The organism is Collimonas sp., from assembly GCF_035566555.1.
Classification (GTDB): Bacteria; Pseudomonadota; Gammaproteobacteria; order Burkholderiales; family Burkholderiaceae_D; genus Collimonas.
In genome coordinates this window covers 1-56,320 of record NZ_DATMRB010000180.1, presented here as the reverse complement: position 1 = coordinate 56,320, position 56,320 = coordinate 1, and the positions used below count along the sequence as shown (strand labels likewise).

Sequence of the window (56,320 nt, the reverse complement as noted above, 5' to 3'; positions counted from 1 at the left end):
TGTTCGACCTTGATGCGGGTGTCTTTCAGCAGGCCGACGCCGGTGTTGAAGCTGTACATCATCGGCGCTTCGTCGTGCATCCAGGTCGATTCGATGTAGTCGCGGCTCTCCTTCAGGGCGGCGCGTGAAGAGTCAGCCAGGGTCACCGCCAGGTGCGGCGCGCGGGCGACGTCGACTACTTGCTGGGCGGTCAGGTTGAAACCGTCGATAGTGATGGTTTGGGACATGGGAACTCCAAAGATTCTTAAATGAGGTCGAGCGCGCAAGCCGATCGAGCATGGCAGCTCGATCGGCTTGCGGCATTCAGGACGGCAGCACTGGACTTACTTGGCGCCGGAGGTATACCAGCTACCGATCAAGGCACGCTCGTCGTCGGTAATATGCGTCAGGTTAGCCAGCGGCATCGCCTTCAGCTGCACCGCTTGCTGATAGATCTTGTCGGCATGTTGCCGGATCTGGTCAGCCGTCTGCAGCATCACGCCGGCCGGTGCGGTAGCAAAGCCAGGCTGGGTCGGCTGCGCCGAGTGGCAGGTAGCGCAACGCTGGCCGATGATTTCCTGGATGTGCGCGATGTCGGCTACCGGTGCGGCGGTCGCAGCCGCGGCGACGGCGCCGCCTGCAACCGCAGCAGCTTCTGTCTTGGCGACAGGAGCAACCGGCTGGACAGGCTTAGGTGCAATCGCAATCGCCACCGTCAGCAGCAAGGCGACGCCGGCGATCGGATAACCGATCGAGACGCGGCCGGCATGACGCAGGTTGAAAAAGTGACGGATCAGCGCGCCGGCAGCAATGATGGCCGCCAGGATCAGCCAGTTGTACGGATGGCTGTAGGTCATGCCGTAGTGGTTGCTGATCATGATGAACAGCACCGGCAGCGTGAAATAGTTGTTGTGCACGCTGCGTTGCTTGGCCTTCTTGCCGTAGATCGGATCGGGCGATTTACCGACGCGCATCGCTTCCACCAGCTTGCGCTGGCCAGGAATGATCACCATCAGCACGTTACCCACCATCATGGTGCCGATCATGGCGCCGACATGGATGTAGGCGGCGCGGCCGCTCAGCAGGTGCGTCAGGACATAAGCAGCGGCAACGATGAACAGGTACATGACCAGGCCGAGCAAGCCGTCGCGCTTGCCCAGCGGCGAGCGGCACAGCAGGTCGTAGACAGTCCAGCCGATCACCAGCGTGCCGAGGCCGACGCCGATCGCCTGCCAGGTGCTGAGGTCGGCGACGTCCTTGTTGATCATCATCGCCGAGGCATTGAAGTAATAGACGATGAACAGCATGGCGAAGCCCGACAGCCAGGTGGCGTAGGCTTCCCATTTGAACCAGTGCAGGTCGTCCGGCAGTTCAGCCGGTGCCACCAGGTATTTTTGCGGATTGTAGAAGCCGCCGCCGTGGACTGCCCATAACTCGCCGGAGACGCCCTTCTTGGCCAGGTCGGAACCCGCTTTCGGCGGCCGGATCGAATTGTCGAGCCAGACGAAATAAAAGGATGCGCCGATCCAGGCGATACCCGTGATCAGGTGCAGCCAGCGGACCAGAAGATTGAGCCATTCGACTCCGTACGAAACTAACAATGCATCCATGTCTTCCCCAACGATTATTGCTCGTCTGCCACCGCGGGCTCTGCAAACGATAGAGGTATGTCCCCCAACACGGCCGCGAACTTTTTTTAACAACTCAGCTCCGCTACGGCCAACATGACAGGATAAGCAAGATACCTGCCTGCCCATCCATCATCTTCCCCTGCCTGCGCTCAAGTTAAAAGCGCGCCAGATTCACGCAAGATAAACGCAACGCGCCTTTAAAACATTGATATCCAGATATATTTGACATATGCATATCCATATAACAAAATGAACTTCGAGAGTATCGTAAAAATACTAAACCAATAAATATAAATTGTAGGAGACAACATGGCCAAGCTTCCGGATCATCTGGATATCCACCTGATACGCATCCTGTATCTGCTGCTGTGCGAGAAGAACGTCTCGCGGGTGGCGCTAAAACTCAACCAGCCTCAGCCCTCGATCTCGGCCTCGCTGCGCAAGCTGCGCGAACTCACCGGCGATCCCTTGCTGGTGCGCGGCGCACGCGGCATGGTGCCGACCCAGCACGGCGAAAGCTTGCTGAAGCCGGCCAAGCGCATCCTGGAAGAAACCGAACGTCTGTTCGTGCAAAAGACCGCCTTTGTGCCCCAGGCCGAGGCACGCACCTTCCATATTGCCGCACCAGATTACATGAATACGCCATTCTTCCTGGAAGTGGTGGCGCGCCTGCGCCGCGAATCGCCCAAGAGCCGCATCGTGATCCACGCCCTGGGGCCGGAAACCGACTACGTCAGGCTGCTGTCCGACGGCGACCTCGACCTGGTGATCGCCAACTGGGACGAACCGCCGGCCCATCTGCACCTGTCCAAGCTGTTCGACGATCCGATCGTCTGCCTGATGCGGGCCGACAGCGCCTACGCCAAGCGCACCGGGCCGGACCAGATGACGGTGGAAGACTATCTGTCGCTGCCGCATGTGGCGCCATGGCAGGTGTTGCCCGGCTACCACGGCATCATCGACTCCTTCCTCGACAGCCAGAACCTGAACCGCAACGTCGTGGTGGAATCGGCCTATTTCGGCATGCTGCCCTACATGGTGGCGCAAACCGACCTGGTGCTGACCACCGGCCGCCAGTTCGCCCGCTTCTATGAAAAGACGCTGGCGCTGAAAAGCTTCACTCTGCCGATCAAGTTTCCCCCCATGCGTTTTTACCAGCTGTGGCATGAAAGAGTGCACCAGGCCACCGAGCACAAATGGCTGCGCGAGCAGATCGGGATTGCCGCCAAGAGCATGCTGGCGAAGTAATAACAAACACAAAAACACAACAAGATTCCTCAATAGCAACGGGTTTTCCCCATATATCCAAATACGTAAATCAACTATCAGACAAGCTATATATCGTGAGGGGCTGGGCCAAGTAGTATCGAACAGCACGAGCCCGGTTCCAGCAACCGGTGACTTGTGCAGGCTGTGGCGCAGCAAGCCGGTCGGGCAGAAATACCAGAGGCCGGATTGATGTCGCCGCAAGCACGACAATAATGAGTACCTAGGAGACACACGATGACCAGCAATACTGAAGCGGTAGATGAAATACTCCCCGTAGGAAAACTCGCGGCCCTCGGCCTGCAGCACGTGCTGGTGATGTACGCCGGCGCCATTGCAGTACCGCTGATCATCGGCGGCGCCCTCAACCTGGCAAAAAGCGACATCGCTTTCCTGATCAGCGCCGACCTGTTCTGCTGCGGCCTGGTGACCCTGATCCAGTGCCTGGGCTTCTGGAAATTCGGTATCAAGATGCCGGTCATGATGGGCGTCACCTTCGCCGCCGTCGGCCCGATGGTGGCCATGGCCGGCAACCCGCAGCTGACCATCGTGCACATCTACGGCGCGGTGATTGTTTCCGGCATCTTCTGTGTCTTTGCGGCGCCTTACATGAGCCGCCTGATGCGCTTCTTTCCGCCGGTCGTGACCGGCACCGTGATCAGCGTCATCGGCATTTCCCTGATGGGCGTCGGCATCAACTGGGCGGCTGGCGGCCAGCCGGTGATCGGGACCCTGGTCGACGGCGTCTTCACCAAGATTCCCAACCCCGACTACGGCTCGCCGACCAGCCTCGGCATCGCGCTCATCGTGCTGATCTCTATCCTGCTGATCACCAAATACGTCAAAGGCTTCATCGCCAACATTTCGGTCCTGACCGGCATGGCGATCGGCTTCGTCATCGCCATGGCGATGGGCAAGATCAGTTTCTACGGCCTCGGCGACGCCGAATGGTTCGCCTTCATCCGGCCTTTCCACTACGGCTGGCCGAAATTCGACCTCGGCTCCATCATCAGCATGTGCCTGGTGATGATCGTCACCATGATCGAATCGACCGGGATGTTCATTGCGCTGGGCGAAATCGTCGGCAAGAAAGTCGACGACAAGACCTTGGCGCGCGGCTTGCGCGTGGACGGCCTGGGCAGCGTCATCGGCGGCATCTTCAATACCTTCCCCTACACTTCGTTCTCGCAGAATATCGGCCTGGTGGGCGTTACCGGCGTGCGCAGCCGCTACGTCTGCGCCGCCGCCGGCGTGATCCTGATGCTGTTTGGCTTGTTCCCGAAAATGGCGCACGTGGCCGCCTCCATCCCGCAATTCGTGCTGGGCGGCGCCGGCATCGTCATGTTCGGCATGGTGGCAGCGACCGGCATCAAGATCCTGTCGACCGTGGATTTCCAGCGCAACCGCAATAACCTGTTCATCGTCGCCGTCAGTTTCGGCGCCGGCATGATCCCTATCGTGGCGCCGACCTTCTTCGACAAGATGCCGCTGTTCCTGTCGACCATTTTGCATAGCGGCATCCTGCTGGCATCCAGCATGGCGGTCTTGCTGAACCTGTTCTTCAACGGCAAAGGCTCCAGCGAGGACAGCCATGCGCATGCATTGGCGGCGGCGCAAAGTTCAGATCACTAAGCAACAATCAGGCAACAAGTCGCAGCCCGGCACGGTGCATACCGGATCTGGCTGCGATCAAACCGTTTTTGAAGTAATGTAATTCCCATCCGCAGCAGCAACAGAGCGATTTAACTTAGGACAAAGCGGGCCGGCCCGCCGATGATACAAATGACAACACTAGAACAATTGAACAGCGCCGATGCGCAGGCTTTCGTGACGACGCTGCACGGCATCTACGAACATTCGCCGTGGATCCCGCAGCGCGCCGCCGCCCGGCGCCCATTCGCCAACGTCACCGCGCTCAAGCAGGCGATGCAGGCCGTCGTCAGCAGCGCCGGCCGCGAAGAGCAGCTGGGCCTGATCCGTGCCCACCCGGAGCTGGCCGGCAAGGCTGCCATCGCCGGCGAACTGACGGCGGAATCGACCGGCGAGCAAGCCAAGGCCGGCCTCAACCTGTGCACGGCGGAAGAATTCGCGACGCTGCAGAAGCTGAATGCCGATTACAACCAGAAGTTCGGCTTTCCCTTCATCCTGGCGGTCAAGGGCGCTGACGGCCAGGGCCTGTCGCGCCAGGCCATCATCGCCACCTTCAGCCGCCGCCTGAAGAACCAGTTCGACGATGAGTTGGGAGAAGCCCTGCGCCAGATCGGCCGCATCGCTGAAATGCGCACCAACGACCTGCTCGGCTACACGCCGGCATTGGGCAAGACCATCATGCAATGGGCCGAGCAGATCGGCGCCTGGAGCGACGACGACAACGGCCTTACTTGCGCCTACATGACCGACACGCATCGCCGCACCGCCGCCCAGATCGCCGGCTGGATGCGCGAAGCCGGCATGCAGGCCGAGATCGATGCGGTCGGCAATGTGGTCGGCCGCTATTTATCAGACAATCCGGCGGCCAAGACGCTGATGACCGGCTCCCACTACGACACCGTGCGCAACGGCGGCAAGTACGATGGCCGCGAAGGCATCCTGCTGCCGATCGCCATCGTCAAGCACTTGCACGAGCGCGGTGAAAAACTGCCTTTCCATTTTGAAATCGTCGCCTTCTCGGAAGAGGAAGGCGTGCGCTTCAAGAGCACTTTCCTGGGCAGCAATGCCATCATCGGCCAGTTCAACCTGGAACTGCTGAACAATCTCGACCGCGACGGCGTCAGCATGCGCGACGCCTTGCTGCACGCGGGCCACGACCCGGCGGCAATTCCTGCCATCGCGCGCAATCCGGCGGATCTGCTGGGTTATGTCGAAGTGCACATCGAGCAAGGCCCGGTGCTGCTGCAGCGCGACCTGCCGGTCGGCATCGTTACCTCGATCGCCGGCAGCTGCCGCTACATGGTGCAGCTGAAAGGCGTCGCCAGCCACTCCGGCACCACGCCGATGGCGATGCGCAAGGATGCCGCTGCCGCCGCTGCTGAAATCCTGCTGTATGTGGAACAGCGCTGCGGACAAGACCAGCAGGCTTCGCTGGTCGGCACCGTCGGCCAGCTGCAGGTGCCGAACGGCTCCACCAACGTGATTCCTGGCGCCTGCATCTTTTCGCTGGATATCCGCGCTGCCGACGACGGCATCCGCGATGCCGCGGTGGAAGACGTATTGCGCCATATCGAGACCGTCTGCGCGCGCCGCTGCGTCGAAGCCAACGTCGAGAAAATGGTCTCGGCGCCAGCCGCGCCTTGCGCGCCATGGCTGATGGAACAGCTGTCCGCAGCCACCGAACGGGCCGGCGTACAGCCGTTCAAACTCGCTTCCGGCGCTGGCCATGACGCCATGACCATCGCCAAAATAACTGATGTCGCCATGCTTTTCACGCGTTGCGGCAACGGTGGCATCAGCCACAATCCATTGGAAACAATGACTGCGGACGATGCCGAAGTATCGGCGCAAATCTTGCTGGATTTCCTGCGTCACTTCAAACCAAAGTCTTGAACCAGCGCTTTTGGTTAGTTAATTTCTCATGTCTAAAACTCTATTGATAAAAAATGCGCGTGTCGTCGTCACCATGGACGATGCGCGCCGTGAAATCGCCGGCGGCGCCGTCTTCATCCGCGACAACGTGATCGAACAGGTCGGCAACAGCGCCGACCTGCCGCAGACCGCCGACGAAGTCATCGACGCCGGCAATCACGTCGTCATCCCGGGCCTGGTGAATACCCATCACCATATGTACCAGAGCCTGACGCGCGTCATCCCTGCCGCGCAGAACGGCGAGCTGTTCAACTGGCTGACCAACCTGTATCCGATCTGGGCCAACCTGACGCCAGAGATGATCCAGGTTTCGACCCTGACCGCGATGGCGGAACTGATCATGTCCGGCTGCACCACCAGCAGCGATCACCTGTACATCTACCCGAACGGCTGCAAGCTCGACGATAGCATCGAGGCAGCGCAGCAGATCGGCATGCGTTTCCACGCCGCACGCGGCTCGATGAGCGTCGGCCAGTCGAAAGGCGGCTTGCCGCCAGACCGCGTGGTGGAAGACGAAAAGGCCATCCTGCAGGATACCCAGCGCCTGATCGAAACCTATCACGACAGCAGCCGCCATGCGATGCAGCGCATCGTGGTGGCGCCCTGCTCGCCGTTTTCGGTATCACGCGACCTGATGCGCGAATCGGCGAATATGGCGCGTCATCACGGCGTCTCCCTGCATACCCACCTGGCGGAAAACGTCAACGACATCGCCTACAGCCGCGAGAAGTTCAACATGACCCCGGCCGAGTACGCAGAAGACTGCGGCTGGGTCGGCCATGACGTCTGGCATGCCCACTGCGTACAGCTGGACGACGACGGCATCTACATGTTCGCCCGCACCGGCACCGGCATCGCCCACTGCCCTTGCTCCAACATGCGGCTGGCTTCCGGCATTGCACCGATCCGCAAGATGGTCGACGCCGGCGTATCAGTCGGCATCGGCGTCGACGGCTCGGCCTCGAACGACGGCGCCCACATGCTGGGCGAAGTGCGGCAAGCAATGCTGCTGCAGCGGGTCGGCTTCGGCCCCGACGCCATGACGGCGCGCCAGGCGCTGGAGCTGGCGACGCTGGGCGGCGCCAAGGTCCTCAACCGCGACGACATCGGCGCCTTGAAACCGGGCATGTCGGCTGATCTGGTGCTGTTCGATTTGAACAAAGTCGGCTTTGCCGGCGGCTGGCACGATCCGGTGGCGGCGCTGGTGTTCTGCACGCCGGCCGATGTCGCCTACAGCGTCATCAACGGCCGCGTGGTGGTGCGCAACGGCCAGTTCACCACGGTCGATCTCGGCACAGTGCTGGAACGGCATAACAAGCTGGCTTTGTCGCTGGCGGAAGCGGCGCGCTGATCGAGCGCTCACAACAAACACCATGGCCACGGCGCAATCCGTGGCCATTTTCATTTGCACCGGCAGTTTGTCAGATCGCTGAAAACTGCTGCGCCAGGCGCTCCTGGCGGAAATGTTCCACCACATAGTCAACGAACACCCGGGTCTTGGCCGGCAGCAGCTTTTGCGCGGCGAAATAGAGCGACAAAGTACCGCCGTCGACGTACCAGTCCGGCAGTACCCGCACCAGGCTTTTTGCGCGCAGGAAGGGCAAGGCGTTCGGCACGCTGACCAGGGCGATGCCGAGCCCCATCTGCGCGCTCTCGCAAGCCGCTTCCGGATCGCTCATGGTCATGCGCGTGCGCAGCGTCACCGGCGCCTGCCGGTTGGCGCGGTTGCGCAGAGGCCAGGAACGTATCCGCCCGGTTTGCGGCGAACGGATGAAGATGCCGTCGAAGGCATCCAGGTCGTCGGGCGATTGCGGCGCTTTCCTGCCCTGAAAATAATCCGGCGCTGCCACCAGCACCCGGTGCGCCGGCGCCAGCACGCGCGCCACCACGCCGGGCGGCAGTTCGAAGCCGCCGCCGAGCGCGGCGTCAAAGCCTTGCGCGATCAGATCTATCTGGCGGTTATCGAAATGCCAGTCCGGCGAGATACCCGGGTACTTTGCCAGGAAAGGCGCCAGCAGCGGCACCATGTAGGCGCGGCCGAAACCGGTGCCCATGCTGACCTTGAGCATGCCGGCTGGCTGGCCGCCGGCGCCGGCCAGATTCTCGACCGCGGCCTGGATCGTCAGCAGGCTGTCCTTGACCTCGTGCAGGAAACTTTCGCCCGCCTCGGTCAACGTCAGGCTGCGCGTGCTGCGCTGGAACAGCCGCACGCCCAGCCCCGCTTCCAGCCTGGCGACATTCTTGCCGACCGCCGCAGACGTCATCCCGAGCCGCCGCGCCGCCTCGGAAAAACTGCCGGCTTCAGCGCTGCGGACGAAGCATTGCATGCCGATCATGGTTTCCATTTTAAACCTTTGGTATGAATTGATTATGCCGATTAGGGACTAGTAACAACATAATGATCGTCCGATACTGTGCCTGTCAACCCGCTGCTTGCCACTTGCGCCGGCAGCCTAACCTACAGGAGCATCATCATGACGAACCATCAAGCAAACGCCGTACTCGATAACAAAGTCGCCTTCATCCAGGGCGGTTCGCGCGGCATCGGCGCCGCCATCGCCAAACGCCTGGCCAAGAACGGCGCGGCAGTCGCCTTCAGCTATGTCAGTTCGCCGGAAAAAGCCGCGCAAGTGGTCAAGCACATCGAAGCAGCCGGCGGCCGGGCACTGGCGATCCAGGCCGACAGCGCCGATGCCGGGCAGATCAAGGCCGCCATCGGCAAGACCGTCAGCACTTTCGGACGGCTGGACATCCTGGTCAACAACGCTGGCGTGCTGGCGATAGCGCCGCTGGCCGAATTCAGCCTGGAAGATTTCGACCGTACGCTCGCCATCAACGTCCGCAGCGTTTTCATCGCCAGCCAGGAAGCCGCGCGCCACATGGGCGACGGCGGCCGCATCATCAGTATCGGCAGCACCAACGCCGACCGCATGCCGTTTGCCGGCGGCGGCCCCTACGCCATGAGCAAATCGGCGCTGGTCGGCCTGACCCGCGGCCTGGCGCGCGACCTCGGCCCGCGCGGCATCACCATCAACAATGTGCAGCCGGGCCCGGTCGATACCGACATGAACCCCGCCAGCAGCGAATTCGCCACCAGCTTGAAGGCGATGATGCCGATCGGCCGCTATGGCACGGACGAGGAAATTGCCGGCTTCGTAGCCTACCTGGCCAGCCCCGAAGCGGCCTACATCACCGGCGCCAGCCTCACCATCGATGGCGGATTCGCCGCCTGATAGTCCCCAGCACGGAGTTAAATGCAAAAGGCGGTTCAGTATCGTGATGCTGAACCGCCTTTTCTCGCAGATATCGCATATTTTCTACCCCCGATCATCGACGCCGTCCCGCGCACGGGCCAGCCGTCGGCCTCGGATTGCACACTTTCCGATGTGTATAATGATAATCTTATTATCATAAAAGTCTGCCTATTCCATGGAATCAAAAACTGCACGGCTAACCATCCTGATCGATCCCGAGAAGAAGAAAGCGTTTGACGAGCTGTGCCTTGCGCAAGACTTGACGCCATCGCAGGTGATACGGCAAATGATCCGCGAATATCTGGAGCGCCATCATGTCGATTACCCGACCAAAGCCGCCCCCAGGACACCCAAGCCAAATAACAAATAGATGCCCAGCCGCCCACTGCGGTGGGCGGCAAGACCTTGCGCTTCTGCGCGCACATAGCCTTCTCACAAAACCGGCAACCCTGCCTTCCCCAGCTACGAACCCGGCGCATCCTTGTTTTCAGGATGCCAGGAGTGCGCAAGCATGGATCACAACCCGACAAAAATCTTGATTGACCCAGACAGCATCGCTAGCAGCGATGACGCTGCCTGCAGCCGCAATCCGCCGCTGGTAAGCTGGGGTCTCTGCAGGCACTTTCAAATCGCGCCGGATGAGTATGTTATGATCATTTCATGATAATGGCATTACAATGAAAAACAATGTACACATAATCAAGTTCTTCCGCCAGCGGATTCCGGCATTTACCTGTGTGCCGGGCTGCCATGACTGCTGCGGGCCGGTGCTGGTGTCAACCGAAGAGATGGCCAGGCTGCCGCGCAAGAGTGCGCAGGAGCAGGACGCCGCCATGGCCGCGCTGAGTTGCCCGCATCTGGGCGCCGATGGCTGCCAGGTGTATGAAGAACGCCCGCTGGTGTGCCGGCTGTTCGGCACCACGCCCAGGCTTGCCTGCCCGAACGGCAAGCGGCCTGCAGTGATGATCGATCCACTGATAGAAGACCAGATTTACCGTTATTTCACACAGACGCGCCACGTGCTGGTTTGACACCCGGCTTTACCTGAAGCCTTTGAAAAGACGACATGCTGCTAGACAATATATTCGACCTCGCGAAATTTTCCGCCGACGGCCGTCCTTTCATCTATAAGAATACCTACTCGATTTCGCTGCTGTTCGACAGCAGCGCGATACAAAGCGAGATGTACCTGAATGAACCGGACGAACTGCTGCTGGGCTACACCATCACGATGATGGGTTTTCTACTCTTTAACGATGCGCCGCAGAAGATCGCGATGATAGGCCTGGGCGGCGGTTCGCTAGTGAAGTATTGCTATCGTCACCTGCCGCAGTCCGCCATCGTGGTGGCCGAAAACAACCCGGAAGTGATCGCCCTGAGAAAACATTTCCAGATCCCTCAGGATGACCACAGGCTGCAGATTGTCTGCATGGATGGCTGCCAACTGGTACGCGACGCCGACAACGACTACGACGTCCTGCTGGTGGACGGCTTTGACCGCAGCGGGCAGCCGCCCCAGTTATGCAGCCAGGCGTTCTATGACGACTGTTACCAGGCGCTGGCGCAGGGCGGTATGATGGTGGTCAACCTGCTCGGCAACAGTAGCGATACGGACTTGTACCTCGACCGCATTCAACGCAGCTTTGGCGGCGCGGCGATTGCCGTCGACGCCAGGGAATCCGGCAACCGGATCGTGTTTGCATGCAAAGGAGAGCGGCTCGACACCGCGGAACAAAACATGCTCAAGAAATTGAAAGATCTGTCGCCGCATCAAGCGCTGATGCTGCGCCTGACTGCGCAAAACATTGTGCAGCAACGCAGGATCGACAAGCTGGCCACGGCGCTCGCTTGAGCGCCCGGCCTATTGCAACTGACGTAGCGACCGGCTCACTATTACGTATCATGAACGCATCCGGCTCCTTTGAACAAACGCTCGAGAAAAGTGGCGGACAGCCTTTTGTCTTCGACCACGGCGACATGCGCACGCTGCATTTCGATCATAAATACGTACAAAGCGCGATGTTGATCTCGGCGCCCGATAAATTATTGCTGAGCTACACCCGGGCGATGATGGGTTTCATGCTGTTTCAGACATCTCCCAAACACATCCTGCTGGTCGGCCTGGGCGGCGGCTCGCTTGCCAAATATTGCTATCGTCATTTCCCCGCCGCCCGCGTCACTGTCCTGGAACTGAGTGCAGAAGTGATTGCCTTGCGCGACCGGTTCATGATCCCTGCCGACGACGCCCGCTTCCGGGTCATCCACGCCGACGCTGCCGCCTACATGCAGGCACAGCAAGGCAATCTCGCGGACATCATCATGCTGGACGGCTTTTCCGCCGACGGTCCGGCCGAGGCGCTCAGCACCAGCAGCTTCTATGCGGCTTGCCTGCGCAACCTCACCGCTGGCGGCATCCTGGTCTCCAATCTATGGGACCGTCCGGATTTCCTGACGCAAGCCATTGGGCAAGCGCTGATGGCATCCGACTGGCGCATATGGTGGTGCCGCACCAGCGATAGCCACAACTGCATCGCCTTCTTTGTCAAAGGCAGCGTCATGCCAGCCTTCAGGCCGGTGATGCTCCACCGCGCAAAAAAACTGGATGCACGGTTTGGATTGCAGTTATCGGAACTGATGCCAACCTTCCAGCTCGTCAGTGTGTAGGGTGGGCACGCCTTTGTGCCCACGCGGATACCGATACAGCGTGGGCACAAAGGCGTGCCCACGCTACCTCTTGGCAAGCTATGCCCGGATAGCCCCGACAATATGTTACTGCGCCCAGATTTCCGCCAGACGCAACAGATTGGTGCTGCCCGGCTGGCCAAAAGGCATGCCGGCGGTGATAGCGATCTGGTCGCCGACCTTGGCGAAACCTTCCTTGAAGGCGGTCTGGCAAGCGGCGGTCACCATTTCGCTTTCGTTATGCACCTGTTCGCTGATGGTGGAATGCACGCCCCACACCAGCGCCAGCCGGCGCGCGGTCGCCAGCTTCGGCGTGATGCTGAGGATAGGCGCCATCGGCCGTTCGCGCGCGGCGCGCAGGCTGGTGTGGCCGGAGCTGGTGTAAGTCACCGTGACCTTGGCGCCGATGATGCGAGTGACATCGCGCAGCGCCGAGCAGATGGCGTCGCCACGGTTCGGCAGCGGTCCGCCGTTTCTTTCATAGTGCTGCGCATCCAGCATGTTTAGGTACAGCGGATCGCGCTCGACTTCAGTGATGATGCGGTCCATGATGGAGACAGCCGGCAGCGGATAAGCGCCGCTGGCCGATTCGGCCGACAGCATCACGGCATCGGCGCCGTCGTAGATGGCGCTGGCGACGTCGGAGGCTTCGGCTCGGGTCGGCACTGGCGAAGTGATCATCGATTCCAGCATCTGGGTGGCGATCACGATCGGCTTGCCGTGCTGGCGGCAGACGCGCAGGATGCGCTTTTGCACGCCCGGCACGCGCTCCGGCGGCAGTTCCACGCCGAGGTCGCCGCGCGCCACCATGATGGCGTCGGAAACCTGGACGATGGCGTCCAGCTGTTCCAATGCGGCAGGTTTTTCCAGCTTCGACAGGATGCTGGCGCGATCGCCGATCAGGGCGCGCGCTTCCAGCACGTCTTCCGGCCGCTGCACGAAGGACAGCGCAATCCAGTCGACGCCCAGTTCCAGCGCAAATTTCAGGTCGCGCTTGTCTTTCTCGGTCAGCGCCGGAATCGGCAGCACTGCATCCGGCACGTTGACGCCCTTGCGGTCAGACAAGGTGCCGCTATTGACTACCCGGGTGCGGATAGACTGGCCGTCGCAGGACTGCACTTCCAGCCGCACCTTGCCGTCATCCAGCAGCAGCGCCTGGCCGCCGGCGATCACTTCAAACAGTTCCGCGTGCGGCAGGCAGACGCGCTGGCTGTTGCCCGGCGTCGGGTCGCGGTCCAGCGTGAATTCCTGGCCGGCGTGCAATTCGATCTTGCCGTCGGCGAACTGGCCGATGCGCAGCTTCGGACCTTGCAGGTCGGCCAGGATGGCGATCGGCCGGCCGACCGCCTTTTCCACTGCACGGACGATATCGTAGCGCTGCTGGTGATCGGCGTGGCTGCCATGGCTGAAGTTGAAACGGAAGACGTCGGCGCCTGCTTCGAACAAGGCCTGGATGGTGCTCTGGTCGGCGCTGGCGGGACCGAGCGTGGCGACGATTTTTGCTTTACGTTGGCGGCGCATGATGTGCTTTCTTTAGATGTCGGCTAATGGCAAGGCGAAAAAGGGCTCACCGCGCCGGTCCGATGTGACGGCCGGCGCAGGTTTCTGCTTATTGAGAGAGTGCTACGGAGTGCCGCAGTATCAGAGAATCACTATGGCGCGGAAATCGTTGACGTTGGTGCGCGTCGGTCCGCTTACCACCAGGTCGCCCAGCGCGCTGAAAAAACCATAGCCATCGTTGTTGTCGAGCATGGCGCGCGGACGCAATCCCAGCTCCGCTGCCTTGCGCATCGAATCCGGCTGGTAGATGGCGCCGGCGTTGTCTTCGGAGCCGTCGATGCCGTCGGTGTCGCAGGCAATCGCGTGGATATCCGGGAAGCCGTCCAGCGCAATGGCCAGGCTCAACAGGAATTCGGCATTGCGGCCGCCGCGTCCCTTGCCGCGCACGGTGACGGTGGTTTCGCCGCCGGAAATCACCACGCAGGGCTTGCTGAACGGTTGTCCGCGGCGGGCGATCTGGCGCGCCAGCGCAGCATGCGCCAGGCCGATGTCGCGCGCCTCGCCTTCCATCTCGTCGGACAGGATGTATGGCGTCAGGCCAGCTGCGGTGACGGTGGCTGCTGCCGCATCCAGGGCGTCTTGCGCGGTAGCGATCACATAGTGCTGGTTGCGCTCCAGGCGCGGATCGCCGGGCTTGGCGCTTTCGCCGGCGCCGGATTCCAGATGCTGGAGAATGGCGTCGGGGGTTTCAATATTGTATTTGCGCAGCACCGCCAGGGCGTCCGCGCAGGTAGTCGGATCGGCCAGGGTCGGCCCACTGGCGATGATGCCGGGATCGTCGCCCGGGATATCGGAAATCATCAGCGTCACCACCCGCGCCGGTGCGCAGGCCAGCGCCAGCCGGCCGCCCTTGATGGCGGACAGGTGCTTGCGCACGCAATTCATTTCAAAAATGGTGGCGCCGCTTTTGAGCAGGGCTTTGTTGATCGCCTGTTTCTGTTCCAGCGTAATACCTGCTGCCGGCAGCGCCAGCAAGGCCGAGCCGCCACCAGAAATAAGGCAGATCACCAGGTCGTCGGCCGTCAAGCCCTGGACCAGTTCCAGCATGCGCACGGCGGCCTTGCGGCCCGCTTCGTCAGGCACCGGATGCGACGCTTCCACCACCTCGATGCGCTTGCAGTCGGCGCCATGCTCGTAGCGCGTCACCACCAGCCCGGACAGCTCGCCCTGCCAATGTTCTTCCACTGTCTGGGCCATGGCTGCCGCGCCTTTGCCGGCGCCGATCACCAGCGTACGGCCCTTGCCGGACGGCGCCGGGATTTTAGCCAGGTATTCCGGCAGGCATTTACCGGCGCTGACGGCGTCGACCGCGGCCTGGTACATATCGAGGAGAAGCTGGCGGGGCTTGAGGGTAGTCATGCTGTTATACCTTGATCTGTGAAGCAGATGTCTCTGAAATTTTTATTTATTCTTGCACTGCATCTGCAACGTAGGGTGGGCACACCGTGCCCACGCCGTACAGAAAAAAACATGCAGACTTTGATAGTTCACGCGTGGGCACGCTGTGCCCACCCTACGGTATATCTTACACCTTGGCGATTTCGTGGTTGGACATGATTTCGACAGCCCGGCACAACGCCGAGTGATCGAGCCCGCTCAGGCCGTTGGCTGCGCAAGAATTCATCAGTTCTTGCACCGCCGCCGTGTTCGGCAACGATACGCCCAGCGCCTTGGCGCCTTGCAGGGCCAGGTTCAGATCCTTCTGGTGCAGTTCAATGCGGAAGCCTGGATTGAAAGTGCGCTTGACCATGCGTTCACCATGCACTTCCAGGATGCGCGATGCAGCAAAGCCGCCCATCAGCGCCTGCCGTACACGGGCCGGATCGGCGCCGGCCTTGGAAGCAAACAACAGGGCTTCGGCAACCGCCTGGATGTTCAGCGCAACGATGATCTGGTTGGCCACCTTGGTAGTCTGGCCGTCGCCGTTGCCGCCGACCAGCGTGATGTTCTTGCCCATCAGTTCAAACAAAGGCTTGGCGTCGTTGAACGCACCTTCCGAGCCGCCCACCATGATGGTCAGCGATGCAGCCTTGGCGCCGACTTCGCCGCCGGAGACCGGTGCATCCAGGTATTCGCAACCCAGGGCGTTGATCTTTTTGGCGAAGCCCTTGGTGGCGATCGGCGAGATCGAGCTCATGTCGATCACGGTCTTGCCGGCGGTCAGGCCTTCTGCCACGCCTTTTTCACCGAACAGGACGGCTTCCACGTGCGGGGTGTCCGGCACCATGACGATGATGATGTCGGCGCGCTTGGCGACTTCGGCGCCGGAAGTGCAGACCGTGGCGCCGCCGTCGATCAGCGCTGCCGGTGGATTCTTCTGGTCATGCAGGTACAGCTTGTGGCCGCCGCGCTGCAGGTTTTCCGCCATGGGCGCGCCCATGATGCCGAGTCCGATAAAGCCAACTTTTGCCATGATATTTCTCCGTAATTATTTAAATGCAGACCACTAAACTTACAGGCCGTGCGCCGCGCGCCAGCCCAGACCTTCTACCGTGCCAGCCTTCGGCTTGTACTCGCAGCCGATCCAGCCGTCGTAGCCGATCTCTTCCAGGAACTTGAACAGATAGCGATAATTGATTTCGCCGGTGCCCGGCTCGAAGCGGCCCGGATTGTCGGCCAGCTGCACATGCTTGATCTGCGCCAGGTTGGCCTTGATGGTGTTGGCCAGCTCGCCTTCCATTCTTTGCATGTGATAGATGTCGTACTGCACAAACAGGTTGTTCGAGCCGGTCGCCTTGATCAGTTCCAGCGCCTGTCTGGTGCCGGTCAGGAAGAAGCCCGGAATATCGAAGCTGTTGATCGGCTCGATCAGCAAGCGGATACCAGCGGCCTGCAGCTTGTCAGCGGCAAATTTCAGGTTGCTTACCACGGTCGCATGCGCCAGTTCGCTGCTGACGCCGACCGGCACGATGCCGACCAGGCAGTTCAGCTGCTTGACATTCAATACCTTGGCGTAGCGGATGGCATCGTCCACACCTTGCTGGAATTCGCTGACGCGGTCCGGGTGGCAGGCGATGCCGCGCTCGCCGGCTTCCCAGTTACCCGCCGGCAGGTTGTGCAAGACCAGTTCCAAGCCATTGGTGGCCAGCTTGTCGGCGATCTGTTCGGCGCGAAACGCATACGGGAACAGGAATTCGACTCCCTTGAACCCGGCCTTGGTTGCTGCATCGAAGCGTTCCAGGAACGGCAGTTCGGTGAACAGCATGGTCAGGTTGGCGGCTAGTTTTGTCATGTTATCTCTCTCCAGGATCCAGGAATCAGTCGAGCAGGGACACGGCGGTCGGCGCGTGGCTGCGGCTGGTTGCCAGTTCTTCGAACTCGTTGATGTTGTCGATTTCGGTACCCATGGAAACGTTGGTGACACGCTCCAGGATGATTTCCACCACCACCGGCACACGGAATTCCTTCATCCAGCGCTTGGCCTGGGCGAAAGCATCCTGGATTGCATTCGGATCGGTGACGCGGATCGCCTTGCAGCCGAGGCCTTCGACGACCGCGATATGGTCGACGCCGTAGCCGTTGAGTTCAGGCGCATTGATGTTTTCAAACGCCAGCTGCACGCAGTAATCCATCTCGAAGCCGCGCTGTGCCTGACGGATCAGGCCGAGGTAAGAGTTGTTCACCACCACATGCAGGTAAGGCAGGTTGAACTGCGCGCCTACCGCCAGTTCTTCGATCATGAACTGGAAGTCGTAGTCGCCGGAAATCGCCACCACGTCGCGTTTCGGATCGGCGACGCAGACGCCCAGCGCTGCCGAAATGGTCCAGCCCAACGGACCAGCCTGGCCGCAGTTGATCCAGTGACGGGCGTGGTACACGTGCAGGAATTGCGCTGCAGCGATCTGCGACAAGCCGATGGTGCTGACGTAGCAGGTATCGCGGCCGAAAGCGCGGTTCATTTCTTCGTACACGCGTTGCGGCTTGACCGGCACGTTTTCGAAGTGGGTACGGCGCTGCATGGTGCGCTTGCGCTCCTGGCACTCGCCCAGCCATGCCGAACGATCCGGCAATTTGCCGGCGGCTTTCAATTCCTTGGCGACTTCGACGAACAGCTTCAAGGCTGTCTTGGCGTCGGAGACGATGCCATAGTCAGGACCGAACACGCGGCCGATCTGGGTCGGTTCAATGTCGACGTGGACGAACTTGCGGCCCTTGGTGAACACTTCCACCGAACCGGTGTGGCGGTTAGCCCAGCGGTTGCCGATGCCGAGCACGAAGTCGGACGCCAGCATGGTGGCGTTGCCGTAGCGGTGGCTGGTTTGCAGACCGACCATGCCCGCCATTTGCGGATGATCGTCAGGGATCGCGCCCCACGCCATCAGCGTCGGAATCACCGGCACGCCGGTCAGTTCGGCAAACTCAACCGCGAGGTCGGCCGCATCGGCATTGATGACGCCGCCGCCGATAGTCAGCAATGGACGCTCTGCTTGGTTCAGCATGGTCAATGCTTTTTCGATCTGGGCGCGCGAAGCTGCCGGCTTGTAGACTGGCAAAGGTTCGTAGGTGTCCGGATCGAATTCGATCTCGGCCATCTGCACATCGAACGGCATGTCGATCAGGACCGGACCTGGCCGGCCGGAACGCATGATGTGGAAAGCCTGCTGGAACACGCGTGGCAACAGGGCCGGCTCGCGCACGGTGACTGCCCACTTGGTGACTGGCTTGGCGATAGACTCGATGTCGACCGCCTGGAAATCTTCCTTGTACAGACGGGCGCGCGGCGCCTGGCCGGTAATGCAGAGGATAGGGATCGAATCGGCCTGGGCCGAGTACAAGCCGGTGATCATGTCGGTGCCGGCCGGGCCGGAGGTACCGATACAGATGCCGATGTTGCCCGGGTTGGCGCGGGTATAGCCTTCCGCCATGTGCGATGCGCCCTCAACGTGGCGCGCCAGCACGTGCTCGATGCCGCCATGCCGCTTCATCGCAGAGTAGAACGGGTTAATTGCGGCGCCTGGCACGCCAAAGGCTTGCACACAGCCCTCTTTCGCCAATACGTGCATTACTGCGTCAACTGCCTTCATCTTTGCCATGTTGCCTCCGGATTACAGAATGTGAAATTATTGCCACTGCCTGCGGCCTGCTCCGGTTTGCCCCGTAATGCTGCTGGAAATTCGGGAGGCGGTATGGAGACTGCCGAGTGGATGAGACACATGCTATAACCAAACATATTGTTTGATAAGAACACAAACAATCGCTTTATTCGATACGTCAAGTATGGAATACTGAGGAAAAGCGCAAAATACGGCTATGAACAAGCCAGTAACGAAGCCAACAACGAAGCCGGAAGAGACATGGATAAACTCAAACAGATAGAAGCCTTCGTCAGCGTAGTGGAAAAAGGCAGCCTGGCAGGTGCGGCGCTGGAGCAGAACATTACCCCCGTGATGTTGGGGCGGCGCATCGATGCGCTGGAGAAGCGGCTCGGCACCAAGCTGATGCACAGGACCACGCGCCACCTGACCCTGACCGAGCAAGGCACGGTCTTCCTCGATCATTGCCGCAAGCTGCTGACCGAGCTGGATATTGCGGAAAAAATCATCTCCGAAGGCCGCCACAAAGCCACCGGCCATCTGGTGGTGTCGGCCCCTGCCGCTTTCGGCCGCAAGCACGTGGCGCCGCATGCGCCGGCGTTCATCGCCACCAATCCGGAAGTGCAGATCTCGTTCAACCTGACCGACCGCGTGGTCGACCTGGTGCGCGAAGGCTATGACATCAGCATCCGCATCGGCGGCGCCATCGATCCCAATTTCGTCGCCGTGAAACTGGCCAGCAACCGCCGCGTGGTATGCGGCACGCCGGAATATTTCCATCGCAACGGCATCCCGCGCACGCTGGAAGACATCGCCAACCACAACTGCCTTTCCTTCAACCTGCAAGGCGGCCAGCAGCGCGGCTGGTATTTCCAGCAAGGCGGCAAGCCGGTGATCATCAAGACCGCCGGCAACCTCGATTGCAACGACGGCGAGCTGCTGCACCGCTGGGTCAGCGAAGGACTCGGACTGGGCTGGCGCTCTACCTGGGAAATCGAATCGCAGCTGGCTTCGGGCGAGCTGCTGACGGTGCTGGATGAATTCGCCCTGCCGCATTACGACATCATGGCGGTCTATCCGCAGCAGCGTCACCTGCCTGCCAAAGTGCGCTTCTTCATCGATCGTCTGAAATCGATCTATGCGCAGCCGGATTACTGGAGCAAGGGCTGATCCGATACTTGTGATTTAGCAACAAATTATTGGAAGACAAGGCGATCTCCTGGATTGAACGCGCGGTCAACCGTCTGCCTCATAAAACCGTTTTAGTGTTGGGCAGCGCACATACGCTTCGCCATGAAGTACTACACTGAATACTCCACCCCGAATTCGCTCAGTTGAATTCCTTAATACTAATGAGGCAAGTCATGACTATCCGCAGATCAACTCAACAAGCCTTGCTGGCTGCCGTCATCGGCGCTTCGCTGCTGCTCGGCGGCTGCGCTGCGCCATACGGCGGACAAGGTTATGGCAACCAGGGCTATAACAATCAAGGCTACAGCAACCAGGGCTACGGCAATCCGCCGGCGCAAGCCTATCCGGGCTACCAGCAAGGTGGCTACCAGCAAAACAATAACAGCAACTACGGCGTGGTCGATGCTATCGACGTCGTCAATACGCCTAGCCAGGGCATAGGCGGCGCGGTGGTCGGCGGCGTGCTGGGCGGCGTGGTCGGCCACCAGATCGGCCACGGCAACGGCAACACTCTGGCGACTATCGCCGGCGTGGTCGGCGGCGCGGTGGCAGGCAATCAGCTGGAAGCACGCAACAGCCCGGGCTCCACTTCCTATAACGTGCGCGTGCGCATGGACAACAACGGCTACCAGACCATCAGCATCAGCAACCCCGGCGATCTGCGGGTCGGCGACCGGGTGCGTGTTGATAACGGCCAGATTTCGCGCTATTAAGTCTTCAATCTCTCGCTGCAGTGATTGAATCCTGGCGGCAATCCTGATGGACATGGACTGCCGGCCAGGCGAACAAAGCATCAGATGTCATCGGCCCTATCAGTACGTTCACATTCCGCATCTTGCTGAATGCAACAACACCAGGAGGCATCATGAAAATCCACATCAAACCTTTGTCGCTGGCTTTCTTTATCGCCGCGAATGCTTTCGCGCTGCATGTCAATGCAGCGGAAGAAAACGTCCAGTACCGGGACCCGCCGCGCTGGGGCGTGCCGGACCGGACGCCGCAGGCGCGCTTCGAGACCATGAAAAAAGAAAATACCAATGCTTATGCGCAGGCCATGAATGATTGCCGCGCGATGCGCGGACGCGCAGCCGCGGATTGCAAGCGCGATGCGCGCGTCAATTTCGACCGTGACATGCAGCGTGCGCGCGAAATGACCCTCGGCGCACGCCGCTGACCCCTCCCAGCCAGCATGATCAAAGGCCGCTTTCGCGGCCTTTTTTTTTACCCGCCGGCGGCTGAGCATTCTCAGCTGTCATATGAAAATCAATTTTACATTCCAAAATTAAATTGTTAATTATTGTTATATTCACAATTAATGGATTGCATTCGCATTAACCATCAAACAATAATGTCAATACGATAATTAATTAATGTATTTTTATGTAATTTTCGGCATGTGCCGGATTTCGCTGGCGACGAACCATCACCGCCAATCGCCGCCAGTGGTTTTTAATCCAAAGGGAGAAAATATGGCAATTCAGCAATTATCAGCACAGGAAATCGATCAGGTCAGCGGCGGCTGCTGTCTGTTTTTCAGCAAGTTCTTCTCATCTTGCTTCAGCAACTTCTTCAAGAGCTGCATGCCAAGCAAGCCAAGCTGCAACAAGCCAAAGCCGCCGACACCACCGACACCGCCGCAACCCGCCTAAAAGCGGTTCGATTTTCCTGCAAAAAACACGGCAGCCGTTTGCCGTGTTTTTTGTCATTTTGAAGACATCATGAGTTTATTCCGCGAACAGGCTGTGGCCGCCCAACAAACCAAATGGCTGGGCGACATCGTCCTGATACGGCCGCTGTCGTTTGCCTTGCTGAGCGCCGGCGCCGCCTTGCTGGCGCTGCTGGTATGCGCGTTCCTGGCCTGGGGCAGCTACACCAGGCACAGCACCGTCAGCGGCCAGCTGCTGCCGGGCGGCGGCCTGATCAAGGTCTACGCGCCGCAAAGCGGCATCGTCATCGAGCAGCATGTCAAGGAAGGCCAGGCGCTGCAAGCCGGCGAGATCCTGTATGTGTTGTCGAGCGAGCGCCAGAGCAGCACCCAGGGCGCGACCCAGGCCGCCATCAGCAGCCAGGTCGAGCAGCGCCAGGCCAGCCTGCGCGATGAACTGCAAAAGACCCGTGTGCTGCAGCAGGAAGAACGCAGCGGCCTGAATCACAAGATTGCCGCCCTCGGCAATGAACTGGCCAAGCTGGATAACCAGATCGCGGGCCAGCAGGACCGCGTCAGGCTGGCCCAGGAAACCTTGCAGCGCTACCAAGGCTTGCTGCAGCAAGACTACATCTCCAAGGAGCAGTTTCAGCAAAAGCAGGAAGACCTGCTCGACCAGAAGAACCGTCAGCAAAGCCTGGAGCGCGACCGCATCAGCGTCGGCCGCGAGCTGGCGGCGCAGCAGAGCGAACTGGGCGGCTTGTCGCTGAAGCAGCAGAACCAGCTGGCGCAGATAGACCGCACGCTCAGTAGCACCGGCCAGGAACTGAGCGAAAGCGAAGCCAAGCGCCGCATCGTCGTCACGGCGCCGCAAGCTGGCATCGCCACCGCCGTGCTGGCCGACGCCGGCCAGGCCGTGGACGGCAACCGGCCGCTACTGAGCATCGTGCCGGCCGGCGCCGCCTTGCACGCCGAGCTGTATGCGCCTAGCCGCGCCATCGGTTTCGTGCGTCCCGGCGACCAGGTGCTGATCCGCTACCAGGCTTATCCCTACCAGAAATTCGGCCACCAGAAGGGCGTGGTCGAAGCGGTCGCCCGGACTGCCTTGCCTAGCAATGAACTGAACGCCATCGGCGTCCCCGCCGGCGGCAACGGCAGCGAGCCGATGTACCGCATTACCGTGCGGCTGGCCTCGCAGCAGGTGCAAGCCTACGGCCTGCGGCGGCCGCTGCAGGCCGGCATGCTGCTCGACGCCGACATCCAGCAGGAAAAGCTGCGCCTCTATGAATGGGTGCTGGAACCCCTCTACAGCCTGACCGGCAAACTGTGACCATGTTCAATCGACTTGCCTTCGGCTTCCACGCCACCCTGCCGCTGATGCTGCAAACCGAGGCCACCGAATGCGGCCTGGCCTGCCTTGGCATGGTGGCGGGCTATCACGGTTACCGTACCGACCTGGCCAGCTTGCGGCGCCGCTTCCCGGTCTCGCTCAAGGGCTCCACCCTGCGCGACCTGATCGCCATCGCCGCGCAGCTGGAGCTGGCTTCGCGTCCGCTGAAGCTGGAGATCGGCGATCTGGGCCAACTCAAGCTGCCCTGCGTGCTGCACTGGAATTTGAATCACTTCGTGGTGCTGCAGGAAGTCGGCCTCCGTTCGGTAACCATCTACGATCCGGCCTTCGGCGTCCGCAAGCTGTCGCTCGAAGAAGTCGCCACGGCCTTCACCGGCGTAGCCCTGGAACTGTGGCCGAATCCCGGCTTCAAGCCGGCCAGCGCTGTGCAGAGCGTGCCGCTGCGCCGCCTGCTGGGCCGCATCACCGGGCTGTATCGTTCGTTCAGCCAGATCCTGCTGCTGTCGCTGGCGCTAGAAGTGTTTGCCGTGGTCAGCCCGTTCTTCCTGCAATGGGTGATCGACAACGTGCTGGTCGCGGCCGACCGTGACCTGCTGACGACATTGGCTCTCGGCTTCGGCCTGCTGATGCTGATGCAGCAGGCGATCGGCTTCGGCCGCAGCTGGGTGCTGATGTACATGAGCACCACCCTCAACGTGCAATGGCAAGCCAATGTCTTCACGCATTTATTGCGCCTGCCGGTGGCCTATTTCGAGAAGCGTCACCTGGGCGACGTGGTGTCGCGCTTCGGCGCGGTCGGCATCATCCAGCACACGCTCACCACTTCTTTCCTGGAAGCGATCCTGGATGGCGTCATGACGGCGGCAACGCTGGTGCTGATGTTCATCTACAGCCCGACCCTGGCGTGGATCGCGATAGGCGCCATGCTGCTTTATGGCCTCGGGCGCTGGGCCTGGTTCGCGCCATTGCGGCACGCCACCGAAGAGCAGATCATCCACGCTGCCAAGCAGCAGACCCATTTCCTGGAAACCATCCGCGGCGTCAAGACCATCAAGCTGTTCCAGCGCCAGGACGAGCGCCGTTCCACCTGGCTCAGCCTGCTGGTGGACCAGATCAACGCCGACCTGCGCACGCAAAAGCTGAGCCTGCTCTACAAGACCCTCAACGGCGTGCTGTTCGGCATCGAGAACATCCTCACCATCTGGCTCGGCGCCCGCCTGGTCATGGACGGCAATTTCACGGTTGGCGCGCTGATGGCCTTCACTGCCTACAAGGGTCAGTTCGACAGCCGCGTCAGTTCGCTGATCGACAAGTTCGTCGAGCTCAAGATGCTGCAGCTGCAAGGCGAGCGGCTGGCCGACATCGTGCTGCAGCCGCCGGAAACCACGCATGGCCGCCAGTTCGAGCAGCATGAGGCGGCGCTGCAGCCATCACTGGAAGTGCGCGGCCTGCGCTTCCGCTATGCCGAACAGGAACCGTATGTGCTGGACGATGTGTCGTTCCGCATCGAGGCCGGCGAATCGGTGGCCATCGTCGGCCCCTCGGGTGGTGGCAAGACCACCCTGGTCAATGTCTTGCTGGGGATACTGGCGCCGAGCCAGGGCGAGGTGCTGATCGGCGGCCAGCCGGTGCAGCAGGTCGGCCTCGACACCTTGCGCCGCATGGTCGGCACGGTACTGCAGGACGATGTCCTGTTCGCCGGCTCGCTGGCCGACAACATCAGCTTCTTCGATGCGCAGGCCGACCAGGCCTGGATCCGCCAATGCGCGCGGCTGGCCGCCATCGAACAGGATATCGGCGCCATGCCGATGGGCTACAACACCTTGGTCGGCGACATGGGCACGATTCTTTCGGGTGGACAGAAGCAGCGGATCCTGCTGGCGCGCGCCTTGTACAAACGGCCGCAGATCCTGTTCCTGGACGAAGCCACCAGCCATCTCGACATCGAACGCGAGCAGCAGGTCAACCACGCCATCGGCGCCATGCGCATCACGCGCGTGATCGTCGCCCACCGGCCGGAAACCATCAACAGCGCCGACCGCGCAATCGTGCTGGCCGGCGGCAAGGTGATAACCATGCCGGAGCTGCCGGCACAGGAAGCGGCATCGGCATGAGCGGCGTCCTGCGCATAGGCTGCCTGCTGGCGCTGGCTGCGACGGCTGCGGCGGCGCTACGCGCCGAGCCGCTCTGGTCCGATCCGCTGCACACCATGCATGAGGTTTCCGTCACCCCGGTTATCATTGGCTATGGCGTTGGCTGCAGCTTCGATGCCCGGTTGCCGGATCCACTGACCCTGCTGGATGCAGTCGAGCGCGCACTGTGCCGCAACCCGCAAACCCGCCAGGCATGGGCCAACGTCAAGGCGCAGGCGGCCGCGGTCGGCGTCAGCCGCGCTGCCTACCTGCCGGCGCTGACGGCCGGCGGCACCTGGAGCAAGGCCGACAATCGCACCACTTATCCGGATTTTCCGGCCAATGATTCTTCACTCACCACCCACAGCAGTGACGTCAATCTCAACCTGAGCTGGGTGCTGTACGATTTCGGCTTGCGCGCCGCCAACCTGGAAAATGCGCGGCAATTGCTGAACGCCGCCAATGCTGCACAGGACGACATGCTGCAGACAGTCTTTCTCAGCACCGTGCAAAGTTTTTACGAAGCGCAGGCAGCGCAGGCGCTGCTGGCCGCCACCACCGAAGCCGAGCAGGCAGCTGAGCAAAGCTTCAAGGCCAGCGCCGCCAGATACCAGGCCGGCGCCGGCACCCTGGCCGACAAGCTACAAGCGCAAACCGCCTACGCCCAGGCCAGCTTGAAACGCGCACAAGCAGCCGGCGATCTGCAGAACGCGCTGGGCAGCCTGGCCATCGTCATGGGCTGGCGTCCCAACACCGCGCTGACGCTGGCAGCGCTGGGCAATGCCAGCGATGCGCCGCTGCTGCAGCAGGCCGTCGACCAGCTGATCGCCGACGCCGTGCGCAGCCATCCGAAAATCCTGGCGGCGCAAGCGCAATGGAAAGCAGCGCAGGCGCAAGCTGACGCTGCCCGCGCCGATGGCCGGCCGACGCTGTCGCTGTTCGCCACCGGCGACCGCAGCGACACGCCGATCACCCAGGTCTCCTCCAAGCAAACCATCAACAGCCGCAGCATCGGCCTGCAGATCAGCATCCCGCTGTTCGACGGCTTCACCCGCAAGTACAAGGCGCGCGGCGCCCAGGCCCAGGCCGACAGCAAGGAAGCGGAACTGGCCGGCGTCGAACAGCAGGTCGCGCTGGAAGTATGGAAAAGCAGCCAGGCTTTACGCAGCGAAGCGGAAAACCTGCACAGCACCGACATCCTGCTGCACAGCGCGCGCCAGTCGTTTGAAGTGGCGCAGGGACGCTACAAGGCCGGGGTCGGCAATATACTGGAGTTGCTGAAAGCGCAAAGCGACCTGGCGGGCGCGCAGCAGCAGCGCATTCTTTCGCTGACCAGCTGGCAGACTGCGCGCTTGCGTCTTGCCGCTAGTCTTGGGCGCTTGCGGATTGATGGAATTTAGCGATTGAAAATAAAAAGGCCCGCTTGCGCGGGCCTTTTTATTCTGGCGTCCCCAGGGGGATTCGAACCCCCGTACTCACCGTGAAAGGGTGATGTCCTAGGCCTCTAGACGATGGGGACAGTATTCTGTCCGTACTGGCCTTGCTTCTACTGCTGCTTGCAAAAAACAATAAAGGCCGCATTTGGCGGCCTCATCGATTGTATCGAAAACACTCAACACCAATATTCTGCAGTCATTTTCTGACCGCTTTCCTGTCGATGCCAAAAGAATTCTGGCGTCCCCAGGGGGATTCGAACCCCCGTACTCACCGTGAAAGGGTGATGTCCTAGGCCTCTAGACGATGGGGACAGCAAGCTGTCCAACTAACTTTACTGCCTACTACTTCTGCTACCAATTTGCTGGTGGAGGTAAGCGGGATCGAACCGCTGACCTCTTGCATGCCATGCAAGCGCTCTCCCAGCTGAGCTATACCCCCGTTTGCAGAAGCGAGATTATAGCAAGCTTATTTAGCGCTTGTAAATCCCGATTTGCAGATTTATTGCAGATTTACGCCAGATAAGGTTGCAAACGTGTTGTCACGGCCTCACGCCCCAACAATTCCAGCACGGCATCGATCGCCGGGGTCTGCAACTGCCCTGTCACCATCAGGCGCAAAGGCATGGCGAACTGCGGCATCTTCAGCTTGTGCGCCGCCAGCACTTCCTTGATCATCGGCGCCAGGCTTTCCTTGGTCCATTCGGCCGTGGCGCAGCGCTGGGCGAAATCGGCCAGCGCCGGCTTGATGGCGTCGGTGTAGTGCTGCGTCAGCAAAGCCGCATCCGGCGCCGGCTGGCGATAGAACAGCATGGCGGCAACCGCGATTTCATTGACAGTGTGGGCGCGCTCTTTCAGCAGGCCGATGACTTTCGCCAGATCCGGCGCGCCGTTGAAATCGGCGCCGTCCTGTTCCATCAGCGGCTTGACCATGGCAGCCAGGCGCTGGTTGTCGGCCAGCTTGATGTAGTGGTTGTTGATCCACGCCAGCTTTTCCGGATTGAATTGCGCCGGCGATTTCGACAGGTGGTCGAGATTGAACCACTGGCAAAACTGCTCCATGCTGAAAATCTCTTCGTCGCCATGGCTCCAGCCCAGGCGCGCCAGGTAATTCAGCATGGCTTCCGGCAGATAGCCCTGGGCCGGATAATCCATCACGCTGACCGCGCCATGGCGCTTCGACAGTTTCTCGCCGTCGGCGCCGAGGATCATCGGCACGTGGCCATACAGCGGCAAGGTCGCTCCCAGCGCTTTCAGGATATTGATCTGGCGCGGCGTATTGTTGACATGGTCGTCGCCGCGGATCACGTGCGTAATCTCCATGTCCCAGTCGTCCACCACCACGCAGAAATTGTAGGTCGGCGTACCGTCCGGACGGGCGATCACCAGGTCGTCCATCTCGCGGTTGGAAATCGTGATGTTGCCTTTGACGACATCGTCCCAGCTGACGTCGCCGTCGAGCGGATTCTTGAAACGCACCACCGGCTTGCGCTCGGCCGGCACTGGCGGCAAAGTCTTGCCGTCTGCAGGACGCCAGGTGCCGTCGTAGCGCGGTTTCTCGCCGGCGGCGCGCATCCGCTCACGCATCGCTTCGACTTCTTCCGGCGACGAATAGCAATGGTAAGCCGTGCCATCCTTCAGCATCTGCGCGATCACTTCGCGATAGCGGTCCATGCGGCGCATCTGGTAGAACGGCCCTTCGTCATGTTCCAGGCCCAGCCATTGCATGCCGTCGATGATCGCCTGCACCGCTTCCGGCGTCGAGCGTTCGAGATCGGTATCCTCGATGCGCAACACGAATGTGCCGCCGAAATGGCGCGCGAACGCCCAGGAAAACAGCGCAGTGCGGGCGCCGCCCAAGTGCAGGTAACCGGTCGGGCTCGGCGCAAAGCGCGTGCGGACCTTGGTGGCCGGGGAAGTTGAAGCTGGAGTGCTAGCAGTCATGATAAATAAAGACGGCCTTGGCATGCCAAGGCCGTTATCAAGGAAAACCCCATTTTACCGCGTTGCAGCAGCGGATGGAACCGCCTGCCGCGCGACGCTCTCAGGCTTCTTACTTGACGGTCACATTAATGCTTTTGCTCAGCTCCGGGCCGTAAGACTGGTGGGCGCCGTTAGCAAACTGCATGGTCAGCTTGTATTTACCAGGCGGCAGCGTCAGCAAGGTTTCAGTCTGACCCTTGCCAAAATGTATATGTTTTTCATCGACCGGGATCGACTGGCCGGCCGGGATGCTGTCTTCATTAATCAGCAAATGATGATGACCGGTGTTCGGCGTCATGTCGCCGGCCGGCTTGACTTCCATGCCGCTGACGCCGAACTTGACGGCGAACGGGCTGCTGACTACCGCGCCGTCGGCCGGCTCGACGAAGGAAACCGAGGCAGCATGGGCCATCTGCGGCAACAGGCCGGCGCTCAGCACGGCAGCGGAAAACAGCAAGGAAAAAAATCGTGATTTCATCGTCTTGTCCTTTCAGTGAAAAACGGATAATGCCGGTACCCGTCTGCAAGACAGTACAGGCCGCTACAATTTACTGAGTGCCATAATACAGGGATGCCGCCGGCATCGCTTTCAAGGGGAAATACCATGCAAATCGCCAGCGGCAATCTATTGACAGGACTGCCGCCCGCCGGTCCGGAAGAAGTATTTGAACTGCTGCACCAGCGCGCCGGACTGACTATCGAACGCATCGTTTCCAGCGGGCAGGCCAGCCCGCCCGGCTTCTGGTATGACAATCCGCAGGAAGAATGGGTGTTGCTGCTGAGCGGCAGCGCCTGCCTGACGCTGGAAGGCGCGGCGGCCGAACAGGTGATGCAGCCGGGAGCGTGGCTGCACATCCCGGCCCACTGCCGCCACCGCATCGAATGGACCGACGGTGCGCAGCCGACCATCTGGCTGGCGATCCACCATGCTCCTGGCGCTGACCTTGCGGCTTAATCGTTCTTGATGACGATGGTCGGGAACTTGCTGCTCATGTCCTTGGCTTTTTCCGCTACCTTGACCGCCACCTTGCGCGCGATTTCCTTATAGATATGCGCCACCGGGCCGTCCGGCTCCGCCACCACGGTCGGCGTGCCGGAATCGGTCTGCTGGCGGATCGACATGGTCAGCGGCAGAGCGCCGAGGAAATCGACGCCGTATTCGCCGCACATCCTGGCGCCGCCGCCTTCGCCGAAAATCGCTTCGGCATGGCCGCAGTTGGAGCAGATGTGGGTGCTCATGTTTTCGACGATGCCGAGGATAGGAATGCCGACCTTTTCAAACATCTTCAAGCCCTTGCGCGCATCCAGCAAGGCGATGTCTTGCGGCGTGGTGACGATCACGGCGCCGGTGACCGGCACTTTTTGCGAGAGCGTCAGCTGGATATCGCCGGTGCCTGGCGGCATATCGACGATCAGGTAGTCGAGGTCGCGCCAGTTGGTCTGGTCCAGCAGCTGCTGCAAGGCCTGGGTCACGATCGGACCGCGCCATACCATCGGCTCGTCCGGATCGACCATGAAACCGATGCTCGATACCTGCAAGCCGTGGTTTTCCAGCGGCTCCATGGTCTTGCCGTCCTTGGTTTCCGGACGGCCGCTGATGCCCATCATCATCGGCTGCGAGGGGCCGTAGATGTCGGCATCGAGGATACCGACCTGGGCGCCTTCCGCCGCCAGCGCCAGCGCCAGGTTGACCGCCGTGGTCGACTTGCCGACGCCGCCCTTGCCGGAAGCCACTGCAATGATGTTCTTGATGTTGGACATCAGCTTGATGCCGCGCTGCACCGCATGCGATTGTATTTTGGAATAGACGTTCGGGCGCACCTGGCCGACGCCGGCCAGCGCAGACACCGCACCGATGGCGGCGGCGCCGATCAGCGCGAACTGGCTCTTGGCCGGATAGTCGAGCTCGACGTCGAACGAGACGTCGGCGCCGTCCAGCTGGATATTCCTGGCCGACTTGCTGCTGACCAGATCCTTGCCGGTATTCGGGTCGATGACGCTGGATAACGCTGCCTTGACTGCTTCAATCGTGACGCTCATTACTTTTCCTCTGCACGTTCTTGATAAGATGCGGCAAGTCTAAACCAAATCGACGCCGCTCCGCTGGCGCAACTTAGCTTGGGCACACCGTGCCCAAGCGCAAACCCGGATTATTAGCGTCACGCGTGGGCACGGTGTGCCCACCCTACGGCTGTTCTATCCCGCAATTCTTGTCGTTGGCTGCTAAAATCAACCCTTTATTCCAACCAGCAGCGCTTGACGTTGCAATTTCATTGCCAAATGAGCATTACTTTGACTTCAACTCCACGCCAGTTATTCGTTACTACCGCCCTGCCTTACGCCAATGCAGCGTTTCATATCGGCCACATCATGGAATACATCCAGGCCGACATCTGGGTGCGGTTCCAGCGAATGCAGGGCCACGAAGTCAATTTCGTCGGCGCTGACGACGCCCACGGCGCGCCGATCATGATCGCCGCCGAGAAAGCCGGCATCACGCCGCAGGAGTTCGTGGCGCAGATCGCGGCCGGCCGCAAGCAGTACCTGGACGGCTTCCATATCGCCTTCGACAACTGGCACTCGACCGACGGCCCGGAAAACCACGAGCTGTCGCGCGACATCTATCGCAAGCTGAAAGCGGCGGGCTTCATCTCGACCAAGACCATCGAACAATTCTTCGATCCGGTCAAGAACATGTTCCTGCCGGACCGCTACATCAAGGGCGAATGCCCGAAATGCGGCGCCAAGGACCAGTACGGCGATTCCTGCGAAGTGTGCAGCTCGGTGTATGCCCCTACCGACCTGAAGAATCCGTACTCGACGCTGACTGGCGCGACGCCGGTGATGAAATCCTCGGAACATTTTTTCTTCCGCCTGTCGGATCCGCAATGCGTGGAATTCCTGCGCGGCTGGGCGCTCGGCAATGTCGACGGCAAGCCAAGGCTGCAATCGGAAGTCGCCAACAAGGCCAAGGAATGGCTGGAAAGCGACGGCGGCATGGGCGACTGGGACATCAGCCGCGATGCGCCCTACTTCGGCATCGAGATCCCGGATGAACCCGGCAAGTATTTCTACGTCTGGCTGGACGCGCCGGTCGGCTACCTGGCTTCGCTGAAAAATTATTTCGGCAAGACCGGGCGCGACTACGATGCCTTCATGGCCGATCCGAAGACCGAGCAGTATCACTTCATTGGCAAGGACATCACCTATTTCCACACGCTGTTCTGGCCGGCCATGCTGCATTTTTCGGGCCTGAAAGTGCCGAATAATGTCTTCGTGCACGGCTTCCTGACAGTCTCCGGCGAAAAGATGTCGAAGTCGCGCGGCACCGGCATTTCGCCGCTGCGCTACCTTGACCTCGGCATGAATCCGGAATGGATGCGCTACTACATCGCCGCCAAGCTGAGCGCCAAGGTGGAAGACCTGGACTTCAACCCGGACGACTTCGTCGCCCGCGTCAACTCCGACCTGATCGGCAAGTACATCAACATCGCCAGCCGCGCCGCCGGCTTCATCGCCAAGAAGTTCGACGGCAAGCTGAGCACCGCCTGGGCCACCGACAGCGATCCGTTCCTGGCCAGGCTGCGCGCCGTCGCCGGCGATATCCAGGCGTTGTATGACAGCCGCGAATACGGCAAGGCCTTGCGCGCCGTGATGGAACAGGCTGACGCCGTCAACGCTTATGTCGACGCCAACAAGCCGTGGGAACTGGCCAAGGATCCGAGCAAGGAAGCACTGCTGCACGAAGTCTGCAGCCGCCTGCTGGAGGCGTTCCGCATCCTTACCCTGTACCTGAAACCGGTATTGCCGGCGCTGGCGGCGCAAGTCGAAGCCTTCCTTCAGATCTCGCCGCTGGTGTGGAGCGACGTTGCCAAGCCGCTGGCCGATGGCCACGTCATCAATGCCTACGCCCACCTGATGACACGGGTCGAGCCGAAGATGCTGGACGCCCTGTTCGATGCGCCGGTGCCTGCCGCCGCTGCAGAAACCGCAGCGCCAGCAACAGCCAGCAGCATCGAGCCGCTGGCCGCCGAGATCAAGATCGACGATTTCGTCAAGGTCGACCTGCGCATCGCCAAGATCGTCAACTGCGAGCATGTCGAAGGTTCCGACAAGCTGCTGCGGCTGACGCTGGATGTCGGCGAAGGCCGTTTGCGCAATGTCTTCTCCGGCATCAAATCGTCTTACCAGCCGGAAGAACTGGTCGGCAAGCTGACGGTGATGGTGGCCAACCTGGCGCCGCGCAAAATGAAGTTCGGCATCTCCGAAGGCATGGTGCTGGCAGCTTCCGCCGTCGACGGCAAAGCCAATCCGGGCATCTACGTGCTGACCCCGTGGCCAGGCGCCGAGCCGGGCATGCGGGTCAGCTAAGCGCGGCGATGAACTTGCAGGTGCGCGAAGCCAGCGCCGACGATGCCGCACTGATCGCCGAGCTGACCCGCGCCTGCTGGGCTGAACGGGTCGCCCCAGGCTCCAGCGGCCATCGCGAGCAGACCGAGCAGGTACAGCAAGACCTGCAGCGCGGCGGCGGCTTCATCCTGTTGCTGGACGGCCAGCCCGCCGGCTCGGTGCGCTGGCTGCCCTCGGATACCGAAGCCGATGTCTGGGAAGTGCTGCGCATGGGCGTGCTGCCGGACTATCGCGGCCAGGGCTTGTCGCAGCATCTGATGGAGGCGATCATTCATCGCGCCCATGGCGCCGATGTGCAAGAGCTGCGGCTGGCGGTGCGCGCCGACCAGGCGCGCGTGGTCGACCTGTACGCCGTGTTTGAATTCGAACTGGCGCCGGAGCTGGAATATACCCGCGCCAATCCCCTGGCGGAGCCGCCGACGGTGATGCGGCGCTGGCTCAGGCGGTAAGATACTGCGTGGGCACGCTGTGCCCACCCTACGCTAATGCCCGTAAACCTGGGATACCGAGGTACCGGTCACCAGCCCGCTGGTGATATCCATGTGGACATTGAAGAAAGCCTGGCTGGCGTCGCTCTGGATATAGCGCCAGTCCCATACTTCCTCGTTCTTGCGGGTGAACTGCACCACGGTGCGCGGCTTGCCCAGCATCTGGCGGATCTCTTCCTTGCGCATGCCAACCTTGATCCTGGCGAAATTCTCTTCGGTCAGCACCTGCTTGTAGTCGGCCAGCTTGCCATCCGGGCCGATGTAGAACATCCAGGTGCGGGTGCCGGACGGCCCTTTGGGATATTCCAGCGTACGTTCGCCGTTTTCCTTTTCCCAGACCGTATCCGGCTGGCCCATGGCATTGCGCACATCGGCTTCCGACGATACGCCGCGGTTGAGTTTTTCCAAGCCCGCCTCCTGTATGAAGTTGCCATTCTGGTCGCAAGCCATAACCAGCAATGGCGCCAGCAACAGCAAAATCTTGCGTGCCCATGATTTCATGCCGCCTCCTGCTTACGATGATTACCCAAGTATATCGTCCTTTTCCAGCTCGATAGTTGCCATAAAGATACAAAACAATCCTGGCCGCCGCCAACGACAAACCGTTGGGCGACCCCGAAATAGCATAAAATAGCGCCTAATCCCAGCCCATTATCAAAGCACCCATGAAATTTTCCAAACAAATTTACGGTTACCAATCCGACATCACCAAATTCGTTGCAGAACTCAAGGAAAAGAATCCGAAGCTGGAAGAACAGCAGCTGGCCGGCCGCGCCCTGCTGTGGGACAAGACACCGATCGACCTCGACAGCCAGCAACGCACCGAGGAATCGCGCGTCGAACAGCAACCCTATGTGTATCAGAACAATCACTAAGCCGGTCCCGGCCAGGTAAGATCAGATGAGCCAGAATTCGTCGGACGCCGCCGAACTGACCTTGGAAGGCCAACCCGATTCGACCCCGAATGTGATCGACGGCGTGGCTTACGCGCGCCTGTACGGCGAGCCGCTGTTCCGCATGCCGACCGATCTCTACATTCCGCCGGATGCGCTGGAAGTCTTCCTGGAAGCATTCGAAGGTCCGCTCGACCTGCTGCTCTACCTGATCCGCAAGCAGAACTTCAACATCCTCGACATCCCGATGGCGCAGGTGACCCTGCAATACCTGGAATACGTCGACCAGATCCGCATCACCAACCTGGAGCTGGCGGCCGAGTATCTGCTGATGGCGGCCATGCTGATCGAAATCAAGTCGCGCATGCTGCTGCCGGTACGCAAGACCGACAGCGAAGAAGCCGAGGACCCGCGCGCGGAGCTGGTGCGGCGCCTGCTGGAATACGAGCAGATGAAGCTGGCGGCGCGCGAGATCGACGCCTTGCCGCAACTCGGGCGCGACTATGTGCGCACCCAGATCTACATCGAGCAAAATACCGTCACGCGCTGGCCGGACGTCAACCTGGACGATCTGCAGGCAGCCTGGGCCGACGTCATCAAGCGCGCCAAACTGACCGCCCACCACACCATCAGTCGCGAAGAACTGTCGGTGCGCGAGCACATGACCGGGATCTTGCGACGCCTGCAATCGGCGCGCTTTGTCGAGTTTGCCGAGCTGTTCGATCCGGCGCGCGGCGTACCGGTGCTGGTGGTGAACTTCATCGCCCTGCTGGAGCTGGCCAAGGAAACCCTGATCGAGATTACCCAGGCTGAACCTTTTGCGCCCATCTATGTGCGACTGGCCTACTCGCCCACTTATGCGCCGGCTTGATTTTGTAGGGTGGGCGCGTCTTTGTGCCCACGCGTGATAGCCGACGGGCACCTGACCTTTGATGCACAGGTCACACGTGGGCACGGGTGCCCACCCTACGGCGATATTTACATTTTATTCCGCAAATATAATATTTCATGAAAATCATTTCCTCGATCGAAGAGCTACGCGACCAATTGCGCGGCCAACTGCGCACCGCATTCGTGCCGACCATGGGCAACCTGCATGAGGGCCACCTGTCGCTGATGCGCCTGGCCAAGAAGCATGGCGACCCGATTGTCGCTTCCATCTTCGTGAACCGTCTGCAGTTCGGCCCCAACGAAGATTTCGACAAATACCCGCGCACCTTCGCCGCCGACGTCGAGAAGCTGGAGAAGGAAGGCGTCTATGTTCTCTTCGCCCCGACCGAAAAAGACTTGTATCCGGAGCCGCAGGAATTCCGCGTGCGGCCGCCCGACGATCTCGGCAACACGCTGGAAGGCGAATTCCGCCCTGGCTTCTTTACCGGCGTGACGACCGTGGTGCTGAAACTGTTTTCCTGCGTACAGCCAAGAGTGGCGGTGTTCGGCAAGAAAGATTACCAACAGCTGATGATCGTCCGCAACATGGCCAAGCAGTTCGCCCTGCCGACCGAAATCATCGCCGCCGAAACCTGGCGCGCCGACGACGGCCTGGCCCTGTCCTCGCGCAATATGTATCTGTCGGCCGACGAACGGGCAGAAGCGCCGACCCTGTTCAAGACGCTCAACCAGGTCGCCGAAGAAGTGCGTGCCGGCCATCTGAATATCTTCGAACTGGAGAAAGAAGCGATGGCGCAACTCGGCAGCCGCGGCTGGAAGCCGGACTACATCTCGATCCGCAAGCGCTGCGACCTCCAGGCGCCGGCCGCCGGCGACCTGGCGCAAGGCGAAAAGCTGGTGGTGCTGGCCGCCGCCAAGCTCGGCACTACGCGCCTGATCGACAATCTGGAGATATAAGCTGCGCCTTTCCGCCTACCGACGGACGCAGATGCTGGCTGCAGCGACGGCCTTCTGCCTAGCCAGTATGGCGGCCCCGCTTGCCGCCCTGGCCGCAGCCGTCACGGTGCAAGACGATGCGCAGCATGCGGTCACCCTGCCACAGCCTGCCCATCGCATCGTCAGCCTGGCGCCGCACGCCACCGAACTGCTGTTCGCCGCCGGCGCCGGCGCTGACGTTGTGGGCGTCAGCGACTACAGCGACTATCCGCCGGCCGCCGCCAAGCTGCCCTCGGTCGGCAGCAGCAGCGCGCTGGATATCGAGCGCATCGTCAGCCTCAAACCGGATCTGGTGGTGGCCTGGAGCAGCGGCAATTCCGCCAGCCAGCTTGCCAGCTTGCGCGCGCTCGGCATTCCGGTATTTGAAAGCGAACCGCGCCAGCTCGAAGCAATCGCATCTTCACTGCAACGGCTGGGACAGCTGGCCGGCGTTCCGGACCAGGGTGCAGCTGCAGCCCGGGATTTCAGCGCCCGGCTGGCGCAGCTGACGGCAACGTATCAGCAACGGCCGCCGGTGCGGGTGTTTTACCAGATCTGGCAAAAACCTTTGATGACCCTCAACGGCAAGCACATGGTATCCAGCGTGATCCGCCTGTGCGGCGGGGAAAACATATTCGGCCAGCTGCCGCAACTGGCGCCCGTCGTCAGCACCGAAGCTGTGCTGAGCGCCAATCCGGAAGTCATCTTTTCTGCCGACGGCGGCAATGCCCCGGATACCGGCTGGCGCCGCTTTCCCAAGCTGGCGGCGGTAGCCGGCAACAATCTTTTTACGCTGACGCCGAACTGGATGAGCCGGCCCGGCCCGCGCATACTCGACGGCGCCGCCGAGCTGTGCCAGAAACTGGACCTGGCACGCAGCCACCGCCACTGACAGCAACTTGCTTTCGCAAAAATCTTGCGGAGATTCAGACTGATACCGCAGCCGTATCTGCCAGCGGCATGAACATGCGCTGCCTGCCGTTATCCACCACTTCAAACCGGCAACCGAAGGCCGCCTGCAGCAGTTCAGGCTGCAGCACCTTGTCGACGCTGCCCTGCCAGGTCTGACCATCCCCCAGCAACAGCACATGGCTGGCGTAGCGCGCCACCAGGTTGATGTCGTGGCAGGCGGCGATCACCGCCTTTTTCCGCGGCGGCGCATTTGCTACCTTATGCAGCAATTCCATCACCACAATTTGTGCCGCCGCGTCCTGATGCGCGGTCGGCTCATCCAGCATCAGCAGCAGCGGATCCTGCGTCAGCAGCGTCGCCAGCGCCACCCGCTGCCGTTCTCCGCCGGACAAACGCATCACGTCGTGTTCGCTGAAGCTGGCCATCCTGACCTGCTGCAAGGCTTGCATGGCCTGGGCGCGGTCTTCCTCGCGATCCCAGCCGAAGCCGAACTGGTAGGGATGACGGCCGGCGATCACCGCCGCCAGCACGCTGCTGGAAAAAGCATCAGCCTGTTGCTGCGCCAGCAAGCCGCGCAGACGCGCAAGCTGTTGCGGCTGGATGCGGTCGATGCGCTTGCCCTGGATCGCCACGCGGCCGCCGGCCGGCCGCGCCAGGCCCGCCAGCGTATGCAGCAGCGTGGTTTTACCGATGCCATTGCGGCCCAGCACGCACCAGAACTGGCCAGGCATCACTTGCCAGTCCAGCTGCTTGCACAAAATTCTATGATCTACACTGACGCTCAACTGTTCGACAGCAAGCAACGGTGCGCTGAATTCGTTCATGAATGCGTCCTCATGCGCGGCTGCGCGACAGCAGCCAGAGGAACACCGGCACGCCGACCAGGGCGGTAATCACGCCTACCGGCAACTGCGTCGGCGCCACCACCGTACGTGCAGCCAGATCGGCCAGCGCCAGCGCGGCGCCGCCGGCCAGCACGCTGGCCGGCAGCAGGATGCGCTGGTCGTTGCCGACCAGCAGGCGGACCGCATGCGGCACCACCAGCCCGATAAAGCCGATCGTACCGGCAACCGTCACCGCGGCGGCGGTCGCCAGCGACGCTGCCGCCAAGGTCATCCAGCGCAAGCGCAACACAGGCACGCCGAGCAGCTGGGCAAAACCCTCGCCGCGCGCCAGCAGATTGAGCTGCTGCGCCTTGAACACGCTCCACAGCAAAAGCAGCAGCAACAGCAAGGCCGCCGGCAGCAGCAGGCGGCCGTCTTCGAGGTCGCCCATCAGCCAGAACAGCATGCCACGCAGCTGCGCGTCGGGCGCCAGGGTCAGCACCAGCGTCACGATCGCGCCAAAGCCGGCGGCGATCATCACGCCCGTAAGAATCAGGCGATGGCCGCTGTGCTGGGCCACGCTGGGCAGGCGCCGCAAAGCCTGGCGCGCCAGGCCGAACAAGAGCAATACCGCCAGCCCCGCGCCGAGGGCAGCGCCGACGGCGGCGGCAGTATCGCCCATGAAACCGAAATGACTGGCCGCCAGCAGGGCCGTCAAGGCGCCGGCGGCGGAACCGCCGGACAAACCCAGTACATATGGATCGGCCAGGGGATTGCGCAGCAACACTTGCATCAAAGCCCCGGCCAGCGCCAGCAGGCCGCCGACGATGAAAGCCGTCAGCGCGCGCGGCAGGCGCAAGGAAAAATAAATCTGATCGGCCACCAATGGGCGCCCACAGCCGCTGCTGCCGCACAACACCGCGAGCGACAACGCCAACCCTGCGACTGCCGTCAGGCAGCACAGGATCAGGATGGCGCGGCGCAGTGTTGTAATGCTAGTCAATGGCGAACTCTATGTAGGGTGGGCAGAACCTGCCCACGCGTGAAGCCTGATTCCCGAAGGACCTTTTATATGCGTAGATAACGCGTGGGCACGCTGTGCCCACCCTACCTTATTGCTGCCAATTTACACCAACAAACAGGCCACGTGATGGCTGGTTGTAACCATAAGCGGTCTGATAGTCTCGGTTGAACAGGTTTTCGATACGGCCATACACCGAAGTCTGTTTAGTCAGCTGATAACGCACATTGGCGTTGGTCAGCCAGTACGGCGCCAGCTGCGGGTTGCCGGGAATGTCGGTGCGGCTGTCGGTGTACTGCACATCCGTGCCGATACGCCAGGCACCGAAACTCTTCGCTGCACCGAAGGAACCGAGCGTCTTGGCGCGCCGCACCAGGGTCTTGCCGGTCGATTCATCTTTCGGATTCTGCAGCGTCAGGCTGGCGCGCCAGTCGATTTCCGCCAGCGTCGCGCTGGCGCTCAGTTCCAGCCCCTGGTTCTTGGCGCGGGCGATATTGATGGTCTGGAAGGTCACGGGATCGTAGCCGAACTGGTCGCGCGTGCGGGTATCGAACAAGGTGGCGCGCAACAAGGTAGCGCCGGCGGCGTACTGCACGCCCAGTTCATAGGATTTGGAACGCTCGGCCTTGAGGTTGGTGTTGCCGTACAGCGGGTCATACAGCTGCACCGGCGTCGGCGCGTTGAATGCAGTCGAGGCATTGGCGATCAGCTTGACGCTGTCGGTCAGCGCATAGCCGTAGCCGAGGTAGCCGGTATTGTCCGAACCGGAACCGCCGACATCGTCGTGGCGCAGGTTGAGTTGCAGCTGATGCGGACCGATCTTGCCAAGTGCGCCGGCATACACGCTGGAAGTCGAGCGCGAATAGCTGTTGCTGGAATTGCCGTAACTGCTGTTCGAGTCGACGTCTGCCTTTTCGCGGCCGGCGTCAACCCCGGCAGTTGCAGTCCACATTGGCGACAAGCGCAATTCATTGGCCCACTGCAGCAAGTTCTGCGTGCTCTTGTAGCCATTGCTGCTGTTGCCGAACTGCGTCAGGTCGTCGAGGTTGTCGCGGTTGACGATTTGCGACAGCGTCAGCGTCGAGGTCCAGTCCTGGGTGAAATTGTTCTTGGAGTAGACGGCGAAAGACTGGCTCTTGGAATGGCCCCGGTTCTGGTCGGTCGGCGTGCCGTAAGCATCGTCAAAGGTGTACTTGGCGTCGTTGGCATAGATGCGCGCGCCGATTTCATTGCCCTTGCTCCATTCCTGCGATACCGATCCCGAGATGCTGGTGTTGCCGTCGCCGTTGCGGTCCGGATTGACGTTCGGGCTTTGCTGCGGGTTCTGCGCCGAAAAGCCGTCGGTCTTGAAACGGGTCAGAGCCAGGGCGTAACGGGTATCGCCGCTCTTGCCGCTGACGCCGACATTGCCTTGATAAGTGCCGCGCGAACCGGCTTCGACCGACGCATTGAAGGCCGGGGCGCCATTGCCACGCTTAGTGAAAATCTGCACCACGCCGCCGATGGCGCCGGAACCGTAGATCGCCGAGACGTTGCCGCGCACGATTTCAATATGGTCGATCTGCTCAGGCAGGATATTTTCCAAGGCCGGCAAGCCGTAGGAAGCCTGGCGGCGGATCGGCACGCCATCGATCAGGATCAGGGTTTCCGAGGTATTGGCGCCGCGCATGAACAGCGAGGCCTGCTGTCCGGGGCCGCCAACGCGCGTAATCTGGATGCCGGCCTGGCGCTCCAGCAAGGCCGGCAAATCAGGCGCCTGCGAATTGCGGATGTCTTCCGCGCTGATCACGGTAGTGTGCGGCAAGGCATCGGTTTGCGGCTGTTCGACGCGGGCGGCGGTCACCACCACCGGCACCAGGCTCTGCTCCTGGACGGTTTGAGCGACAGCAGAGCCAACGCTGCAGGAAAGAATGGCGGCAGCCAGCGCGAGCGGCTTCAGGGTCGCGCCGGAGCGGCGTGATAAAGATAAGGTCATGTTTGGATACGATAAGAGTCCCCGGCCTGCTTCCCCGCAAGCCCGGTTGCAACAGTCGCCAGGCAAGGGCGTGGCACAAACGTGACCCCGCCGCTACCTCGCTCCCCCTGATCTGGCCGGTATCCGGGCTAACAAGTCGGGGCGCATAACCTTCCCATGTAAAACCGCTACACAGTGGCATGAGATGCGCTCTGCCGCCTGTCGCATCCTGTTGGACAGGGACTGGCGGCGCTTGTTTACCGTTGCGGGGGCAGCACACGTTGGCTGGCGGCTGGAGGCCGCCTGGCGCCGTGTTTCCCGTTTAACTGCGGACATGGACATGTCCGCGTGCACCAAAACCCCGCCATTGTAAGGCCGGCGCGGCCTGGCGGCAATTGCCGCGGTCTAAAGTGTGGTTAAACTGATGTCAGGTTGGCGTTGCCGCGATACAGGGCAGCCACCATGTCGGACTGGGTCACCATGCCGACCAGCCGGTTTTCATCGTCGACAATCGGGATATGGTGGATGCCGGAATCGGACAGCGGCTGCACCAGCTCGACGATATGCATGGCCGACGCCGCGCTCTTCACTGCCGCAGTCATGATCTGCCCCACCACTTCCGGCTTGTCCGAATGCATACCGGTGCTGCGCCGCAGGAACTGCTTCAGGCGCTGGTCGACGCCGGCATACAGCTGTAAATCCACCTGGCGCATGAAATCGGTCTGGGTGACGATGCCGACCAGGCGCCGTGCCTGGTTGATGACCGGCAGCGCCTTGATCCTGTGCTTCAGCAGCAAGGCCCAGGCATCTTCCAGCGAGGTGCCATACTCGACGCTGACCACATCGCGCGACATGATGTCGGCACAGGTGATGGCGCCGAAGCGGCGCCGGTAGGCGTGCATTTCGGTTTGCAGGATCAGGCTTTCCAGATCGTCGCGGCTGACATCCAGCACCTGGTTGTATTGCTGCAGTACGTAGTCCAGGTCTTCCTGCGTGAAGCCGACCCGGGCGCCGCTGGGCCGGTCGACGGTCTTGTGCAGCTTGGCCGGATCCTGATGAGCGCTGTGCGGATAGCGGCGCTTGGTGGCGTTGTTGAACAGCAGCGCCACCAGCAGCAGCAGGAATGAATTCAGCAATACCGGCGTCAAGATGTAATGGAAGCCCAGGCCGGTCACCGCCGGCCCGCCCAGCACCGCCGTCAGCGCCACCGCGCCGCTGGGCGGATGCAAGCAGCGCAAGGCAAACATGGCGCCGATCGCCAGCGACACCGCCAGCGCCGGCGCAAACACAGGGTCGTGGACCCAGCGCGCGCAGGCCACGCCGATCACGGCTGCCACCAGATTGCCGCCGATGATGGACCAGGGCTGCGCCAGCGGACTGGCCGGCGCGCCGAACAGCAGCACCGCAGAAGCGCCCATAGGGGCGATCAGCAGCGGCAAGGGAGCACCCGGGCCGAGCACCCAGTGGCTCACCAGCCCTGTCAGCAAAATCCCCAGCAAGGCGCCGCAACAGGCACGCAGGCGTTCGGTGGCATTGACCGCCACGGGAGCGGGAATAAAGCCGCGCAACCACAAGCCCAAGGAATTCATCTTCTTTGCTTTCGATTTTCTTGACGAGGGTTCAGCCACCGTAGGCGTAGCTGAACTTATTGTTGACGATGCGTCCCATCACGCGCGAGCGCTGGTCCAGTCCGACATGGTCCTTCGCACTCATGTTGACCACCCCTTGCGGAATCGTCAGGTCATGCGTGTTTTCCAGTGCGGTACGCAGAGCGGCGCGGAACTGCTTGCTGCCAGGCTGCCCCGCTTGCAGCGCCTGCGGCAGCGCATTGGCGATCAGCATGTAGGCGCCCCAGGCATCGGCGGCGAACTGCGTCATGGTGCCAGCGCCATAGACGGCTTCATAACGGCTGGTGAAATCCAGCGCAGTCTTCCGGACCGGATTGGACAGCGGCAGCTGCCTGGCCACCACGGCCGGGCCGGTCGGAAAGAAAGTGCCTTCGACATCCTTGCCGCCGACCTTCAGGAAATCGGCGGTGGCGATGCCATGGGTCTGGTAGATCCGCCCCTTGTAGCCGCGTTCGACCAGGGTCTTTTGCGGCAGCACCGCCGGCGTCGCCGACGCCGCGATCAACACCGCATCCGGCTGCGCCGCCATGATCTTCAGAATCTGGCCGGTGACGCTGCTGTCGTTGCGGTTATAGCGTTCGCTGGCGACCACCTTGATCTTGCGCAGCTCGGCCAGATGCGAAAACTCGCGCCACCAGCTATCGCCGTAGGCATCGGCAAAGCCGATGAAGCCGACCGTTTTAATCCCGTTAGCGGCCATGTGCTGGGTCAGGATGGTAGCCATGTGCGTATCGTTCTGCGGCAGCTTGAAGGCCCAGGCCCGTTTGGCATCCTGCGGTTCGACGATAGAGGCCGAAGCCGCCAGCGCCAGCATCGGCGTGCCGGACTCGGCCACCACATCCAGCAGCGCCAGCGCCGCCGGCGTGGTATTCGGGCCGACGATCAGGTCGACCTTTTCTTCGCTGATCAGCTTGTGCGCATTGCGCACCGCGTTGGTGGGATCGGATGCGTCGTCCAGGATGATGTACTCGACCTTTTGCCCGGCGATCTCTTTCGGCCATAACAGGATGGCGTTTCTGGTCGGTGCGCCGATGGCGGCTGCCGGGCCGGTGACGGCGATGTCGACGCCGATCCGGATCTGCGCTGCGGCTGGTCCGCAGACTGCCAGCATGGCGATGGGGGCGAGGCAGCTGCGCATGAGTTTTTTCATTGAATAGCGATCCTGACGGCGACGGCAATGGTTACTAGTACGTTTCCACAAGGACAGGATTTTACTGGAATGTCACGAACAGCACTCGCCACCGGCATGCGGATTTCCAGCTGATGGAGGGATGTTAATCAATAAAACTGCGTCAATCATTAACCCAAAGCAAGTAATTGATTATCAGGGATCGTTGCAACAGTCCTTGATTTTTCCGATAATTCGTATGATGATATGGTCACATTACGATAAAAATATGCAGGCGGACGAGACACCATGTTCAATAAACTGAATGCCAACCGCACTTCCCTGAGCGACACCGTGGCCCAGGAATTGCTGAAAAAGATACAAACCGGCGAGTTCGGCCCTGGCGCGAAATTGCCAACCGAGCCGGCGCTGTCGGAACAGTTCGGCGTCAGCCGCACTGTGGTGCGCGAGGCGATTTCCCGCTTGAAGAATGAAGGCGCGGTCGAACCGCGCCAGGGCAGCGGCGTGTATGTCAGCGAGCAGGGCCATCTGCGGCCGCTGCGCATCCAGTTCGACCAGGCCTCCTCGGCCGACGCGGTGCTGCAGATCGTCGAGCTGCGCCGCGCCATCGATGCCGAAGTGGCGGCACTGGCCGCCACCCGCCGCACGCCGCGTCAGCTGAAAGCGATCGAAAGCGCGCTCAAAGGCATTGAAGCCGACGTCAATGCCGGCGGCGACGGTGTGCTGGCCGATGTGATGTTCCATCGCAGCATCGCCGAAGCCACCGGCAATCCGTTTCTGTTGCAGACGCTGGCTTTCCTCAGCCAGTACCTGGAAGCCGCCACCGCCGTCACCCGCAGCAATGAAGCGCGGCGCGACGATTTCATGCGCCAGGTGTATGAGGAACACGCCGCCATTGCTGCCGCCATCGCCGCCGGCGACGCGCTGGCGGCGCGCAATGCCGCGCAAAACCACATGTTCAACGCGGCGCGCCGCCTTTCCCAAGGCGCAGTGATAGCCAAGACAGCGCCGCAAACCAAAGCCAAGAGCACTTCCAAAACCCGTTAATCAGGACCAGAAAATGACTATCAATGTAGGTGTTATCGGCCTCGGCGCCATGGGCCTGGGCGTGGCCCGTTCTTTGCTGCGCGCCGGCTTGCGCACGCATGCTTGCGATGTGCGGCCGGAAGTATTGCAGCAGTTCTCCAGCGAAGGCGGCATCGTCTGCAGCACGCCGGCTGAACTGGGTGCGTTGTGCGAGGTGGTGATCACGGTGGTGGTCAACGCCGCGCAAACCGAACAGGTGCTGTTCGGCGAGCAAGGCGCGGCAGCGGCGATGCGGCCCGGCAGCCTGGTGATCGCCAGCGCCACGGTGGCGCCGGAATATGCGGTCACGCTGGGTGAACGGCTGGCCGCGCTGCAGCTGCTGTTTCTGGATGCGCCGCTTTCCGGCGGCGCTGCGCGTGCCGCTTCCGGTGAAATGACCATGATGACGTCCGGCCCCGCCGCCGCTTACGCCAAGGGCGAAGCGGTGCTGGCGGCGATCGCCGGCAAGGTGTACCGGCTGGGTGACGCCCACGGCGTCGGTTCCAAGGTCAAGATCATCAACCAGCTGCTGGCCGGCGTGCACATCGCCGCTGCCGCCGAAGCGATGGCGCTGGGCCTGCGCGAAGGCGTCGATGCCGATGCGCTGTACGAAGTCATCACCAACAGCGCCGGCAATTCCTGGATGTTCGAGAACCGCGTGCCGCACATCCTGAAAGCCGATTACACGCCGCTCTCGGCAGTCGACATTTTCGTCAAGGACCTGGGACTGGTGCTGGATACGGCGCGCGCCAGCAAATTCCCGCTGCCATTGTCGGCAGCGGCCCATCAGATGTTCATGATGGCATCGACCGCCGGCCATGGCGGCGAAGACGATTCCGCCGTGATCAAGATCTTCCCCGGCATTGATTTGCCAGGCAAACAGCCGACAGCGCAGGAGTAAGGCATGCCGCTGCAATCCAATACCACATCACCCCCTCTGCTCGGCTGCATCGCCGATGACTTCACCGGCGCCACCGATCTCGCCAACATGCTGGTGCGCGAAGGCATGCGCACCGTGCAGACCATCGGCGTGCCGGCGACGGCGCCGCAGGATGTCGACGCCATCGTCGTGGCGCTGAAGTCGCGCACGGTCCCGGCTGTCGAAGCGGTGGCGGATTCACTGGCCGCATTGGACTGGCTGCAACAGCAGGGATGCCGCCAGTTCTTCTTCAAATACTGTTCTACTTTCGATTCCACCGCCAAGGGCAATATCGGCCCCGTGACCGACGCCCTGCTGCAGGCCTTGGGCAGCGATTTCACCATCGCCTGCCCGGTGTTCCCGGAAACCGGACGCACCCTGTATCGCGGCCACCTGTTCATCCAGGACCAGCTGCTGAACGAATCGGGCATGCAGAATCATCCGCTGACGCCGATGACCGACGCCAACCTGGTGCGCGTGCTGCAGCAGCAGACGCCGTCCAAGGTCGGGCTGATCGCTTATCCGGCGGTAGCTCTGGGTAGCGAGAAGATCCATGCGGAAATCGCCGGTCTGCGCAAGCAGGGGGTACGGATGGCGATCGTCGATGCGCTGGAAAACCAAGACCTGTACGCCATCGGCGCCGCCTGTGCGGAGTTGCCGCTGGTGACGGGCGGTTCAGGCATTGCACTCGGCCTGCCGGCCAATTTCGTCAAGGCCGGCCTGCTGCAGCCTGGTGCAAAAGCCAGTACATTGCCCAGCGTCGAAGGCTGGTCGGTGGTGCTGGCCGGCAGCGCATCGAAGGCGACCAATGCACAGGTCGCCGCATGGATGGAAAAGCGCCCGGCGTTCCGCCTCGATCCGCTTGCGCTGGCGCGTGGCGAACCGGTGGTGGCGCAAGCCCTGGCTTTCGCGGAGAAACATCTCACGCAACAGCCGCTGCTGATCTACGCAACCACCACGCCGGAACAGGTCAGGCAAGTGCAGGCCGAGCTCGGCGTCGAACGGGCCGGCCAGCTGATCGAACAGGCGCTGGCCGACATCGCGGTCGCCTTGCAAGCCAGCGGCGTGCGACGCTTCGTGATTGCCGGCGGCGAGACTTCTGGCGCAGTGGTCAAGGCGCTTGGCGTGCAGGCGCTGCGCATAGGCGCGCAAATCGATCCCGGGGTGCCGGCGACAGCATCGATAGCCGCCGACGGCTCCCCGGCGCTGGCGCTGGCCCTGAAGTCCGGTAATTTCGGCAGCGTGGATTTCTTTGAAAAAGCGCTGCGCCAGCTGGGGGAAACACGTCTATGAACACGGCATTGAAAGAACAGGCGCTGCGCGCCGAAATCTGCGAAACCGGCGCCAGCCTGTATCAGCGCGGTTACACCGTCGGCAGCGCCGGCAATATCAGCGCCCGGCTGGACGATGGCTGGTTGATCACGCCCACCGACGCCTGCCTCGGTCGCCTGACGCCGGCGCAGATCGCCAAGGTCGACCTGAGCGGCAAATGGGTCAATGGCGACAAGCCGTCGAAGACGCTGGCGCTGCATCGCGCGGTGTACGACAACAACCCGCAGGCGCAAGCGGTGGTGCATACCCATTCGACCCACCTGGTGGCGTTGTCGCTGGCCGGCGTCTGGCACGAGCAGTGCGTGCTGCCGCCAATCACACCGTATCAGGTGATGAAGGTCGGACAGATTCCCTTGCTTCCTTACTGCCGTCCTGGCGATCCGCAAGTGGCGCAGCAAGTGAAGTCGCTGGCGACTTCGGTGCGCGGCGTCCTGCTGGAACGGCTGGGGCCGGTGCTGTGGCATGAAAGCGTTTCGCAGGCGGCGTTCGCGCTGGAGGAACTGGAAGAAACCGCGCGGCTCTGGCTGCTCCTGGAAAACAAACCGGAGCCGCTCAGCGCCGCGGCCCTGGACGAGCTGTATCGGGTATTTGGCGCACGCTGGTAAGTTTCAGACAATAGAAACATCCGCATTCTAAAAAATCACATTGGTGGAGACAAGATGTCCGTAACGATCAACAAGCAGGCCATGCCGGCCAGCGCCAGCCTGCCGGCTGAGCAGGCAGAAAACCTGTACAAGAAAGTATTCTGGCGCTTCGTGCCATTCATCATGCTGTGCTACGTGGTGGCCTATCTGGACCGCGTCAACGTCGGCTTCGCCAAGCTGCAGATGTCGCAAGACCTGGGCTTCAGCGAAACCATCTTCGGCCTCGGCGCCGGCATTTTCTTCCTCGGCTACTTCCTGTTCGAACTGCCCAGCAACCTGATCATGAACCGGGTCGGCGCCAAGCTGTGGATCGCCCGCATCATGATTACCTGGGGCCTGCTGTCGGCCTGCTTCGCCTGGGTGCAGACGCCGACCCAGTTCTATCTCCTGCGCTTCCTGCTGGGCGTGGCGGAAGCCGGCTTTTATCCCGGCATCATCCTCTACCTGACCTACTGGTTTCCCTCGCACCGGCGCGCCAAGGTAGTGGCCACCTTCATGGCGGCGATACCGATCTCCGGCATTTTCGGCAACCCGCTGTCGGGCTGGATCATGCAGGCTTTCCATGGCGCCAGCGGCTGGCATGGCTGGCAATGGATGTTCATGATCGAAGCGGTGCCGGCCGTGCTGGTGGGCATCGCCGTGTTCTTCGTGATGGACAACAGCATCCGCAAGGCCAAGTGGCTGACGGAGTCAGAGAAGGATTTCCTGGAAGCGGAAATCCGCGCCGACCAGAAGGACAAGCACAGCCCTAAAACGACCGCGGCCGTGTTCAAGGACATCCGCATCTGGCATATGTGCCTGATCTATTTCTGCATCGTCATGGGCCAGTACGGCCTGACATTCTGGCTGCCGACGCTGGTCAAGGCTTCCGGCGTGGTGGGCGATTTCAAGATCGGACTGATCAGCGCGATTCCCTTCCTCTGCGCGGTATTCGCCATGATCCTGATCGGCCGCCGCTCCGACCGCACGCGGGAACGGCGCTGGCATCTGATCGTGCCGGCCCTGCTGGGCGCGGTCGGCTTCGTCGTCTCGGCGCTGGCCGCCGACAATACCGTGATCGCGATTGCTTTCCTGTCGCTGGCGGCCATGGGCGTGCTGACCTGTTCACCGCTGTTCTGGTCGCTGCCGACCGCTTTCCTGTCCGGCACCGGCGCCGCCGCCGGCATTGCGGTGATCAATTCGGTTGGCAACCTGGCCGGCTTCGTCAGTCCTTTCCTGGTCGGCTGGCTGAAAGACACCACGCATAACAACGAAACCGGCATGTTCATGCTGGCCGGGATGCTGGTGATCGGCGCCATTGCGATCCTGAAGACACCGCCTAAAATGGTCAATCGATAACGCTTATTTTCCAAGAAAATTCCAGGAGTCCGCAATGCCACGTTTCGCCGCCAACCTAAGCATGATGTACAACGAACATGCTTTCCTCGACCGCTTCGCCGCCGCCGCCAAAGATGGCTTCAAGGGTGTCGAGTTCCTGTTCCCCTACGAGCATGCCGCCGCTGAACTGCAGGCAAGACTGCAGGACAACGGCCTGAGCCAGGCGCTGTTCAACGCGCCGCCCGGCGACTGGGCGGGCGGCGAACGCGGTCTGGCCTCCTTGCCCGGACGCGAAGATGAATTCAAACGCAGCGTCGCCACCGGCCTGGAATATGCGCAAGCGCTGGGCAACCGCAAACTGCACGTGATGGCCGGCCTGATCCAGCCGCAGCAGGACCGCGCCCGCCACCGTACCGTCTACCTGGAAAACCTGGCCTATGCCGCGGCCCAGGCCGCCGTGCATGGCGTCACCATCGTCATCGAACCGATCAATACGCGCGACATTCCCGGCTTCTTCCTGAATCGCCAGGATGAGGCGCAGGCGATCTGCGCCGAGGTCGGCGCCGCCAACCTGCAAGTGCAGTTCGACTTGTATCACTGCCAGATCGTCGAAGGCGACCTGGCGGTCAAGCTCAAGCGCGACATGTTGCGCCCGCAGGCCGGCATCGGCCATATCCAGATTGCCGGCGTGCCGGAACGGCATGAGCCAGATAGCGGCGAGATCAATTATCCCTATCTGTTCGAGCTGATCGACACGCTCGGCTACAAGGGCTGGGTCGGCTGCGAATACCGGCCGCGCGGCGCCACTTCTGCCGGCCTGGGCTGGCTCAAGCCCTGGCTGTAAATACACACATGAGACAAACACGATTGAATAAAGGAACATCATGCAAGTAGTCATCACCGGCGGCGCCGGCTTCCTCGGCCAGCGCCTGGCGCGCAGCCTGCTCAAGCAAGGCAGCCTGCCGGACCGCAGCGGCCAGTTGCAAACCATCAGCAAGATCGTCCTGGTCGACGTGGTCGCCGCCAGCGGCTTCGACGACAGCCGCATCGAACAAGTCACCGGCGACATCATCGACAGCGCCCTGCTGGAACGGGTGATCACCAGCCAGGCCGCGGCGGTCTTCCACCTGGCGGCGATTGTCAGCGGCCAGGCGGAAGCAGACTTCGATCTCGGCATGCGCATCAACCTGGATGCCGCGCGGCTGCTGCTGGAACGCTGCCGCACCTGCGGCCATGTGCCGCGCGTGATCTTCACCAGCTCGGTGGCGGTATTCGGCGGCGTCCTGCCGCCTGTGGTGCAAGATCACACCGCGCTCAATCCGCAATCGTCCTACGGCGCGCAAAAAGCCATCGCAGAACTGCTGCTCAACGATTACAGCCGCAAAGGCTTCGTCGATGGCCGCGTGCTGCGCCTGCCAACCATCAGCGTGCGTCCCGGCAAACCCAACCAGGCCGCCTCCTCTTTCGCCAGCGGCATCATCCGCGAGCCGCTGAATGGGCAGCCGGCGGTCTGCCCGGTGGCGCCGGATGTGCGCCTGTGGCTGCTGTCGCCGCGCAAGGTGATCGCCTGCCTGATCCACGGCTATGCGCTGCCGGCCGATATCCTGGGCAAAAGCCGGACCATCAACCTGCCGGGGATCTCAGTCACCGTCGCTGAAATGGTGGCAGCGCTGGAACGCGTCGCCGGCAAGGAAGTCGCCGCGCGCATTGAATGGAAGCATGACCCCGCCATAGACCGCATCATTTCTAGCTGGCCGGGAGCCTGGGACGCCAGCCGCGCGCTCGACCTCGGCTTCGCCGGCGACGGCAACTTCGACGAGGTGGTGCGCGCCTATATCGAAGACGATTTGCCGGTAGCCTGAGCGACAGCGGCTAGCGGCATGGCCGCAGCCGGTTGCACGATGTCTTTTTGACATGTAGGGATTCAACCTGCTCATGCCCTAGGCAGGGCGGCGGTACGGTAAGATTGTCACTTTATGACTTTTGCCAAGCCGACATGAAGACCAGCTCTTTCCAGCACCTAGTCCGCTTGCTATCGGCCTCGCTGCTGCTGCTTTGCCTGCTGCTGGCAAACGGCGCTCCGGCTCGGGCGGCCGCAGCCGCTGCCAGCGCCGAGACTGCAGCCAGCACCGCAGCCAGTGCGCCGGCCGCTTCGGCTAGCGCACCATCGCCGCTGGACTCGCTGTCCAAGGTGCTGCAAAGCAGTCCCGGCACCGGCACTCTGGTCGCCACACTGATCCAGGCCGAGCAGCAGAACAGCAAGGCCTCTCCCGAGCAAAAGGGCTTCATCGGCCTGATTTCCAATAGCCTCGACGCTTTCCAGGCGCATCTGCACCAGGTCATCACGCCGGAAAAATTCTGGAACCGACAGTTTTCACTGGCCTGGCAAGATCTGTCGACCATCCTGCAACGCCAGGAATCGGAAACCGGATGGCAGGCGCTTGCAGGCTTTTTCGAAATGCTAGCCTTGTTCGGCGCGGTCGCGATCGCCTTGCACTATATCGGCAAGCGGGTGCAACGGCATTTCAATGTCGATACGACGCTGTCGTCCGATCCCAGCATGAAGGAATTGCTGCTGTATATATGGCGTCACATCGCGCCGCTGCTGCTGGCGCTGGTGGTGGAAATCTCGGTAACCATCAGCCTGGATGCTGCGCACGGACAATCGCTGGGACGGGTCCTGGCCACAGTATTGCTGTACACCCTGGTCGGCGCGCGCCTGTTCCAGGCCATCTGCGCCATCATTTTTTCGCTGTCGCACGGCGGCCATCGCATGGTCGCGGTACATATCCTGTACCAGCGCGGCTTCAACCTGCTGTTTGTGATCGGCTGCGCCGGCTGGCTCGGCGATGCCCTGGACAATCCTCATGTGAACCAGATCATCGGCGTCCACCTGGCCGGCGTAGTGGCGACACTAGCCAGCCTGGTGGCGGCGATACTGGGCGGCGTGTTCGCCCTGCTGTTCCGGCGCCCGGTGGCGCACATTATCCGCAACCGGCCGCTGGCAGTGCGGCGTGACCACCCGGCGCGCATGGAGACGCTGGAAGTGGTCGCCGCCTTCTGGTATGTACCGATACTGTTGTTGAGCATCACCGTCAGCGTCGCCACCATCCTCGATTTGTCGAGCAACAATTCAGCGCTCAATCATGCACTGGCCAGCGCGGCATTATTGATCGCCATGTTTTTCATCAGTGCACTACTGCAACGCATACGCGCCCGCAGGACGACCGCGGGAGCAGGCGCGGCAAGGCGCCAATCGCCTTACATCCTGCGCCTCAGCAACGTCGGCTTCAGCCTGCTGCAACTGGCGTTGTGGATTGGTTTCTTTGAATTGCTGACCAGGATCTGGGAACATTCGCTGCTGGAGTTCGCCAACGCCACCCTGATCGGCCAGATGATCGTCTCGGCGCTGGGCAAGATCGGCCTCACGCTAGTAGTGGCCTGGCTGGTCTGGATCCTGCTCGACACCTTCATCCAGGAATCCATCAATCCGACCCGCAACAGCCGTTATGCGCGCAAGAACCCGAGCACCCGCATGCGCACCATCCTACCCCTGTTGCGCAATGCGCTGATGCTGCTGATCCTGACCATCACGGTGATCACCACGCTGGCCAATCTCGGCATCAACGTCACGCCGCTGCTGGCTTCGGCCGGGGTGGTCGGGCTGGCCTTCGGCTTCGGTTCGCAATCGCTGGTAAAGGACTTGATCACCGGCGTCTTCATCCTGATGGAAGATTCGATGTCGGTCGGCGACTGGGTCGATGTCGGCAACGGCCATGCCGGCACGGTCGAGAACCTGACCATCCGCACCGTGCGCCTGCGCGACAGCAACGGCTCGGTGCACAGCGTGCCGTTTTCGCAGATCACGGCGATCAAGAACGATTCGCGCGAATACACTTATGCCTCGCTCAAGCTGAGCATCACCCACGATTCCGATGTCGACCAGGCGTTGCGCCTGATGCGCGAAACCGGCGCCGAGATGCTGGAAGACCGCCGCCTGCGGCGGCTGCTGCTGCAGCCGATCGAAATCTACGGGGTCAACGGTTTCGACTTGAACGGCGTGGCGCTGCTGGCCGGCATCCGCACCAAGCCGCAGACCCAGAGCGAAGTCATGCGCGGCTTCAACCTGCGCATCAAGAAAAAGGTGGATGACGATCCGAAAGTGCACTTCGCCACCGAATGGGCGAATTTTCCGCTGACTGCGGTGGACGCTTCCAATGCTGCGACGCCGTCCGACTCTCCGCCGCAAGCGCCTGCGGCCCGCGCCTAGGGTGGGCACATCGTGCCCACGCGTTACCTCGAGAAGCGGAGCACAGGCACACGCAATACCGAATTAGACATCCGCACGGAGAGAATTCACGCGTGGGCACGATGTGCCCACCCTACAACAAACTTTATTTGATGCGGCAACTCAGCAGCCAGTAGTACTCCAGCCGCAGGATGCGCAGTTCGCGCGTGATCGGCGACAGCTTCTTGCGCAGGCCGCTGTCGGTCGGGAAGTTCTTCATGACTTCGTAGCGCTCGCCGTTGGGCAAGGTACGGAACTGGTAAGTATTGCCTTCGGCATCGGTGCGGGCGATCGGCGTGCTCTGCTCTTCGACGTAACCGTTGTCTATCATCACCAGCAAGATGTCCTTGCCGAGTTTTTCGCGCAGCTGGGCGATGAAACGGACCTGGTCCTGGCGCCCGACGTGCGACCACCAGAAGCCCAGGAAACAGGCGCTGAACTTGCGGTCCGTCTGAAAGGTATTGATGTCTTGCAATGCAAACGTGGCTTTGCCGGCCGGCAGCTGCTTGGCTTCGGCCAGCGCAATCATTTCCGGATTGATGTCGGTCGCCAGCACCGATTTCGCGGTGGCGGCGATCTGCTCGGTCCAGAAGCCGGTGCCGCATGCCAGTTCCAGCACGTCGTGGCCTTCCATCAGTTCCTGCACCCTGACCTGCAAGGTCAGCAGTTCATCCTGGCGCTCGGGGCGCTGGTAAATCTCTTCATATGTTGCAGCACGTTTGGCGTAATACGCCGCCATATCGGTATTAATCATTTTTTGCTTCCGCTTTCCTGTTCACCGTCTTGCTCACTGTTCTGCTCATTGTTCAATTCCTTCACTTCTACTGTTTCTTTCACTTCTTCAATTCCTGTTTGCGGCATTTCAATCTGCGCCGGCATCGCCGCGGCGCATGCGACCCGGTAACGTTCCGACAAGGCGTCATACAGCGGCGGCGCAAAGAACCGCGAGACCCGGCTGGCGATCAGCGCCGTCGCCATCAGCGAGATCACCAGGGCATGGCCGTTGATCATTTCCATCACGATCACGAAAGCAGTGATCGGCGATTGCGTCACCGCCGCCAGATAGCCCACCATCGCCAGTGCAATCAGCATCTCCAGCGAGGTATTGCCGAACACCTGGTGCAGCAGATTGCCGAAACCGGCGCCGATCGACAAGGACGGCGCGAAAATCCCGCCCGGAATCCCCGGCAGGTAGGACGACACCATCGACGCCATCTTCAGGAACGGATAAAACACCGACAGCTGCTGATGCCCTTCCAGCAAACCCTTGGCCTCGACATAGCCGCTGCCGAAAGTGGCGCCGCCGGCGATGATGCCGATCAGCGCCACCGCCAGGCCGCACAGCGCGCCGAAAGCAATCGGACGGTTGCTGCGCAGATCTTGCAGCCGGGCTGGAATCCAGCGCTTGGTATTGAGCAGCAGCCAGCAAAAAAAACCGCCGGCGATGCCGGTAAGAATCCCGGTCACCAGCACCGCCAGCGCCAGCATGTCAGTCAGCGCGCTGTTGATATGGATGGTGCCGAAATAGGTATAGTTGCCATTCAAGCCCAAGGCTACCGCGCCGGCAAAAATAATCACGGTAATCACCACGCCGCTGGCCCGGTGTTCAAAGCTGCGCGTCAATTCTTCAATCGCAAACACGATCCCGGCCAGCGGCGTATTGAATGCCGCCGACAAGCCGGCCGCGGCCCCCGCCAGGATCAGGCGCCGCTCCAGCGCTGCGCTGGCGCGCGGATACAGGCGTCGCAGATTGAACATCAGCGCCGCGCCGACCTGCACTGTCGGACCTTCGCGGCCGATGGTGAAGCCGCCCAGGATGCCGATGAAGGAGACGCCTATCTTGCCCAGCAACAGCTTGACCGACAGCAGCGACTGGCCGCGCCGGGTGGTGTCTTCTTCCAGCGTGGCGATCACTTGCGGGATGCCGCTGCCCTCGGCACCGGGGAAAAACCGGCGCGTGGCCCATACGCACAGCGCGCCGACCGCCGGCGTGATAAACAGCGGCAGCCAGAAATGCGATTGCTGCATGGAGCGGAACATGCCGAAGCCGACATCCATCAGCCACGCATACAGCACCGCCACCAGGCCGACCAGCACCGCCCCCATCCACAAAATGCCGTATTTACGCCAGGCGCGCCGCACCTGGCGCAGCGTCTGATCGGAAAAACTGGGGGGGAGCGGATTCATTGGAATTGGGCGCAAAGACATGATTATAAATTATCCCTGCGCAATTCCCGCCAAATTGGCCATCCTTACATCGATCAGGCCGGCGCAGGCGCGGCAGGCTGGCCCTGCCGGGAGGTGATAAAAACACAATTTATCGTCTCGATTGGAGGGTGCCGCGCCAGGGAGAATGGCCACCTAGATGTGATAGCTTTTGAGCCAGGCCTTGATGTTTTTGATATCTTCAAACGCCAGCAAGTCATTCTTGAGCGCGTGGATGTTCTGCTGGATGCCCTTGGCCGCGCTTTTCAGATGCCGCATCGCCAGCAGCGGCGACATGGCCTCTTGCAATCCCAGGTTGAAGCGCATCCGGAACTCTGCCTCCAGCCCGGCAATCTCGTCGCGCAGTTCCGCCGACTGTTCCGTCAGCACCCTGCTGTAGTGCTGCAGATGCTGCTCCGACAGCGAATTGATGCGGCTCTGGTCGATCTGCTCGATTTCCAGCTGCAGTTCCAGCAAGCCGAGCAGATCTTTCTTGTCATAGGCGATATTCACCCTTTGCATCAGCGCGGTCTTGCGCGCGTGTTCCAGCGGATCCTGCTCACGGTCGGGATGCAGGGCGCTGGCCAGCTTGCGATAGACTTCGCGCACCGACTGGCTGGCGTTTTGCAATTCTTCCTGCTGCCTGGCTTCCCTGGCCGCGGCCTTGGCCGATTTCCTGCGTTTGCCGGCGCCTTCGCGGCCG

51 protein-coding genes, 3 tRNA genes and 1 riboswitch are annotated in these 56,320 nt (G+C 61.4%); of the genes, 31 read left to right on the top strand and 23 right to left on the bottom strand.

All coding sequences use genetic code 11. From position 1 onward, the window contains the following. Window positions 1-227 (bottom strand): aromatic amino acid lyase (locus tag VNZ65_RS22990; protein ID WP_325673221.1); only part of this gene is annotated, 227 nt, incomplete at its 3' end. Window positions 228-323: 96 nt separating this feature from the next. Further along, window positions 324-1,589 carry a urate hydroxylase PuuD gene (locus tag VNZ65_RS22985; protein ID WP_325673219.1) on the bottom strand — a complete coding sequence of 422 codons (1,266 nt, stop codon included), beginning with the start codon at window positions 1,587-1,589 and terminating at the stop codon, window positions 324-326. A 330-nt stretch (window positions 1,590-1,919) separates the two neighbouring features. On the opposite strand from VNZ65_RS22985, the gene VNZ65_RS22980 reads away from it, so the two are divergent. The 4 genes from VNZ65_RS22980 to VNZ65_RS22965 all read left to right on the top strand — a co-directional run bounded on the left by VNZ65_RS22980 (window position 1,920) and on the right by VNZ65_RS22965 (window position 7,809). Next, on the top strand, window positions 1,920-2,858 hold the full coding sequence (locus tag VNZ65_RS22980) for a LysR substrate-binding domain-containing protein (RefSeq protein WP_061943133.1): 939 nt from the start codon (window positions 1,920-1,922) through the stop codon (window positions 2,856-2,858). A gap of 255 nt (window positions 2,859-3,113) precedes the next feature. Beyond that, the gene (locus tag VNZ65_RS22975) at window positions 3,114-4,508 is read left to right on the top strand and encodes a nucleobase:cation symporter-2 family protein (RefSeq protein WP_325673217.1); all 1,395 of its coding nucleotides are present in this window, start codon (window positions 3,114-3,116) and stop codon (window positions 4,506-4,508) included. A gap of 150 nt (window positions 4,509-4,658) precedes the next feature. Next, window positions 4,659-6,419, top strand: coding sequence for an allantoate amidohydrolase (locus tag VNZ65_RS22970; protein ID WP_325673215.1), 1,761 nt, complete (start codon window positions 4,659-4,661; stop codon window positions 6,417-6,419). A 28-nt stretch (window positions 6,420-6,447) separates the two neighbouring features. Then, window positions 6,448-7,809 (top strand): 8-oxoguanine deaminase, encoded by a 1,362-nt coding sequence (locus tag VNZ65_RS22965; protein WP_325673213.1) that lies wholly within the window; start codon window positions 6,448-6,450, stop codon window positions 7,807-7,809. A gap of 70 nt (window positions 7,810-7,879) precedes the next feature. On the opposite strand, the gene VNZ65_RS22960 is transcribed toward VNZ65_RS22965, so the two are convergent. Further along, window positions 7,880-8,803, bottom strand: a complete 924-nt coding sequence (locus tag VNZ65_RS22960) for a LysR family transcriptional regulator (RefSeq protein WP_325673211.1) — start codon at window positions 8,801-8,803, stop codon at window positions 7,880-7,882. Window positions 8,804-8,932: 129 nt separating this feature from the next. Between VNZ65_RS22960 and VNZ65_RS22955 the strand changes: the two genes are divergently transcribed. The 5 genes from VNZ65_RS22955 to VNZ65_RS22935 all read left to right on the top strand — a co-directional run bounded on the left by VNZ65_RS22955 (window position 8,933) and on the right by VNZ65_RS22935 (window position 12,376). Next, complete coding sequence (locus tag VNZ65_RS22955; RefSeq protein WP_325673209.1) at window positions 8,933-9,691, top strand: 3-oxoacyl-ACP reductase family protein; 759 nt, start codon at window positions 8,933-8,935, stop codon at window positions 9,689-9,691. A gap of 196 nt (window positions 9,692-9,887) precedes the next feature. Then, complete coding sequence (locus VNZ65_RS22950; RefSeq protein WP_325673207.1) at window positions 9,888-10,082, top strand: ribbon-helix-helix protein, CopG family; 195 nt, start codon at window positions 9,888-9,890, stop codon at window positions 10,080-10,082. Window positions 10,083-10,389: 307 nt separating this feature from the next. Next, entirely contained in the window at window positions 10,390-10,743 is a 354-nt protein-coding gene (locus VNZ65_RS22945; RefSeq protein WP_325673205.1) for a YkgJ family cysteine cluster protein, read from the top strand. Window positions 10,744-10,778: 35 nt separating this feature from the next. Then, entirely contained in the window at window positions 10,779-11,564 is a 786-nt protein-coding gene (locus tag VNZ65_RS22940; protein ID WP_325673203.1) for a fused MFS/spermidine synthase, read from the top strand. 50 nt (window positions 11,565-11,614) lie between these two features. Then, complete coding sequence (locus tag VNZ65_RS22935; RefSeq protein ID WP_325673201.1) at window positions 11,615-12,376, top strand: transferase spermidine synthase; 762 nt, start codon at window positions 11,615-11,617, stop codon at window positions 12,374-12,376. Window positions 12,377-12,481: 105 nt separating this feature from the next. On the opposite strand, the gene pyk is transcribed toward VNZ65_RS22935, so the two are convergent. The 5 genes from pyk to gcl form a co-directional block, all read right to left on the bottom strand. Continuing rightward, complete coding sequence (gene pyk, locus VNZ65_RS22930) at window positions 12,482-13,915, bottom strand: pyruvate kinase (protein ID WP_325673199.1); 1,434 nt, start codon at window positions 13,913-13,915, stop codon at window positions 12,482-12,484. A gap of 120 nt (window positions 13,916-14,035) precedes the next feature. Further along, on the bottom strand, window positions 14,036-15,313 hold the full coding sequence (locus VNZ65_RS22925; RefSeq protein WP_325673197.1) for a glycerate kinase: 1,278 nt from the start codon (window positions 15,311-15,313) through the stop codon (window positions 14,036-14,038). Between the two features lie 166 nt (window positions 15,314-15,479). After that, window positions 15,480-16,367, bottom strand: a complete 888-nt coding sequence (gene glxR, locus VNZ65_RS22920) for a 2-hydroxy-3-oxopropionate reductase (protein ID WP_061943153.1) — start codon at window positions 16,365-16,367, stop codon at window positions 15,480-15,482. A gap of 39 nt (window positions 16,368-16,406) precedes the next feature. Next, window positions 16,407-17,186 carry a hydroxypyruvate isomerase gene (gene hyi / locus VNZ65_RS22915; protein WP_325673194.1) on the bottom strand — a complete coding sequence of 260 codons (780 nt, stop codon included), beginning with the start codon at window positions 17,184-17,186 and terminating at the stop codon, window positions 16,407-16,409. A 25-nt stretch (window positions 17,187-17,211) separates the two neighbouring features. Then, complete coding sequence (gene gcl / locus VNZ65_RS22910; RefSeq protein WP_325673192.1) at window positions 17,212-18,987, bottom strand: glyoxylate carboligase; 1,776 nt, start codon at window positions 18,985-18,987, stop codon at window positions 17,212-17,214. Window positions 18,988-19,248: 261 nt separating this feature from the next. Here gcl and VNZ65_RS22905 point away from each other — a divergent pair, with 261 nt between their 5' ends. The 7 genes from VNZ65_RS22905 to VNZ65_RS22875 all read left to right on the top strand — a co-directional run bounded on the left by VNZ65_RS22905 (window position 19,249) and on the right by VNZ65_RS22875 (window position 26,706). Next, window positions 19,249-20,157 carry a LysR family transcriptional regulator gene (locus VNZ65_RS22905; RefSeq protein WP_325673190.1) on the top strand — a complete coding sequence of 303 codons (909 nt, stop codon included), beginning with the start codon at window positions 19,249-19,251 and terminating at the stop codon, window positions 20,155-20,157. A gap of 194 nt (window positions 20,158-20,351) precedes the next feature. After that, the gene (locus VNZ65_RS22900; protein WP_325673188.1) at window positions 20,352-20,891 is read left to right on the top strand and encodes a glycine zipper 2TM domain-containing protein; all 540 of its coding nucleotides are present in this window, start codon (window positions 20,352-20,354) and stop codon (window positions 20,889-20,891) included. Window positions 20,892-21,043: 152 nt separating this feature from the next. Further along, window positions 21,044-21,352, top strand: coding sequence for a hypothetical protein (locus VNZ65_RS22895; RefSeq protein WP_325673186.1), 309 nt, complete (start codon window positions 21,044-21,046; stop codon window positions 21,350-21,352). Between the two features lie 378 nt (window positions 21,353-21,730). Further along, entirely contained in the window at window positions 21,731-21,889 is a 159-nt protein-coding gene (locus tag VNZ65_RS22890) for a hypothetical protein (protein WP_325673184.1), read from the top strand. 7 nt (window positions 21,890-21,896) lie between these two features. Then, a complete protein-coding gene (locus VNZ65_RS22885) occupies window positions 21,897-23,153 on the top strand; it encodes an HlyD family secretion protein (RefSeq protein WP_325673182.1) in 1,257 nt (418 codons plus the stop codon). Beyond that, complete coding sequence (locus VNZ65_RS22880; RefSeq protein WP_325673181.1) at window positions 23,150-25,288, top strand: peptidase domain-containing ABC transporter; 2,139 nt, start codon at window positions 23,150-23,152, stop codon at window positions 25,286-25,288. The genes VNZ65_RS22885 and VNZ65_RS22880 overlap by 4 nt, the downstream gene beginning before the upstream one ends. Next, window positions 25,285-26,706, top strand: coding sequence for a TolC family protein (locus VNZ65_RS22875; protein ID WP_325673179.1), 1,422 nt, complete (start codon window positions 25,285-25,287; stop codon window positions 26,704-26,706). Before VNZ65_RS22880 ends, VNZ65_RS22875 begins: the two co-directional genes overlap by 4 nt. Window positions 26,707-26,749: 43 nt before the next feature. On the opposite strand, the gene VNZ65_RS22870 is transcribed toward VNZ65_RS22875, so the two are convergent. The 5 genes from VNZ65_RS22870 to VNZ65_RS22850 all read right to left on the bottom strand — a co-directional run bounded on the left by VNZ65_RS22870 (window position 26,750) and on the right by VNZ65_RS22850 (window position 29,200). Continuing rightward, window positions 26,750-26,825 (bottom strand) — tRNA-Glu (locus VNZ65_RS22870). Window positions 26,826-26,978: 153 nt separating this feature from the next. Further along, window positions 26,979-27,054, bottom strand: a tRNA-Glu gene (locus tag VNZ65_RS22865). 51 nt (window positions 27,055-27,105) lie between these two features. Beyond that, window positions 27,106-27,181 (bottom strand) — tRNA-Ala (locus VNZ65_RS22860). Window positions 27,182-27,252: 71 nt separating this feature from the next. After that, entirely contained in the window at window positions 27,253-28,683 is a 1,431-nt protein-coding gene (gltX, locus tag VNZ65_RS22855; protein ID WP_325673177.1) for a glutamate--tRNA ligase, read from the bottom strand. Between the two features lie 109 nt (window positions 28,684-28,792). Further along, a complete protein-coding gene (locus tag VNZ65_RS22850) occupies window positions 28,793-29,200 on the bottom strand; it encodes a DUF4399 domain-containing protein (protein ID WP_325673175.1) in 408 nt (135 codons plus the stop codon). 126 nt (window positions 29,201-29,326) lie between these two features. Between VNZ65_RS22850 and VNZ65_RS22845 the strand changes: the two genes are divergently transcribed. Beyond that, window positions 29,327-29,677, top strand: coding sequence for a cupin domain-containing protein (locus VNZ65_RS22845; protein ID WP_325673173.1), 351 nt, complete (start codon window positions 29,327-29,329; stop codon window positions 29,675-29,677). Here the strand turns inward: VNZ65_RS22845 and apbC are convergent. Further along, window positions 29,674-30,762, bottom strand: coding sequence for an iron-sulfur cluster carrier protein ApbC (apbC, locus tag VNZ65_RS22840; RefSeq protein ID WP_325673172.1), 1,089 nt, complete (start codon window positions 30,760-30,762; stop codon window positions 29,674-29,676). The genes VNZ65_RS22845 and apbC overlap by 4 nt on opposite strands. A 240-nt stretch (window positions 30,763-31,002) precedes the next feature. Here apbC and metG point away from each other — a divergent pair, with 240 nt between their 5' ends. Further along, the gene (gene metG / locus VNZ65_RS22835; protein WP_325673170.1) at window positions 31,003-33,093 is read left to right on the top strand and encodes a methionine--tRNA ligase; all 2,091 of its coding nucleotides are present in this window, start codon (window positions 31,003-31,005) and stop codon (window positions 33,091-33,093) included. Window positions 33,094-33,101: 8 nt separating this feature from the next. Further along, window positions 33,102-33,581, top strand: coding sequence for a GNAT family N-acetyltransferase (locus VNZ65_RS22830; RefSeq protein WP_325673168.1), 480 nt, complete (start codon window positions 33,102-33,104; stop codon window positions 33,579-33,581). Between the two features lie 33 nt (window positions 33,582-33,614). On the opposite strand, the gene bamE is transcribed toward VNZ65_RS22830, so the two are convergent. Beyond that, on the bottom strand, window positions 33,615-34,121 hold the full coding sequence (gene bamE, locus VNZ65_RS22825) for an outer membrane protein assembly factor BamE domain-containing protein (protein ID WP_325673166.1): 507 nt from the start codon (window positions 34,119-34,121) through the stop codon (window positions 33,615-33,617). Between the two features lie 164 nt (window positions 34,122-34,285). Between bamE and VNZ65_RS22820 the strand changes: the two genes are divergently transcribed. From VNZ65_RS22820 to VNZ65_RS22805, 4 genes are all read left to right on the top strand, one after another. Further along, a complete protein-coding gene (locus VNZ65_RS22820) occupies window positions 34,286-34,495 on the top strand; it encodes a DUF3460 family protein (RefSeq protein ID WP_062118445.1) in 210 nt (69 codons plus the stop codon). Between the two features lie 25 nt (window positions 34,496-34,520). Beyond that, window positions 34,521-35,384, top strand: a complete 864-nt coding sequence (locus VNZ65_RS22815) for a ScpA family protein (protein WP_325673163.1) — start codon at window positions 34,521-34,523, stop codon at window positions 35,382-35,384. A gap of 137 nt (window positions 35,385-35,521) precedes the next feature. Then, on the top strand, window positions 35,522-36,361 hold the full coding sequence (gene panC, locus VNZ65_RS22810; protein WP_325673161.1) for a pantoate--beta-alanine ligase: 840 nt from the start codon (window positions 35,522-35,524) through the stop codon (window positions 36,359-36,361). Between the two features lie 67 nt (window positions 36,362-36,428). Further along, window positions 36,429-37,271, top strand: coding sequence for a cobalamin-binding protein (locus VNZ65_RS22805; protein WP_325673159.1), 843 nt, complete (start codon window positions 36,429-36,431; stop codon window positions 37,269-37,271). A 34-nt stretch (window positions 37,272-37,305) separates the two neighbouring features. Here the strand turns inward: VNZ65_RS22805 and VNZ65_RS22800 are convergent, their stop codons facing one another. The 5 genes from VNZ65_RS22800 to VNZ65_RS22780 all read right to left on the bottom strand — a co-directional run bounded on the left by VNZ65_RS22800 (window position 37,306) and on the right by VNZ65_RS22780 (window position 43,868). Next, window positions 37,306-38,115, bottom strand: a complete 810-nt coding sequence (locus VNZ65_RS22800) for an ABC transporter ATP-binding protein (protein WP_325673157.1) — start codon at window positions 38,113-38,115, stop codon at window positions 37,306-37,308. A 10-nt stretch (window positions 38,116-38,125) separates the two neighbouring features. Continuing rightward, window positions 38,126-39,118 (bottom strand): iron ABC transporter permease, encoded by a 993-nt coding sequence (locus VNZ65_RS22795; RefSeq protein WP_325673155.1) that lies wholly within the window; start codon window positions 39,116-39,118, stop codon window positions 38,126-38,128. A 109-nt stretch (window positions 39,119-39,227) separates the two neighbouring features. Next, window positions 39,228-41,111, bottom strand: a complete 1,884-nt coding sequence (locus tag VNZ65_RS22790; RefSeq protein ID WP_325673153.1) for a TonB-dependent receptor plug domain-containing protein — start codon at window positions 41,109-41,111, stop codon at window positions 39,228-39,230. A gap of 97 nt (window positions 41,112-41,208) precedes the next feature. Then, window positions 41,209-41,463: riboswitch (cobalamin riboswitch) on the bottom strand. A 43-nt stretch (window positions 41,464-41,506) separates the two neighbouring features. Beyond that, the gene (locus VNZ65_RS22785; RefSeq protein ID WP_325673151.1) at window positions 41,507-42,679 is read right to left on the bottom strand and encodes an HPP family protein; all 1,173 of its coding nucleotides are present in this window, start codon (window positions 42,677-42,679) and stop codon (window positions 41,507-41,509) included. A gap of 31 nt (window positions 42,680-42,710) precedes the next feature. Continuing rightward, window positions 42,711-43,868, bottom strand: a complete 1,158-nt coding sequence (locus tag VNZ65_RS22780; RefSeq protein ID WP_325673149.1) for an ABC transporter substrate-binding protein — start codon at window positions 43,866-43,868, stop codon at window positions 42,711-42,713. A gap of 267 nt (window positions 43,869-44,135) precedes the next feature. Here VNZ65_RS22780 and VNZ65_RS22775 point away from each other — a divergent pair, with 267 nt between their 5' ends. The 8 genes from VNZ65_RS22775 to VNZ65_RS22740 all read left to right on the top strand — a co-directional run bounded on the left by VNZ65_RS22775 (window position 44,136) and on the right by VNZ65_RS22740 (window position 53,394). Beyond that, entirely contained in the window at window positions 44,136-44,894 is a 759-nt protein-coding gene (locus tag VNZ65_RS22775) for a FadR/GntR family transcriptional regulator (RefSeq protein WP_325673147.1), read from the top strand. A gap of 13 nt (window positions 44,895-44,907) precedes the next feature. Next, window positions 44,908-45,813 carry an L-threonate dehydrogenase gene (ltnD, locus tag VNZ65_RS22770; RefSeq protein WP_325673145.1) on the top strand — a complete coding sequence of 302 codons (906 nt, stop codon included), beginning with the start codon at window positions 44,908-44,910 and terminating at the stop codon, window positions 45,811-45,813. 3 nt (window positions 45,814-45,816) lie between these two features. Further along, a complete protein-coding gene (gene otnK / locus VNZ65_RS22765) occupies window positions 45,817-47,124 on the top strand; it encodes a 3-oxo-tetronate kinase (protein ID WP_325673143.1) in 1,308 nt (435 codons plus the stop codon). Continuing rightward, the gene (locus VNZ65_RS22760) at window positions 47,121-47,768 is read left to right on the top strand and encodes an aldolase (protein ID WP_325673141.1); all 648 of its coding nucleotides are present in this window, start codon (window positions 47,121-47,123) and stop codon (window positions 47,766-47,768) included. Before otnK ends, VNZ65_RS22760 begins: the two co-directional genes overlap by 4 nt. Window positions 47,769-47,822: 54 nt before the next feature. Beyond that, window positions 47,823-49,145, top strand: a complete 1,323-nt coding sequence (locus VNZ65_RS22755; protein WP_414649202.1) for an MFS transporter — start codon at window positions 47,823-47,825, stop codon at window positions 49,143-49,145. 34 nt (window positions 49,146-49,179) lie between these two features. After that, on the top strand, window positions 49,180-49,968 hold the full coding sequence (gene otnI / locus VNZ65_RS22750) for a 2-oxo-tetronate isomerase (protein WP_325673139.1): 789 nt from the start codon (window positions 49,180-49,182) through the stop codon (window positions 49,966-49,968). Between the two features lie 40 nt (window positions 49,969-50,008). Continuing rightward, complete coding sequence (gene denD, locus VNZ65_RS22745; protein WP_325673137.1) at window positions 50,009-50,986, top strand: D-erythronate dehydrogenase; 978 nt, start codon at window positions 50,009-50,011, stop codon at window positions 50,984-50,986. A gap of 134 nt (window positions 50,987-51,120) precedes the next feature. Then, on the top strand, window positions 51,121-53,394 hold the full coding sequence (locus tag VNZ65_RS22740) for a mechanosensitive ion channel family protein (RefSeq protein WP_325673134.1): 2,274 nt from the start codon (window positions 51,121-51,123) through the stop codon (window positions 53,392-53,394). 124 nt (window positions 53,395-53,518) lie between these two features. On the opposite strand, the gene VNZ65_RS22735 is transcribed toward VNZ65_RS22740, so the two are convergent. The 3 genes from VNZ65_RS22735 to VNZ65_RS22725 form a co-directional block, all read right to left on the bottom strand. Continuing rightward, the gene (locus VNZ65_RS22735; protein ID WP_325673132.1) at window positions 53,519-54,166 is read right to left on the bottom strand and encodes a class I SAM-dependent methyltransferase; all 648 of its coding nucleotides are present in this window, start codon (window positions 54,164-54,166) and stop codon (window positions 53,519-53,521) included. Next, the gene (locus VNZ65_RS22730; RefSeq protein WP_325673130.1) at window positions 54,163-55,599 is read right to left on the bottom strand and encodes a chloride channel protein; all 1,437 of its coding nucleotides are present in this window, start codon (window positions 55,597-55,599) and stop codon (window positions 54,163-54,165) included. The genes VNZ65_RS22735 and VNZ65_RS22730 overlap by 4 nt, the downstream gene beginning before the upstream one ends. Window positions 55,600-55,773: 174 nt before the next feature. After that, a partial coding sequence (locus VNZ65_RS22725) for a J domain-containing protein (protein ID WP_325673128.1) occupies window positions 55,774-56,320 on the bottom strand: 547 nt, incomplete at its 5' end.

Bases quoted from the DNA above. Each gene is read 5' to 3' on its own strand.
- VNZ65_RS22985 (WP_325673219.1), bottom strand. From the start codon at position 1,589: ATGGATGCATTGTTAGTTTCGTACGGAGTCGAATGGCTCAATCTTCTG.
- VNZ65_RS22980 (WP_061943133.1), top strand. From the start codon at position 1,920: ATGGCCAAGCTTCCGGATCATCTGGATATCCACCTGATACGCATCCTG.
- VNZ65_RS22975 (WP_325673217.1), top strand. From the start codon at position 3,114: ATGACCAGCAATACTGAAGCGGTAGATGAAATACTCCCCGTAGGAAAA.
- VNZ65_RS22970 (WP_325673215.1), top strand. From the start codon at position 4,659: ATGACAACACTAGAACAATTGAACAGCGCCGATGCGCAGGCTTTCGTG.
- VNZ65_RS22965 (WP_325673213.1), top strand. From the start codon at position 6,448: ATGTCTAAAACTCTATTGATAAAAAATGCGCGTGTCGTCGTCACCATG.
- VNZ65_RS22960 (WP_325673211.1), bottom strand. From the start codon at position 8,803: ATGGAAACCATGATCGGCATGCAATGCTTCGTCCGCAGCGCTGAAGCC.
- VNZ65_RS22955 (WP_325673209.1), top strand. From the start codon at position 8,933: ATGACGAACCATCAAGCAAACGCCGTACTCGATAACAAAGTCGCCTTC.
- VNZ65_RS22950 (WP_325673207.1), top strand. From the start codon at position 9,888: ATGGAATCAAAAACTGCACGGCTAACCATCCTGATCGATCCCGAGAAG.
- VNZ65_RS22945 (WP_325673205.1), top strand. From the start codon at position 10,390: ATGAAAAACAATGTACACATAATCAAGTTCTTCCGCCAGCGGATTCCG.
- VNZ65_RS22940 (WP_325673203.1), top strand. From the start codon at position 10,779: ATGCTGCTAGACAATATATTCGACCTCGCGAAATTTTCCGCCGACGGC.
- VNZ65_RS22935 (WP_325673201.1), top strand. From the start codon at position 11,615: ATGAACGCATCCGGCTCCTTTGAACAAACGCTCGAGAAAAGTGGCGGA.
- pyk (WP_325673199.1), bottom strand. From the start codon at position 13,915: ATGCGCCGCCAACGTAAAGCAAAAATCGTCGCCACGCTCGGTCCCGCC.
- VNZ65_RS22925 (WP_325673197.1), bottom strand. From the start codon at position 15,313: ATGACTACCCTCAAGCCCCGCCAGCTTCTCCTCGATATGTACCAGGCC.
- glxR (WP_061943153.1), bottom strand. From the start codon at position 16,367: ATGGCAAAAGTTGGCTTTATCGGACTCGGCATCATGGGCGCGCCCATG.
- hyi (WP_325673194.1), bottom strand. From the start codon at position 17,186: ATGACAAAACTAGCCGCCAACCTGACCATGCTGTTCACCGAACTGCCG.
- gcl (WP_325673192.1), bottom strand. From the start codon at position 18,987: ATGGCAAAGATGAAGGCAGTTGACGCAGTAATGCACGTATTGGCGAAA.
- VNZ65_RS22905 (WP_325673190.1), top strand. From the start codon at position 19,249: ATGGATAAACTCAAACAGATAGAAGCCTTCGTCAGCGTAGTGGAAAAA.
- VNZ65_RS22900 (WP_325673188.1), top strand. From the start codon at position 20,352: ATGACTATCCGCAGATCAACTCAACAAGCCTTGCTGGCTGCCGTCATC.
- VNZ65_RS22895 (WP_325673186.1), top strand. From the start codon at position 21,044: ATGAAAATCCACATCAAACCTTTGTCGCTGGCTTTCTTTATCGCCGCG.
- VNZ65_RS22885 (WP_325673182.1), top strand. From the start codon at position 21,897: ATGAGTTTATTCCGCGAACAGGCTGTGGCCGCCCAACAAACCAAATGG.
- VNZ65_RS22875 (WP_325673179.1), top strand. From the start codon at position 25,285: ATGAGCGGCGTCCTGCGCATAGGCTGCCTGCTGGCGCTGGCTGCGACG.
- gltX (WP_325673177.1), bottom strand. From the start codon at position 28,683: ATGACTGCTAGCACTCCAGCTTCAACTTCCCCGGCCACCAAGGTCCGC.
- VNZ65_RS22850 (WP_325673175.1), bottom strand. From the start codon at position 29,200: ATGAAATCACGATTTTTTTCCTTGCTGTTTTCCGCTGCCGTGCTGAGC.
- VNZ65_RS22845 (WP_325673173.1), top strand. From the start codon at position 29,327: ATGCAAATCGCCAGCGGCAATCTATTGACAGGACTGCCGCCCGCCGGT.
- apbC (WP_325673172.1), bottom strand. From the start codon at position 30,762: ATGAGCGTCACGATTGAAGCAGTCAAGGCAGCGTTATCCAGCGTCATC.
- metG (WP_325673170.1), top strand. From the start codon at position 31,003: ATGAGCATTACTTTGACTTCAACTCCACGCCAGTTATTCGTTACTACC.
- VNZ65_RS22830 (WP_325673168.1), top strand. From the start codon at position 33,102: ATGAACTTGCAGGTGCGCGAAGCCAGCGCCGACGATGCCGCACTGATC.
- bamE (WP_325673166.1), bottom strand. From the start codon at position 34,121: ATGAAATCATGGGCACGCAAGATTTTGCTGTTGCTGGCGCCATTGCTG.
- VNZ65_RS22820 (WP_062118445.1), top strand. From the start codon at position 34,286: ATGAAATTTTCCAAACAAATTTACGGTTACCAATCCGACATCACCAAA.
- VNZ65_RS22815 (WP_325673163.1), top strand. From the start codon at position 34,521: ATGAGCCAGAATTCGTCGGACGCCGCCGAACTGACCTTGGAAGGCCAA.
- panC (WP_325673161.1), top strand. From the start codon at position 35,522: ATGAAAATCATTTCCTCGATCGAAGAGCTACGCGACCAATTGCGCGGC.
- VNZ65_RS22805 (WP_325673159.1), top strand. From the start codon at position 36,429: ATGGCGGCCCCGCTTGCCGCCCTGGCCGCAGCCGTCACGGTGCAAGAC.
- VNZ65_RS22800 (WP_325673157.1), bottom strand. From the start codon at position 38,115: ATGAACGAATTCAGCGCACCGTTGCTTGCTGTCGAACAGTTGAGCGTC.
- VNZ65_RS22790 (WP_325673153.1), bottom strand. From the start codon at position 41,111: ATGACCTTATCTTTATCACGCCGCTCCGGCGCGACCCTGAAGCCGCTC.
- VNZ65_RS22785 (WP_325673151.1), bottom strand. From the start codon at position 42,679: ATGAATTCCTTGGGCTTGTGGTTGCGCGGCTTTATTCCCGCTCCCGTG.
- VNZ65_RS22780 (WP_325673149.1), bottom strand. From the start codon at position 43,868: ATGAAAAAACTCATGCGCAGCTGCCTCGCCCCCATCGCCATGCTGGCA.
- VNZ65_RS22775 (WP_325673147.1), top strand. From the start codon at position 44,136: ATGTTCAATAAACTGAATGCCAACCGCACTTCCCTGAGCGACACCGTG.
- ltnD (WP_325673145.1), top strand. From the start codon at position 44,908: ATGACTATCAATGTAGGTGTTATCGGCCTCGGCGCCATGGGCCTGGGC.
- otnK (WP_325673143.1), top strand. From the start codon at position 45,817: ATGCCGCTGCAATCCAATACCACATCACCCCCTCTGCTCGGCTGCATC.
- VNZ65_RS22760 (WP_325673141.1), top strand. From the start codon at position 47,121: ATGAACACGGCATTGAAAGAACAGGCGCTGCGCGCCGAAATCTGCGAA.
- VNZ65_RS22755 (WP_414649202.1), top strand. From the start codon at position 47,823: ATGTCCGTAACGATCAACAAGCAGGCCATGCCGGCCAGCGCCAGCCTG.
- otnI (WP_325673139.1), top strand. From the start codon at position 49,180: ATGCCACGTTTCGCCGCCAACCTAAGCATGATGTACAACGAACATGCT.
- denD (WP_325673137.1), top strand. From the start codon at position 50,009: ATGCAAGTAGTCATCACCGGCGGCGCCGGCTTCCTCGGCCAGCGCCTG.
- VNZ65_RS22740 (WP_325673134.1), top strand. From the start codon at position 51,121: ATGAAGACCAGCTCTTTCCAGCACCTAGTCCGCTTGCTATCGGCCTCG.
- VNZ65_RS22735 (WP_325673132.1), bottom strand. From the start codon at position 54,166: ATGATTAATACCGATATGGCGGCGTATTACGCCAAACGTGCTGCAACA.
- VNZ65_RS22730 (WP_325673130.1), bottom strand. From the start codon at position 55,599: ATGAATCCGCTCCCCCCCAGTTTTTCCGATCAGACGCTGCGCCAGGTG.